General features: G+C 62.6%; 44 protein-coding genes and 1 tRNA gene. 18 read left to right on the forward strand and 27 right to left on the reverse strand.

What is annotated here, in order from left to right:
• The 3 genes from Q0L57_RS10905 to Q0L57_RS10915 form a co-directional block, all read left to right on the forward strand.
• The coding region (locus Q0L57_RS10905) for a hypothetical protein (RefSeq protein ID WP_296742440.1) at positions 1 to 229 on the forward strand (229 nt) is incomplete at its 5' end.
• A 77-nt stretch (positions 230 to 306) separates the two neighbouring features.
• Entirely contained in the window at positions 307 to 609 is a 303-nt protein-coding gene (locus Q0L57_RS10910; protein ID WP_296742442.1) for a DUF982 domain-containing protein, read from the forward strand.
• A gap of 485 nt (positions 610 to 1,094) precedes the next feature.
• The gene (locus Q0L57_RS10915) at positions 1,095 to 3,140 is read left to right on the forward strand and encodes an SPFH domain-containing protein (protein WP_296742445.1); all 2,046 of its coding nucleotides are present in this window, start codon (positions 1,095 to 1,097) and stop codon (positions 3,138 to 3,140) included.
• A gap of 136 nt (positions 3,141 to 3,276) precedes the next feature.
• Here Q0L57_RS10915 and Q0L57_RS10920 read toward each other — a convergent pair whose 3' ends face one another.
• Genes Q0L57_RS10920 through Q0L57_RS10930 form a run of 3 tightly spaced genes read right to left on the reverse strand, consistent with a single transcriptional unit; the run spans position 3,277 to position 7,186 of the window.
• Complete coding sequence (locus Q0L57_RS10920; RefSeq protein ID WP_296742448.1) at positions 3,277 to 4,386, reverse strand: serine hydrolase; 1,110 nt, start codon at positions 4,384 to 4,386, stop codon at positions 3,277 to 3,279.
• A gap of 9 nt (positions 4,387 to 4,395) precedes the next feature.
• Entirely contained in the window at positions 4,396 to 5,991 is a 1,596-nt protein-coding gene (locus Q0L57_RS10925) for an ABC transporter substrate-binding protein (protein WP_296742450.1), read from the reverse strand.
• Between the two features lie 55 nt (positions 5,992 to 6,046).
• A complete protein-coding gene (locus tag Q0L57_RS10930) occupies positions 6,047 to 7,186 on the reverse strand; it encodes an FAD-binding oxidoreductase (RefSeq protein ID WP_296742452.1) in 1,140 nt (379 codons plus the stop codon).
• A gap of 127 nt (positions 7,187 to 7,313) precedes the next feature.
• Here Q0L57_RS10930 and Q0L57_RS10935 point away from each other — a divergent pair, with 127 nt between their 5' ends.
• Together Q0L57_RS10935 and dusA are read left to right on the forward strand one after the other, a co-directional pair.
• The gene (locus tag Q0L57_RS10935) at positions 7,314 to 7,937 is read left to right on the forward strand and encodes an XRE family transcriptional regulator (protein WP_296742456.1); all 624 of its coding nucleotides are present in this window, start codon (positions 7,314 to 7,316) and stop codon (positions 7,935 to 7,937) included.
• A gap of 98 nt (positions 7,938 to 8,035) precedes the next feature.
• Positions 8,036 to 9,046: a tRNA dihydrouridine(20/20a) synthase DusA gene (dusA, locus tag Q0L57_RS10940; RefSeq protein ID WP_296742458.1), complete on the forward strand. Its 1,011-nt coding sequence runs from the start codon at positions 8,036 to 8,038 to the stop codon at positions 9,044 to 9,046.
• A gap of 2 nt (positions 9,047 to 9,048) precedes the next feature.
• Here dusA and Q0L57_RS10945 read toward each other — a convergent pair whose 3' ends face one another.
• Complete coding sequence (locus Q0L57_RS10945; RefSeq protein WP_296742461.1) at positions 9,049 to 9,753, reverse strand: TIGR02281 family clan AA aspartic protease; 705 nt, start codon at positions 9,751 to 9,753, stop codon at positions 9,049 to 9,051.
• A gap of 11 nt (positions 9,754 to 9,764) precedes the next feature.
• Positions 9,765 to 9,995 carry a DUF1289 domain-containing protein gene (locus Q0L57_RS10950; RefSeq protein WP_296742464.1) on the reverse strand — a complete coding sequence of 77 codons (231 nt, stop codon included), beginning with the start codon at positions 9,993 to 9,995 and terminating at the stop codon, positions 9,765 to 9,767.
• A gap of 162 nt (positions 9,996 to 10,157) precedes the next feature.
• Here Q0L57_RS10950 and Q0L57_RS10955 point away from each other — a divergent pair, with 162 nt between their 5' ends.
• A complete protein-coding gene (locus tag Q0L57_RS10955) occupies positions 10,158 to 11,153 on the forward strand; it encodes a nicotinate-nucleotide--dimethylbenzimidazole phosphoribosyltransferase (protein ID WP_296742467.1) in 996 nt (331 codons plus the stop codon).
• 17 nt (positions 11,154 to 11,170) lie between these two features.
• On the opposite strand, the gene Q0L57_RS10960 is transcribed toward Q0L57_RS10955, so the two are convergent.
• Entirely contained in the window at positions 11,171 to 12,691 is a 1,521-nt protein-coding gene (locus Q0L57_RS10960; RefSeq protein ID WP_296742469.1) for a HAMP domain-containing sensor histidine kinase, read from the reverse strand.
• A 241-nt stretch (positions 12,692 to 12,932) separates the two neighbouring features.
• Between Q0L57_RS10960 and Q0L57_RS10965 the strand changes: the two genes are divergently transcribed.
• The 4 genes from Q0L57_RS10965 to Q0L57_RS10980 all read left to right on the forward strand — a co-directional run bounded on the left by Q0L57_RS10965 (position 12,933) and on the right by Q0L57_RS10980 (position 15,292).
• Complete coding sequence (locus tag Q0L57_RS10965; RefSeq protein WP_296742472.1) at positions 12,933 to 13,391, forward strand: thermonuclease family protein; 459 nt, start codon at positions 12,933 to 12,935, stop codon at positions 13,389 to 13,391.
• A gap of 45 nt (positions 13,392 to 13,436) precedes the next feature.
• A complete protein-coding gene (locus tag Q0L57_RS10970) occupies positions 13,437 to 14,048 on the forward strand; it encodes a glutathione S-transferase (protein WP_296742475.1) in 612 nt (203 codons plus the stop codon).
• Positions 14,049 to 14,075: 27 nt separating this feature from the next.
• Positions 14,076 to 14,693, forward strand: coding sequence for a uracil-DNA glycosylase family protein (locus Q0L57_RS10975; protein WP_296742544.1), 618 nt, complete (start codon positions 14,076 to 14,078; stop codon positions 14,691 to 14,693).
• Positions 14,694 to 14,800: 107 nt separating this feature from the next.
• Positions 14,801 to 15,292 (forward strand): Lrp/AsnC family transcriptional regulator, encoded by a 492-nt coding sequence (locus Q0L57_RS10980; RefSeq protein ID WP_296742478.1) that lies wholly within the window; start codon positions 14,801 to 14,803, stop codon positions 15,290 to 15,292.
• A gap of 38 nt (positions 15,293 to 15,330) precedes the next feature.
• Here the strand turns inward: Q0L57_RS10980 and Q0L57_RS10985 are convergent, their stop codons facing one another.
• From Q0L57_RS10985 to moaA, 13 genes are all read right to left on the reverse strand, one after another.
• Entirely contained in the window at positions 15,331 to 15,900 is a 570-nt protein-coding gene (locus Q0L57_RS10985; protein ID WP_296742480.1) for a DUF3299 domain-containing protein, read from the reverse strand.
• 57 nt (positions 15,901 to 15,957) lie between these two features.
• Positions 15,958 to 16,554 (reverse strand): GNAT family N-acetyltransferase, encoded by a 597-nt coding sequence (locus Q0L57_RS10990; protein WP_296742483.1) that lies wholly within the window; start codon positions 16,552 to 16,554, stop codon positions 15,958 to 15,960.
• Positions 16,514 to 17,218 (reverse strand): DNA alkylation repair protein, encoded by a 705-nt coding sequence (locus Q0L57_RS10995; protein WP_296742486.1) that lies wholly within the window; start codon positions 17,216 to 17,218, stop codon positions 16,514 to 16,516. Before Q0L57_RS10995 ends, Q0L57_RS10990 begins: the two co-directional genes overlap by 41 nt.
• A 5-nt stretch (positions 17,219 to 17,223) precedes the next feature.
• Positions 17,224 to 18,093, reverse strand: coding sequence for an NAD(P)-dependent oxidoreductase (locus Q0L57_RS11000; RefSeq protein WP_296742489.1), 870 nt, complete (start codon positions 18,091 to 18,093; stop codon positions 17,224 to 17,226).
• Positions 18,094 to 18,208: 115 nt separating this feature from the next.
• On the reverse strand, positions 18,209 to 19,033 hold the full coding sequence (locus Q0L57_RS11005) for an ABC transporter permease (protein WP_296742492.1): 825 nt from the start codon (positions 19,031 to 19,033) through the stop codon (positions 18,209 to 18,211).
• The gene (locus tag Q0L57_RS11010; RefSeq protein WP_296742494.1) at positions 19,030 to 19,746 is read right to left on the reverse strand and encodes an ABC transporter permease; all 717 of its coding nucleotides are present in this window, start codon (positions 19,744 to 19,746) and stop codon (positions 19,030 to 19,032) included. The genes Q0L57_RS11005 and Q0L57_RS11010 overlap by 4 nt, the downstream gene beginning before the upstream one ends.
• A gap of 78 nt (positions 19,747 to 19,824) precedes the next feature.
• Positions 19,825 to 20,610 (reverse strand): ABC transporter substrate-binding protein, encoded by a 786-nt coding sequence (locus tag Q0L57_RS11015; protein ID WP_296742497.1) that lies wholly within the window; start codon positions 20,608 to 20,610, stop codon positions 19,825 to 19,827.
• A gap of 152 nt (positions 20,611 to 20,762) precedes the next feature.
• The gene (gene mobB / locus Q0L57_RS11020; protein ID WP_296742499.1) at positions 20,763 to 21,278 is read right to left on the reverse strand and encodes a molybdopterin-guanine dinucleotide biosynthesis protein B; all 516 of its coding nucleotides are present in this window, start codon (positions 21,276 to 21,278) and stop codon (positions 20,763 to 20,765) included.
• Positions 21,275 to 21,562: an NTP transferase domain-containing protein gene (locus Q0L57_RS11025; RefSeq protein ID WP_296742501.1), complete on the reverse strand. Its 288-nt coding sequence runs from the start codon at positions 21,560 to 21,562 to the stop codon at positions 21,275 to 21,277. Before Q0L57_RS11025 ends, mobB begins: the two co-directional genes overlap by 4 nt.
• Positions 21,563 to 21,567: 5 nt before the next feature.
• Positions 21,568 to 22,488, reverse strand: coding sequence for a DMT family transporter (locus Q0L57_RS11030; RefSeq protein ID WP_296742502.1), 921 nt, complete (start codon positions 22,486 to 22,488; stop codon positions 21,568 to 21,570).
• Positions 22,489 to 22,611: 123 nt separating this feature from the next.
• The gene (locus tag Q0L57_RS11035) at positions 22,612 to 22,968 is read right to left on the reverse strand and encodes a hypothetical protein (protein WP_296742503.1); all 357 of its coding nucleotides are present in this window, start codon (positions 22,966 to 22,968) and stop codon (positions 22,612 to 22,614) included.
• 113 nt (positions 22,969 to 23,081) lie between these two features.
• Positions 23,082 to 23,525 carry a hypothetical protein gene (locus tag Q0L57_RS11040; protein WP_296742504.1) on the reverse strand — a complete coding sequence of 148 codons (444 nt, stop codon included), beginning with the start codon at positions 23,523 to 23,525 and terminating at the stop codon, positions 23,082 to 23,084.
• A 106-nt stretch (positions 23,526 to 23,631) separates the two neighbouring features.
• Entirely contained in the window at positions 23,632 to 24,627 is a 996-nt protein-coding gene (moaA, locus tag Q0L57_RS11045; protein WP_296742507.1) for a GTP 3',8-cyclase MoaA, read from the reverse strand.
• A 196-nt stretch (positions 24,628 to 24,823) separates the two neighbouring features.
• On the opposite strand from moaA, the gene Q0L57_RS11050 reads away from it, so the two are divergent.
• Both Q0L57_RS11050 and Q0L57_RS11055 read left to right on the forward strand, forming a co-directional pair.
• Positions 24,824 to 25,177, forward strand: coding sequence for a DUF971 domain-containing protein (locus tag Q0L57_RS11050; protein WP_296742509.1), 354 nt, complete (start codon positions 24,824 to 24,826; stop codon positions 25,175 to 25,177).
• Between the two features lie 85 nt (positions 25,178 to 25,262).
• Positions 25,263 to 25,874 (forward strand): pyridoxamine 5'-phosphate oxidase family protein, encoded by a 612-nt coding sequence (locus tag Q0L57_RS11055; protein WP_296742511.1) that lies wholly within the window; start codon positions 25,263 to 25,265, stop codon positions 25,872 to 25,874.
• 13 nt (positions 25,875 to 25,887) lie between these two features.
• Here Q0L57_RS11055 and Q0L57_RS11060 read toward each other — a convergent pair whose 3' ends face one another.
• On the reverse strand, positions 25,888 to 26,340 hold the full coding sequence (locus Q0L57_RS11060) for a MarR family transcriptional regulator (RefSeq protein WP_296742512.1): 453 nt from the start codon (positions 26,338 to 26,340) through the stop codon (positions 25,888 to 25,890).
• A 47-nt stretch (positions 26,341 to 26,387) separates the two neighbouring features.
• Here Q0L57_RS11060 and Q0L57_RS11065 point away from each other — a divergent pair, with 47 nt between their 5' ends.
• A complete protein-coding gene (locus Q0L57_RS11065; RefSeq protein WP_296742515.1) occupies positions 26,388 to 27,296 on the forward strand; it encodes an alpha/beta hydrolase in 909 nt (302 codons plus the stop codon).
• Positions 27,297 to 27,334: 38 nt separating this feature from the next.
• On the opposite strand, the gene Q0L57_RS11070 is transcribed toward Q0L57_RS11065, so the two are convergent.
• Positions 27,335 to 27,736, reverse strand: a complete 402-nt coding sequence (locus Q0L57_RS11070) for a rhodanese-like domain-containing protein (RefSeq protein WP_296742517.1) — start codon at positions 27,734 to 27,736, stop codon at positions 27,335 to 27,337.
• A gap of 285 nt (positions 27,737 to 28,021) precedes the next feature.
• Between Q0L57_RS11070 and Q0L57_RS11075 the strand changes: the two genes are divergently transcribed.
• Positions 28,022 to 29,914 carry a murein L,D-transpeptidase gene (locus tag Q0L57_RS11075; protein WP_296742520.1) on the forward strand — a complete coding sequence of 631 codons (1,893 nt, stop codon included), beginning with the start codon at positions 28,022 to 28,024 and terminating at the stop codon, positions 29,912 to 29,914.
• Here Q0L57_RS11075 and Q0L57_RS11080 read toward each other — a convergent pair.
• From Q0L57_RS11080 to Q0L57_RS11090, 3 genes are all read right to left on the reverse strand, one after another.
• The gene (locus Q0L57_RS11080) at positions 29,906 to 30,376 is read right to left on the reverse strand and encodes a hypothetical protein (RefSeq protein ID WP_296742522.1); all 471 of its coding nucleotides are present in this window, start codon (positions 30,374 to 30,376) and stop codon (positions 29,906 to 29,908) included. The genes Q0L57_RS11075 and Q0L57_RS11080 overlap by 9 nt on opposite strands.
• Positions 30,377 to 30,476: 100 nt before the next feature.
• Positions 30,477 to 31,205 carry a lysozyme inhibitor LprI family protein gene (locus Q0L57_RS11085; RefSeq protein WP_296742525.1) on the reverse strand — a complete coding sequence of 243 codons (729 nt, stop codon included), beginning with the start codon at positions 31,203 to 31,205 and terminating at the stop codon, positions 30,477 to 30,479.
• A gap of 87 nt (positions 31,206 to 31,292) precedes the next feature.
• The gene (locus Q0L57_RS11090; RefSeq protein ID WP_296742527.1) at positions 31,293 to 31,550 is read right to left on the reverse strand and encodes a PepSY domain-containing protein; all 258 of its coding nucleotides are present in this window, start codon (positions 31,548 to 31,550) and stop codon (positions 31,293 to 31,295) included.
• A 408-nt stretch (positions 31,551 to 31,958) separates the two neighbouring features.
• Between Q0L57_RS11090 and Q0L57_RS11095 the strand changes: the two genes are divergently transcribed.
• Positions 31,959 to 33,740 (forward strand): adenylate/guanylate cyclase domain-containing protein, encoded by a 1,782-nt coding sequence (locus Q0L57_RS11095; RefSeq protein ID WP_296742529.1) that lies wholly within the window; start codon positions 31,959 to 31,961, stop codon positions 33,738 to 33,740.
• A 119-nt stretch (positions 33,741 to 33,859) separates the two neighbouring features.
• The gene (locus Q0L57_RS11100) at positions 33,860 to 38,176 is read left to right on the forward strand and encodes a cytochrome P450 (protein WP_296742531.1); all 4,317 of its coding nucleotides are present in this window, start codon (positions 33,860 to 33,862) and stop codon (positions 38,174 to 38,176) included.
• A 17-nt stretch (positions 38,177 to 38,193) separates the two neighbouring features.
• Here the strand turns inward: Q0L57_RS11100 and Q0L57_RS11105 are convergent, their stop codons facing one another.
• Positions 38,194 to 38,883: a Crp/Fnr family transcriptional regulator gene (locus Q0L57_RS11105; RefSeq protein WP_296742534.1), complete on the reverse strand. Its 690-nt coding sequence runs from the start codon at positions 38,881 to 38,883 to the stop codon at positions 38,194 to 38,196.
• A gap of 555 nt (positions 38,884 to 39,438) precedes the next feature.
• Here Q0L57_RS11105 and Q0L57_RS11110 point away from each other — a divergent pair.
• The gene (locus Q0L57_RS11110) at positions 39,439 to 39,609 is read left to right on the forward strand and encodes a hypothetical protein (protein WP_296742537.1); all 171 of its coding nucleotides are present in this window, start codon (positions 39,439 to 39,441) and stop codon (positions 39,607 to 39,609) included.
• A gap of 87 nt (positions 39,610 to 39,696) precedes the next feature.
• Here the strand turns inward: Q0L57_RS11110 and Q0L57_RS11115 are convergent.
• A tRNA-Val gene (locus tag Q0L57_RS11115) sits at positions 39,697 to 39,771 on the reverse strand.
• A gap of 117 nt (positions 39,772 to 39,888) precedes the next feature.
• Entirely contained in the window at positions 39,889 to 40,569 is a 681-nt protein-coding gene (gene gph, locus Q0L57_RS11120; RefSeq protein ID WP_296742539.1) for a phosphoglycolate phosphatase, read from the reverse strand.
• 149 nt (positions 40,570 to 40,718) lie between these two features.
• Here gph and rpiA point away from each other — a divergent pair.
• On the forward strand, positions 40,719 to 41,307 hold a 589-nt coding region (gene rpiA / locus Q0L57_RS11125), incomplete at its 3' end, for a ribose-5-phosphate isomerase RpiA (RefSeq protein WP_296742542.1).

A 41,307-nucleotide genomic window follows, 5' to 3' on the forward strand; every position in this document is an offset into this window, starting at 1 on the left:
CCAGGCGATGCGCCTTGTATGGTCATTGCAAATGTTCCCCTTTTGCAAAACGCGCCCTCAAGCGTTAACCGAGGAGGTTAAGCCTGACGCTAGGGAACCGGCAAGCAAGCCATTTGCCGGCTTTCACCTTAAAGACATTCAACGAGAATCGCGCTTATCACGGGCGCTTGCAGGAATTGCCGCCGAATCGGCCACATGTTCCGCCGAGCCAAATTTTTTAAGCAGCTGACGATTTTCTCGGAACCAAACCGCGCATTGCGCGTTTTGGCTTGTTCGACCGCGTTGCGGTCGACCGGGAGGATAACTATGGATCGCTTGCATTTCTTTACCCCAGTGCGAATTGCGCGTGGGCAGGGACACCCCGTGGAGGAAGTCGATAGCGTCTCCGAAGCGATGGTGTTCTTGCGGAAATGGCCAACGGGAAGACGCGGCCCGGTTTATCAATGTGCCCTTAATTGCTGCTCGGCGGCGCTGTCGGGCAACATGTCGGCGGAGGAGGCGAGAAAGGCCTTCACCGGCTTTGCCCGCATCACTCGGCTGCTCGACGACGAGATGGCTATGCCGCTGGGTGGCGCCTCCGTGGATAATGTCTACGCATTGAGGCGCTAGGCGAAAAATCTTCGCGAAACGACGACGCTGCGCCAGCGATGGCGCAGCGCGTTGAGTGCTGCCCTGTTTCCAGATACCGCACCCAGTTGCATCGGGGGCCGGCGGTTCCAACTCGCCAAGAGCGTCATTTCGCGCCCTGCCAATTTCTAGAAGTCAACGTCCAAGCTAACGACCACGCTTTTGAAATAGCGTTCCAAATACTTATCGATTTTCGCAGGAAATATCTTTAAAGCTGTAGGCGCGATCACTACGTCATTTCTTGCAATGTCTATCAAGGCAACACCGATGTGAGATAGCTCACGGCCACGCGGCCCCTCGATGGGGACTCGGGACGCGCGGTCATTTTCCCATTCAATGAGCAGCCCAAACGTTCGACACGCTCTTGGTGCGTCGGGCGTTTAGGCGCGCGATCTCCCCACTCATGAATCACCACCAACCGGGTCGCCGTCGGGTGAACGAACCCGCGCGCCCATAGGAGAGAAGAGATGGAAGCCCTGCAATATCTCGACCAGATGAAATGGACAGCGATCGAGATAGCTGTGCCAGTCATCGTGCTGGCCATCCTGTTCTGGCGGAGCGGCGTGGTCCGCTACATCCCAAACGACAGGCTCGGCATCTTGGAAAAACTATGGAGTTTTCGCGGCTCCGTCAGTAATGGCTTCATCGCGCTCAACCGTGAGGCGGGTTACCAGCCGGACATCGTGCGCGGCGGCATACATTTCTTCATGCCGTTCCAATATTCGATGCATCGCGCCAATCTCGTCACCATCCCACAGGGCCAGATCGGCTATGTCTTTGCGCGTGACGGCAAGCCGCTGCCTCCGACGCAGACACTTGCTTCCAACGTCAACGCCGACGATTTCCAGGATGTGCGCGCTTTTCTCGAAAAAGGCGGACAGAAAGGACCGCAGCGCAAGATCTTGCGTGAAGGCACCTACGCAATCAATCTGGCGCAATTCATCGTGCTCACCGCCCAGTCGATCTATGCCGTCAATCTGAGCTCATCGGAACAGAGCCTTTTTGCCAACATGTCCAGCATGATCTCGGAGCGGGGCGGCTTTGAGCCAGTCGTCATCCACAATGCCGAGGACATGATCGGTATCGTCACCATCCATGATGGCCCGGCGCTGCCGGACGGCGAGATCATCGCACCGACGGTAGCCAACGATCCAAGCGATCCGAACTTCCACAACAACTTTCAAGACCCGGAGAAGTTTCTCAATGCCGGTGGCTATCGTGGCCGGCAGTTGCAGGTGCTGGCCGACGGTAGCTACTTCCTGAATCGCATTTTCGCGACCGTCGAACTGGTCGAGAAAACGATCATTGACGTTGGCACGGTCGGTGTCGTTGTATCGTACAACGGCCGCCACGGCACGGATATATCCGGGCAGGCATACCGTCACGGCGAGCTGGTCGAAATCGGCGCACGCGGTGTCTGGTCCACGCCGCTGCTGCCGGGCAAGTATGCGTTCAATACCTATGCCGGCACTATCATCACCGTGCCCACCACCAACTTCGTGCTCAAATGGACGAAGGAGCAGTTCGGCGAACACAGGCTGGACGAGAACCTGTCTGAAGTATCATTGATCACCAAGGATGCGTTCGAGCCTGTGCTGCCGCTCTCCGTCGTCGTGCATATCGACTACATGAAGGCGCCGCTCGTGGTGCAGCGTTTCGGTGACATCAAGCGTCTGGTCGAACAAACGCTAGATCCGATGGTTTCCGCTTACTTCAAGAACATCGCCCAGACGAAGACGCTGATCCAGCTTTTGCAGGAGCGCAGCGATATCCAGCGCAAATCCGGCGAGGAGATGCGCGAGAAATTCAATTCCTACAGTCTCGAGCTACAGGAAGTGTTGATTGGCACGCCCCGTGCCGCCAATGGCCAGAACAGCATAGAGCAGATCCTGATCCAGCTGCGTGAGCGCCAGATCGCGGTCGAAAAGGTCGAGACCTACAAATTGCAGGAGAGGGCGGCCACTCAGGAACGCACGTTGCGCGAGAAGGAAGCGCTCGCCGAACAGCAAGCCAAGATCACGACCTCGGCGCTCACCATCGAGATCAGCGAGAACGAGGGCAAGGCGCAACTCGCCCGCACCCGTCAGGAGGCCGAAACCATTCAGGTCACTGCCAAGGCAGAGGCTGAGAAGGTGCGCCTCGCTGGCCTGGGCGAGGCCGACATGATCAAGGCTGTCGCGCTTGCCGACGCCGAACGCATCAAGGCGACCGGTCTTGCGGAGGCCGAGAAGGTGCGCGCTATTGGTCTGGCTGAGGCCGAGGCCACGGAGCGCAAGGTCGCGGCCTTCGGCGGCCCGGACTATCAGCTCAACTCGCAGGTTCTCACGCGCTTCGCCGAGGCGATAGAGAATGGCAGGCTGCCGCTCGTGCCGCAGATCCAGATCGGCGCTTCCAGCGGCGAGAAGGGGGCCGCCAATGGCCTTGTCGAGATGATGCTTTCGATGCTCGTTGCCGACCGGATTGGGCGGCAAAACCCACCGGATGCGATCCCGGAACCTGCCGATGAGGATTGATTGAGGATGGGCCGGTTATGCCGGCCCATTTTATGCTCTGCGACTGAGCTGCAAGCCGTTTTCGTGGAACGGCTTGGCGCTGGACATCCAGCCGAACCGAAATCCTGATGACTCCGGCGCCTGAAGCGTCGAGGGGTCAAGCCAGGATCGACCGGATCGCTTTGTCGACAACCTCGTGCAGGCCGCTCGCCTGGAACGACAGGCGGTTTCCCGATCCGATATTGCTGGCCATGGCGATGGTCAGATTGCTTTCCGGGTTGTGCTGCATGACGCAGACATATCCCGGAATGCTGCCCTGGTGACCGTAAAATGCACGGTCACCATAGCTGCTTTGGAACAGGCCCGCGCCGGTCTCGCGCATGCGGGTGCCTGGGAAGGAGACCAAGGCGCGCGAACCGAACATCTCCTCGAACCAGCGTGGCGAAATGACCTTGCCGGCGAAGAGGCCCCGCATGAAGGCAACGAGGTCGGTGGGGGTCGAGACCATGTCACCGCAGCCATAGGCCCCCGAATAGGGAAACGTGTCGGAGGAATCCTGCAACTCGTCGGAATAGGGCAATACCCCGTCCATCCGCCACATCTCGCCGCCCGAAGCGATATCCGCGGATGCGCCAGCGGCCGGCGGCGGGCGGTGGAAGTAGCCGCGCACCAGTTGCCCGGCAGGAAACGGTTCCGTCGCGGGCGACCATGTGTTGGAAAGGCCGAGTGGCTGCAGGACGACCTGGCGCACATATGCGCCCAGCGATTGGCCTGTAACGGCTTCAATCAGCATACCGGCCAGCACATAGCCGGTGTTGTTGTAGACGGCGGAACCGCCCGGCATCTTCTGACCGCCAGCCTTATAGGCAATTTCAACCAGGTCGGACGGTTTCCACACCCTGCTTGGATCCATCGGTATGTCGTACTCGAATTCCGGCAGGCCACTGCGATGATTGACCAGTTGCCGTACGGAAATGCGCTCCGCGCCCGGCAGGTCGGGAAACCAGGTTGAGATCGGCGCGCCGAGCTCGACCTTGCCATCCTCGGCCAGCCGGACCAGAGCGGCCGCCACGAAAGTCTTCGTGCAGCTGCCTATCTTGAACAGCTGCTCGGGGGTGACGGGCGTATTCGCTGCCCGGTCCGCCACGCCGGCCGTCGCCGTTACCGTGGGCGTGCCCGCCGTCGCGAAGGCCAGGGAGGCTCCGACTGCGCCCTGGCGGATGTAGTCCGCGAGCAGGCCGCCGACGTCGTCTTTCTTGCTGATCATCTTGGCGTCCTATTCGGCAATGTCGACATGGGCGAAATTCTGGCGGCCGAACGGATCGAGCACGTAGTTCAGCACGCTCTTTCGTACCGGGATCGAGACGATGGAGTGGGCGATCGGCACGACCGGCACTTTCGCCTTCAGCATCTCCTGGGCCTGGCGGTATACTTCCGCCCGCTTCGTCGTGTCCGCGGTGACGCGGCCTTCGTCCAGAAGCTTCTCGAAATCCCTGTCGCACCAGCGCGAGCGGTTCGAGCCACCTGCCACCCCGTCGCAACTGAGCAGATAGCTCAGCATGTTGTCGGGATCGCCGTTGTCACTGCTGCCGCCGAGCAGGAAACTGTCGTGCTCGCCGGCGGCGGTGCGCTTCAGGTATTCGGCCCATTCGTAGGTGACGATCTCCGATTTCACCCCTACCGCCGCCCAGTCTGCCTGGATCAACTCGGCCATGCGGCGTGCATTGGGATTATACGGCCGCGAGACCGGCATGGCCCACAGCGTCACCGACAGATCGCTGGTATGGCCGGCCTCGGCCAGCAGTTTCCTGGCGCCTTCCGGATCGTAGTCGATGCCGGCATCCTTGACGGCGCCGAGTTGAGCCGGCGGCACGACGCTGCCTGCAACGGCGCCGGCGCCCTGGTAAACCGAGTCGACGATGGCCTGGCGGTTGATGGCCTTGGCGAGCGCAGTTCGCACCTTCACATCATCAAGTGGCTTGTGCTCGACGTTGAAGCCCAGGACGCCGATATTCTGGCCTTGAAGCTGAAGCAGGCTGATGTCGGAATTGCCACTCAATTCGGCCAGCGCGGATGGCGGCGCCGCCGCGGCAACCTGGCATTCATTGGCCTTGATCCGTTCGATGCGCACAGTCGGTTCAGGCGTGATGGCGAAAATCAGCGTGTCGATCTTCGGGGCGCCGCCCCAATAATCCTTGTTGGCCGTGTAGCGGATCTGGCTGTCACGCATGTAGGCTTCAAGCATGAACGGACCGGTCCCGACCGGCTCGTTGTCGATCAGTTCCGGCGTGCCGGCCGCGACCATCTTCTGGGTCTGCTCCAGCGACATGATCGACATGTAGTCGAGTGCGATGCCGGACAGGAACGTCACGTTCGGCGCGGTCAGCGTGAAGCGCACGGTGTAGTCGTCGACCTTCTCGATCTTGTCGACCATGGAGCCGAGCCCAAGTGCATTGAAATACTCGTAAGAGGCGTTGGCGAGCTTGTGGTAGGGGCTGTTGGCGTCCCGTTGGCGGTCGAAGGTGTAGAGCACGTCGTCGGCGTTGAAGTCCCGCGTCGGAGTGAAATGGGCGCTCGAATGGAACTTCACGCCGTGGCGCAGATGGAAGGTGTAGACGTTGCCGTCAGGCGAAACGTCCCAGCTCTCGGCTAGAGCCGGCCCAATCTCGGTGGATCCCGGCTTGAACTCGACCAGCCGGTTGAAGATCGTCTTGGCGGCGGCGTCCATCGTGGAGTCCGCCGTGCCGATCATCGGTGTAAAAGTCTCTGGGCTTGCCTCGGAACAGTAGACGAGGGTCTTGGCGGAAGCGTTTGCGGCGAGGAAGACTGAAGACGCGAGGATGGCGGCGCGTAAGAGGAGCAGGGACTTCATCTCGGAAACTCTCCTGTTTGGGATGGCGTGTTGAAATTCGGTATGGACGGGCTGTTCAGCTGTTTTCCCGGCATTGGCCGGAGTTGAGGAAACGCTCGGGCGCCACCGCCGTACGCGTAAGCCCCAGAGCGGCGAGTTCATCAGGCAGTTTGTCGTCGCGCAGCAGCGCCGAGGTCAGGCGGGCAAGTGCGAAGGAGACCTGGAAGCCGTAGCCGCCCTGACCTGCCAGCCAGCAGAAGCCCGGCAATCTGGGATCGGCGCCGACAACGGGCGACCGATCCGGCGCGAAGGTGCGCAGGCCCGCCCAGGGCGTGTGTGGCCGGCCGATCCGCAGTTTCGTCGCTTGTTCGATGCGGTCGACGGCGATGGCGACATCGATGTCTTCGGGATAGGCGTCGCAAGGCAGCGACTGGGTTTCGTCGGCGAGCGAGCCGATCAGCCGACCGGCATCCGGCTTGAAGTAGAAGCGCTCCCGGATGTCCACTACCAGCGGCCATCTGCGGATATCGTAGCCCCGCGCATCGAAGATGAAGGCGGTCCGCCGCTTCGGCGCCAAGCCCAGCCCGGCAAGTCCGGCCCGCTCGGCGATTACGTCCGCCCAGGCCCCAGCAGCGTTGATCACGACATCGGCGTGGTGCTCACCGGCCGTGGTGACGGCACGTAGGCGCTCGCCCTGCCGCTCGATCCGCAGCACATCCTCGCCGAGGCGGATTTCGCCACCTTTCGCCCGGAAGGCCGCCGCCGTGCTCTGCACGACCTTGCCGGTATCGATGTCCATTGCATCCGGCTCATGGACACCACCACATGTCGTCTCCGCGTCGATGGCGGGAACAAGCCTTGAAACATCTGCAGCCGACAGGCGCCGAATGCTCGGCAGCAATGCGTGCGCATTGCGGGCAAAATCATCGATGAGGGCGTTATCCTCCGGTCCGCCGAAATGCAGCGCGCCACGGCGGTGCTCGAAGTAGCCGCCGGCCGTCAAAGCGTCGCGGCTGGCCAGGGAAAGCGCCCGTACCACAGCGTTGCCGTAGGATTCCGAAAACAGCGCGGCCGAGCGCCCTGATGCATGGTAGGCGAGCTGCGTTTCACGCTCGATAAGGGTGACGGAGGCCCAGTCCTGCAGCGCAAGCGCCGCGGTAAGCCCCGCGACGCCGCCTCCAACGACGATTATCCTCGACGACGATGTCTTGTGCATTTGCTGACGGTAAAGCGAATTCTTCTATACGCAAGATTTTAGCGTATAAGAAAAAAGTTTTCGTGCCGTGTTGAAGTTGCCAGATGGCGTCGTTACGTTGGTCCAGCTCGTGCGTCAGGAGGATTCCGTGGAGGGGCAGCCCAGGCTTGGAGATTGCTTGCGGAGCCTGCGCCGGAAGCGCGGCTGGACCTTGCAGGATGTCAGCAATCTTACCGGCGTCGCCGTTTCGACCCTGTCGAAGGTGGAGAACGACCAGATGTCGCTCAGCTACGACAAGCTGCTGCAAATCTGCGAAGGGCTGGGCATCCACGTGACGGAATTGCTCAGCGGCGGTGGCGAGGAGCGCTCGGCGCGAACGCGCCGCTCGGTTACCGCGCCGGCGACGACGTTGCGCCAACTGACCCGGAACTATGATTATTACTACCTCGCGACCGACCTCGTGCATAAGCGCATGGTGCCGATCCGCAGCTTTGCACGCGCCCGTAGCCTGGAAGAGTTTGGGCCGCTGATCCGGCATGCCGGGGAGGAATTCCTGATCGTGCTCAAGGGCGAGATCGAACTGCACACCGACCAGTATGCCCCGGTGCGGCTGAAGGCCGGCGAAAGCGTCTACATCGATTCCACGATGGGCCACGCCTATCTCTCGATCGGGGAGGCGGATGCCGAGATGCTGTGTGTCTGTTCCGGTGAAGAGGCCGAGATGGAGAAGACATTGCTCAACCACAGGCAGCTCGAACTGGCGAAGGAATGAGTGGCGTCGTCGAAGCTGACGGCGGATAGGAAATCGCCGTGAAATCGCTTATGTGAGGGCGAAACTCTAAAGGACAGAGGCCCCGAGACGTTTCGGCCATGCAGGAAAAGGGCAACGATTACAAAAAGGTGCGGGTCTCCGTCGCGCCGATGATGGATTGGACGGACCGGCACTGCCGCTTCTTCCACCGCCAGATGACGCGTCGTGCGCTGCTCTACACCGAGATGGTGGTGGCGGATGCCGTCATTCATGGCGCACGCGAGCGGCTGCTCGGTTTCGATGCCGCCGAGCATCAGGTCGCCCTGCAGTTGGGCGGCTCGGATCCGCGAAAATTGGCCGAGGCGGCGACGATCGGCGAGGCCTTCGGCTATGACGAGATCAATCTCAATGTCGGCTGTCCGTCGGACCGCGTCCAGTCGGGCACGTTCGGCGCGTGCCTGATGAAGACGCCGGCGCTCGTTGCCGAATGCGTCGCGGCGATGAAGGCTGCGGTGAAAATTCCCGTCACCGTGAAATGCAGGATCGGTGTCGACGAACAGGATCCGGAACCTGCCCTCGACACTTTGGCCGATGGCGTGTTCGCGGCCGGGGCCGACGCGCTCTGGGTGCATGCCCGCAAGGCGTGGCTGGAGGGGTTGAGCCCCAAGGAGAACCGCGACATCCCGCCGCTCGACTATCCGCGCGTCTACCGGCTGAAAGCCAGGAAGCCTAACGAATTCATCGGCATCAATGGCGGCATCCAATCGCTCGGCGAGGTGTCTGAGCATCTTGCCCATGTCGACGGCGCCATGCTCGGCCGCGCCGCCTACCATACGCCTGGCGTCCTTGCCGATGTCGACGCCGCATTCTATGGCGAGGCGCCTGCGGCCTTCGATTACGCGGCGCTGGTCGACGCGATGGCGGACTACGCGGCGCGCCATATAGAGAAGGGCGGACGGCTCGGCCACGTCACCCGCCACATGGTCGGGCTGTTCCACGGGCTCCCAGGCGCGCGCCGCTACCGGCAGATACTCTCGACCGATGCGAACAAACCCGGCGCCGGACCCGAGGTTTTGAAGACGGCGTTCGCGGCCATAGATTTCTCTGCGGCGGACGCCGAAGCGGCCTGAGGCTAATCCCGCAGGATCATGCGGTCGCCGCGCACGTCGAAACCCGACAGCGAGCCGATGAAGTTCATGCCGAGCAGGCTTTGCTCGAGCATGCCGGGCGCCGCCACCATGACGGACATATTCTTGCGCACGATGCCGCCGATCGCGACCTCATTGGTCTTGACGGTTGCCGCGCGCGCCATGCCGTTGGCGGTCGAGACGTCCACGTTGTAGCTGAGCGCCGCCGGGTTGAAACCCGCGGCCTGGGCGTCCTCGGCGGTCAGCACCGTACTGGTCGCGCCAGTGTCGACCACGGTTCGCACCGGTGTGCCGTTGACCAGGATGCGCGCCTCGAAATGGCCGTTGTCGGCCTTGTCGAGCGTCACGGTTGCGTGGCCGTTGTCCACGCCTAGCGCCAGAGGACTTCCCGGGACAAACCCCGCCGTGACGCGGTTCGCGACATCCTGCAATTCGTAGCGATATTGGTAGCCGGCAATCAGCGCCAGCGCGATTGCCGCCCACACTCCGAGGCTGCGCGCCATGCCTCCAAGCGGCCTGCCCGAGCGGATAAGACTGGCGCCGATCACCGTGGCAATGGTGCCAAACCAGAGCATCCGGCTGAAATCGTGGTTCTCGATGCCGAAGGTGCGGCCGGCGGAGTTGTTGATCATCAGCAGGATCAACCCCGCGCCGATAACCACCATCACGATCCAGAACAGCCGGCTCACGCTGGTTCCCCTCAGACGGCGCCGCGCTCGCGCGCCATGCGTGCGCGGCGCGTTTCCCTGCGCGGCCGGCGCTCGACCGTTTCGAGCCGGGCCGGCAACTCGGCCATGACCGCCCGCCGGACGTCCGGCGTCATCGCGATCCAGCCAGAGATTTCGTCGCGCGTGCGGCCGCAGCCGAAACAGAAGCCGGTTTTCATGTCGATCGAACAGACCAGGATGCAGGGAGACTCGATGGCGGTCATGCTATTCTCTTGCCTCGCTTCCACATGGTGCAACCGCAAGGCCAATGCAAGCCCTCCGCAATGCGCCGTGCGCGGGCGCATTCATGGCATTGCCCGGCGGTTGTGCCGGCCGGAGAAGGCGGTTATGCCGCTTGCGACCTTTCCCCAGCAGCGGCGAACGACATGACAAGCACCCCCTTTGACGATTTCCGCAACCTGCTCGCCGCGCTGCCGGCGGCCGACGACACCGCGGAAGCCCGCGTCCGCGCGCTTTTCGCCAAGACCGACAAGCCCAGGGCTTCGCTTGGGCGCGTCGAGGAGACCGCTGCGTGGCTCGCAGCCTGGAGCGGGAGCGCGCCGCCGGCCGTCAACCGGCCGCTGGTGGCAATCTTCGCCGGCAATCACGGCGTAGTGCGGCATGCCGTTTCGCCCCGGCCGGTGGCGGCGACTGCCAATGCGGTCGAGCTCTGCGCCGCAGGCGGCGCCGCGATCAATCAGGTCTGCATCGCCAACGATCTCGGCCTGAAAGTGTTCGACCTGGCGCTCGATATCCCGACCGGAGACATCACGGAGGAAGCGGCGCTGGACGAGCGCGGCTGCGCCGCAACCATGGCCTTCGGCATGGAAGCCGTTGCCGGCGGCGCCGATCTCCTGTGCCTCGGCGATCTTGGCGTGGGCAACTCCACCGTTGGGGCCGCCTTGTGCGCTGCGCTGTTCGGCGGGCAGGGCGCGGACTGGGTCGGGCCAGGATCTGGCGCCGACGCGGCGCTGATGGCGCGCAAGGCCGAGGTGGTCGATCGGGCGCTGGCCTTTCATGGCGCGGACCTGAACGATCCGCTCGAGGCGTTGCGCCGGGTCGGCGGCCGCGAGTTCGCGGCGATCTGCGGCGCCATCCTTGCCGCACGCATGCAGAAGATCCCGGTGTTGCTCGACGGATTTGTCGCGACCGCCGCGGCCGCTGTCCTGCATGAGGTCAATCCCGCCGCGCTCGACCATTGCCTGCTTGGCAGCCTGTCGCCCGAGCCTGGCCACGTCAGGATCGCCGAACGGCTCGGGCTGCAGCCGCTCATCGATCTCGGCGTCAGCCACGGCGAAGGTTTCGGGGCGGGACTCGCCGCCGGTCTGGTCAAGGCCGCGGCGCTCACCAGTTCGGGAATGGCGGCGGCGGTTCGGCTCTAGGAAGGGGAGAAATTGCCTCAACGCCGCCGTGCGGCGACGGCCTGGGTCGGCAGCGCCGGTAATTCCTCCATCACCCGGCTGAGCGGGAAGATGGCGATCGCTTCCGTGCCTTCGCGCAGCTTGGAGTGAAGCTCGAATTCGCCGCCATGCATGGCGAGCAGGCCCTGGACGATCGGCAGGCCGAGGCCGGTTCCCTGCTCGGCGCTCTTGATGGCGATCGAGCCCTGACCGAAGGCGGAAAGCACGACCGGGATTTCCTCTTCCGGTATGCCGGGGCCATTGTCCTTGACGGAGATGTATTGGCCGCCACCCGCCGTCCAGCCGACGCGCACGCGCACCTCGCCGCCCGACGGCGTGAACTTGATGGCATTGGACAGAAGGTTGAGCGCGATCTGCCGGACGGCCCTTTCATCCGCATACAGCCGCGGCAGGGTGGTTTCGAACTCCTGGGCAACGCGAATGTCCTTGTTACGGGCCTTGAGCTCCATCATGTGACAGCAGTCCTCGACGATCGCCACCAGCGTCACGGGCTCCTCATTGAGCTGGTAGCGGCCCGCTTCGATCCGCGACAGGTCAAGGATCTCGTTGATCAGGTCGAGCAGGTGCTGGCCGGATTCGTGGACATCGTGCGCGTAATCCCGATATGTCGGGTTGTTCATCGGCCCCAGCACTTCGTTGGCCATCACCTCGGAGAAGCCGAGGATGGCGTTGAGCGGAGTCCTGAGCTCATGGCTCATCGAGGCGAGAAAGCGCGACTTAGCAAGGTTGGCATCCTCGGCGCGTCGCCGGGCTTCGTCGGACATCGACTTCGCGGTCTCGACCTCGGCAATCAACGCGTCCTTTTCCGAACGGAAGGAAAGCAGCATCCACGACGCCCGGTTGAGGTTGCGGGCGACATAGCCAAGAAATGGCAGGGCAACAATCAGCAGCGCCGCCATGATGAATTCGATCGGCATCCACAGGCGCGCAACGGCATATGCATAGACCGCGACGGGAACGGCAAAAGTCGCGATCAGGGCGCCACCCAGCGACGACGCCATCACAGCCGTCGTCGCCATGGCGACCAGCAGTACGACCGCCTTGACGACATGGAACTGGTCGACCTGGCATGTGTCGCAACCGAGCCACGCGAACCATGCCCAGCCCAGGCCACATAACGAGTGGCCGATCAGGAAGTCCCGGCGCGCTTGTACAGGCTCAAGTTCGGCTGCTTCAGTCTTTTCCACGCGTCGCGCCATGAATGCGACGATCGTGTAGCAAAGCAGCGTGAAAAAGGCCCAGAGGGTGACATTGTTGCCAAGGCCCGCAAATCGCCCGACCGCGGCCACGGCGAGCACGAGCAGCGGCATCGCGGCTGCGCTAACCAGCATGGTGCGCGCGTGCAGCTTGAGCAGATCGCGATCGAAGTCGAGGCTGCCGGCCTGTTGCGAAAGACGGTCGCGCGTCTTGCGCACCGCGCGTGCCACGTCGCTGTTGCGATGCGGTTTCCTGCGGTCCACAATGAATTTGTCCGCTGTGTCCGAGCGTAGCAAAGGCATACGAAGTTCAATTTCTGCGCGCAGCGATTGTCAGTTCGTTAAGCTACGTTCGAATGATTAAGAGACTGTTTGCCATATGAGCCGTTCCTGGTCGCGAGGACCGCGCGGGCGATATGTTTCACGCCCGCCGCCAAGCCCCTGGCGCAGGCTGCTGGATTATGGCCTGGCGGCAGTTCTGCTGGGTCTGCTCCTTCTGGTGGCGGCTAGGCTCGAACGGCTCTCGACACGCAACGAGCAAGGCATGGCGATTATCAACGACGGCGATTCGATCACGCTGGGCAGCGAAAGGATCCGCATGCGCGGGATCGACGCTCCCGAGTACATGCAAACTTGCCGCAAGGACGGCGCCGACTATCCTTGCGGCAAGCTCGCGCGGCAATCCCTGGTACGCCTGGTAGCCGGCAGGCCGGTGTCCTGTAGCGGCTGGCAGCGCGACCGCTATGGCCGGTTGCTCGGCGATTGCAAGACAGGCGATACAGACCTCAACCGGGCCCAGGTCCAATCCGGCTGGGCCGTTGCCTATGGTGATTTCGAGACAGAAGAAGCTGCCGCGAAGGCGGCCAAAGCCGGCATCTGGGCCGGCCCGTTCGACCGGCCCCAGGCCTGGCGCGAGAGTCATCGCGATACGCCCGTCGAGAGAAAGCACGGCACGCTGGCTTCGATCGGCGACGCGCTGCGCGAGTTTCTTCGCTTCTGGTGATGAGGCGAGGCTGCCCCTATGATCGGGCGAGATGAGGAGGACTGCATGAAGCTCTTCGATGGCGGCCGTGCCCCAAACCCAAGGCGAGTCCGGGTCTTCCTGGCGGAGAAGGGGCTGACTGTCCCGCTGGTGCCGGTCGATATGGGGGCGCTGGAGCATCGCCAGGATCAGGTGGCGTCGCGCAATCCGCTGCGGCGGCTGCCGGTGCTCGAACTGGACGATGGCACCGTCATCACCGAGTCCATCGCCATCTGCCGCTATTTCGAGGAACTGCATCCGGAGCCGGCGTTGTTCGGGAGGGGCGCGCTCGGCAAGGCCAAGGTCGAGATGTGGCAGAGGCGCATGGAATTCAATCTGATGAGCTGCGTGGCCGCCGCGTTCCGGCACATCCATCCGGCGATGAAGGAGTGGGAAGTGCCGCAGATTCCCGAATGGGGCGAGGCCAACAAGCCCAAGGCGATCGAGTTTCTGCGCCTGCTCGACCGCGAGTTGGCGGACCGGGAGTTCGCGGCCGGCGATGATTATTCGGTCGCCGACATCACCGGTATGATTGCGATCGACTTCATGAAGCCCGCCCGCATCAAGGTGCCGGAAGAATGCACCAACGTGTTACGCTGGTATGGCGCGCTCACCAGCCGCCCAAGCGCAACCGCCTGAGCGACCGCGTTGGACAACCCGGCTGACATCAGCGAGGACCTGGAAAACCTCACCGCAAGGGTGCGGGCTTGCCGTATCTGTGTCGAGCATCCGCTCGGCCGGCCGTTGCCGCACGAACCGCGGCCCGTGCTGCTGCCATCCTCGACCGCGCGGATCCTGCTTGCCAGCCAGGCGCCGGGCACCAAGGTCCACATATCGGGCATGCCGTTCACCGATGCCTCGGGCGACCGCCTCAGAAGCTGGCTCGGCGTCAGCAGCGATGAGTTCTACGACACCCGAAACTTCGCCATCGTCCCGATGGGTTTCTGCTTTCCGGGTCAGGACGCCAAGGGCGGCGACCTGCCGCCGCGCCGCGAGTGCGCGCCGGCCTGGCGCGCCGGCTTGATGGCGCTGATGCCCCAGATCGACCTGGTGCTGACGATCGGCATCTATGCGCAGTCCTGGCACATGGGCGCCGCGCGAGGTGGTTCTTTGACCGAGACCGTCAGGAACTGGCGAGCCATCTGGGACGCACCCGGCAGCCCGAAAGTGCTGCCGCTGCCGCATCCGTCCTGGCGAAACACCGGTTGGCTGAAGAAGAATCCCTGGTTTGAAATGGATTTGCTGCCGCTGTTGAGGTCAGAAATCCGCAGTCGCCTTGCCTAGGCGCTCTGCAAGAAATCACTCGCTTTTGCCGTGTTTGGCAGAATTTCTTTCTTGTGGAAGCCTTCGATAAAAGGGATTATAGCCAAACTATTCCCTTGGAGTATCCCATGGACCGCCTCGACAGAAAAATTCTCCGTCTCCTGCAGGAGGACGCGACGCTCGCGGTCGCCGATGTCGCCAAGAAAGTCGGCCTGTCGACCACCCCATGCTGGCGGCGCATCCAGAAGCTCGAGGAGGAGGGCGTCATCAAGCGGCGCGTCGCCATCCTCGACCACGAGAAGGTCAATGTACGGGTCACCGTCTTCGTGTCGATCCGCACCAATTCGCACAGCCATGAATGGCTGCGGCGCTTCTCCGAGGTCATCCAGGAGTTTCCTGAAGTCGTCGAGTTCTACCGCATGAGCGGCGACGTCGATTATCTCTTGCGCGTGGTGGTGCCCGACATCGGCGCTTACGACGCCTTCTACAAGCGCCTGATCGCCAAGATCGAGATACGCGACGTGTCGTCGTCCTTCGCCATGGAGCAGATCAAGTACACGACCGAGATCCCGCTCGACTACATGATCCTCGATAAGGAATCGGGTGCGAACGCCGCCTGATCCATCGACGCTCGTCGCTGGCGCGCGAAGCGGCGAACTCAGTTCTTCTTTTTGTTGAGGAAGCTCCAGGGCGAGTTGACCGGCAGCGTGACTGTGTCGGGCACAGTGTCGACATCGACCACGTTAGCCTTGCGCACGGTGTAGCCTGACTGGACGATCGAGACCCCGTCCAGGATGAAGAGCTGGCTCTTCTCCATGCCGGGCTTCAGCACGCCGGTCACGGAGACCGGCTGATAAGCCTGCGACATCTTGTAGGGGTGGGCCGGCGTCACCAGCACGATCTGGTTCGGGGGCGGCGTTGGCATATGGCTGCAGGCGCCGGTCCACGGCACCAGAAGGAACTGGTAGACAAGGTCGCCATCGCGGTCGACCGGCAATGCATAGCCGGCTAACTGTACGGTCTTGTCCTGCAGATCGAGCGAAAGCGTTTCGCCTTGGTCGGGCAGTTTTGCAGCGATCATCGGCAGGTTTGCGTCCTCGGCGACGGCCTGTGACGCGGGGCGCAAATCCTTCCAGAAGATATGAGCGACGTCGGCCGCGGCATTTGCCGTGGGGCCAAGCGCGAAGGCTATGGCAAGCGCAGCCGCCGATTTGACAAGTCTGCTCATCTGACAAGTCTCGTCACGGGTCCATCCATCATCGGCGCCTTCATGATCATGATCGAGTCAAACCATCGTGACCGGCGCCGGGTCGAGGCGCATCACGTGCCTGCGCGAGCCGGCCATGCCGATTTCCCGAAAGCCGCGGGCTGCGAACATGTCGCGAAAGCCCATGAAGCGATAGCTCGGTGCTGCTTCGTCGACCGGGTAGGCCTCGACCACTTGAGCGCCGTTGGCGAAGGCGTGCTCGATCGCCGCGTCGAGCAGGGCCGAGGCGAGGCCGCCGCCGCGCAAGGATCGCGGTACGTAGAAGCAGACGATCGACCAGACGCCGGTCTCGCTGTCGTCCTGCTGTTTTGAGAGTTTTCGGTAGGTCTCACGCGGCGCGATCGAGCACCAGCCTACAATGCTGCCATTCAGCTCCGCGACAATCCCGACCGGCGTGCCGGCCTCGATGAGCGCCATCATCATGCGCTTCTTCTCGCCACTCCCGACGTGTTCGCGGCTGGAATGGCGCCAGGCCATGCACCAGCAATATTTCGGCGCGCCGGGCTGTTCGAAAAGGCTCTCAAAATCGCCGCTCGTTGCCCGCGTCACCGCGATGAAACGCAAGCCTGCGAGGTCAGGCTTTGCTGGCGCCGAGCCGCTCGAGCTGTTTGACATCCGTCAGTTCCTTCACCGCGTCCTTGCCGATCCAGCGCGCCGTCCTGTCGGATGATGCGGCCAGCTTCTCGGCCAGCGCAAGGGCAGGGGAATGCAACCCCATCGAGCGCTTGCCGATCTGCCGCAAAGCCCAGTTCACCGCCTTGCGGACGAAATTGCGCGGGTCGCCGGCATGCCTCTCGATCAACGGCAGATAGGAGAGGAATGTCTCGTCGGGCTCCTTCTTCAGATGCACCGCCGCCCAGGCAAGCATGGCAAAGGCCGTGCGGCGGACGAATTCACGCTCGTCGTTGGCGAATTCATCAATCAGTTCACGCCAGAACGGCGTTGCGGCAAACAGGTCCGCAACGGTGTCGACGATTTCCCAGCTGTCGCAGTCGGCGGACCAGCGCCGGCATTGGGCAAGCCCCGTCTTTTTTGGTTCCGCGGTGAAGACGGCCATCAGGCGCGCCTCGCGAATGCCGCTGTCCCAGAGCAGCAGGGCGCGCTCGTGGTTCGTCTTCAGCTTGCGCGCCAGCGGACGCAGGTCGGCATTGCCGACGCCGAGCGCGGTAGTGGTGTTGATGCCGAACCGCGCCATGCCGGCGCGGCTTTCTTCAGTGCCGATCGAGCGCAGATGGGCGACGATATCGTCGGCGCTCCAGCTTGGATCGGGCAGGGCCATGTCGGCTATCTTTCCAGGCGGGCGAGCAGCGAGGACGTGTCCCAACGCCGGCCGCCCATGTCCTGCACGTCCTTGTAGAACTGGTCGACAAGGGCTGTCACCGGCAGCTTGGCGCCGTTGCGGTTGGCTTCCGCCAAGCAGATGCCGAGATCCTTGCGCATCCAGTCGACGGCGAAGCCGAAATCATACTTTCCGGCGTTCATTGTCTTGTGGCGGTTTTCCATCTGCCAGGAGCCGGCGGCGCCCTTGGAGATCACCTCGACCACCTTCTCGATGTCGAGCCCGGCCTTCTTGCCGAAATGGATGCCCTCGGACAGGCCCTGGACGAGGCCGGCGATAACGATCTGGTTGATCATCTTGGTAAGCTGGCCCGCGCCCGCCGGCCCCATCAGCCCGACCATGCGGGCATAGGCGTCAATGACCGGCCTGGCCTTGTCGAAAGCGGCCTGCCCGCCGCCGACCATCACGGTCAGAACGCCGTTCTCAGCGCCGGCCTGGCCACCCGACACAGGCGCGTCGAGGAAGGAAAAGCCGGCTTTTTCAGCGGCTTCGTCCAATTCACGGGCGACTTCCGCCGAAGCGGTGGTGTTGTCGATGAACACGGAGCCTTTCTTCATCGAGGCGAAGGCGCCATTGGCGCCGGTGGTTACCGAGCGCAGGTCATCGTCATTGCCGACGCAAGAGAAGACGAAGTCCTTGCCCTCGGCCGCCTCGGCCGGTGTCAGCGCCAGCCTGCCGCCGTGCTGAGCCACCCATTGCTCGGCCTTCGCCGAGGTGCGGTTATAGACGGTGACGTCATGGCCGCCCTTATTCTTCAGGTGCGCCGCCATGGGGTATCCCATGACGCCAAGACCGAGAAATGCCACCGATGCCATGGATAGACCCTTCCAAAAAACACAGAAATTCAGCTCGCGAAAGCTCTATGTCCCACAGCGGATTCGTCAAGGCGCGCGGCGCCGCATCGACTGGTGCAGGCGGATGCCGGTCCGCTTACCGGTGCAGATGGACGGTGATGCGACGTTCGATCCATTCGACGCCGTGGCGCAGGATCTCGACCATCACCAGATAGACGATCGCCACCCAGATATAGGCCTGGATGTCGAAGGACTTGGCAAAGGCGAGCTTCGCATTGCCCATCAGATCGTAGACGGTGATGATGGCAACGATCGCGGAGGCCTTGATCATGAGGATCAGTTCGTTGCCGTAGGGCCGCAATGCCACGATGATCGCTTGCGGCAGGATCACCTTGCGCAATGTCTGCAGCCTGTGCAAGCCAAGCGAGGCAGCACCTTCCCACTGGCCTTTCGGAACGCTCTCAATGGCGCCGCGCAGGATCTCGGCCTGGTAGGCAGCGGTGTTGAGCGAGAAGGCAAAGACGCCGCAATAGAATGCCTCGCGGAAGAACCACCACAGCCCGACCGATTCAAGCTCCGGCCGGAAGGAGCCGACGCCGTAGTAAACCAGATAGGTCTGCACCAGCAGCGGCGTGCCGCGGAAGAAATAGACGTAGCAATAGGCCAGGCTGGACAGGATCCGGTTCTTGGACATGCGGCCATAGGCGACCGGCAGCGACAGGATCGCACCGGTGACCATCGAAATGCTGACCAGCGAGAGCGTGGTTCCCAGGCCTTGCAGATAGGCCGGAGCATATTTGGCGAAGAACTCGGCGTTCCAGGCGAACACCAGATAGGCCACGATGCCGAGGCCGAACAGGATCCAGAAGCCGACCAGCGCATAACCGAGGACACGTGCGCGCGGCCAGCCGCGGGCCACCGGCGGTGGCTTTTCGACAGCGAGGGTCTGGCTGACGCTCATCGGGTCTCCCTCCGCCCGAGCGAGCGCAGGATGAAGCCGGTGGCGATCGACGACAGGATGGCCAGAACCAGGAAAACCAGCGCGGCGACGCTGTAGAAAAGGAAGGAGTGCTTGGTGACGCGAGCCGCGACGCCGGCATTGCGCAAGGTCTCCGCGAGATTGACGACCGAGACCAGCGACGTGTCCTTGAGCAGGCTCAGCCAGCAATTCTCCAGACCTGGGAATGCGATGCGCAACAGCTGCGGCAGGATCACCAGGCGCATGGTCTGCCATTTCGACAGGCCGATGGCGTAGCCGCCCTCATACTGGCCCTTGGGAATGGCGCGGAAGGCGGAGAGGAATACTTCGCTGGCGTAGGACGAGAAGATCAGCGACAGCACGATCATGCCGGCGATGAAGCTGTTCACGTCGATCGTGGCGTCGGGGTAGAACCGGCGCACGAGGTACTGCAGCAGCAGCGGCATGCCGAAGAAGAACAGGAACAGCGTCACCAGTTCTGGCAGGCCACGAAACACGGTGGTGTAGATGTTGGCGGCCAGCCGCAGCGAGGGTTCTTCATGCTGTTTGGCGAAAGCGACGAAGAAGCCGATCACAAGGCCGAAAGGAAGAGTGGCGAGCGCCAGCGCGATGGTGACCAGCACGCCAGAGGCGATACTTTGACTCCAGCCATCCGGGCCCCAGCTGAGAAGTGTCCAAATGCTCTGGGCTGGCATTGACGGGTCGTTTCTCCGCGGCGATCCCGGGATGGAAGAAGGGCGGCGAGGGGTGCCTCGCCGCCCTCGGCACAACTATCAGGATTCGGCGCCGTAGACGTCGAACTTGAAGTATTTGTCGTTGATTTCCTTGTATTTTCCGTTCTTGCGGATGGCGTCGATCGCCGAGTTCAGCTTGTTGACGAGATCGGTCTCACCCTTGCGCACGGCGATGCCGGCGCCGGGTCCGAAGATCTCGACCGGCTGCGGCGAAGGCTGGCCAAGTATCTTGCAGCAGGCGCCGTCAGGCGAATCGAGCCACTGCTGCAACACCACGATGTCGTCCTCGATGGCGTCGAGACGCCCATTGGCGAGATCGGCCTGCTCCTCGGGGCTGCTCGGATAGCCCTTGATGGTGCTGTCGGTATAGGTCTTCGAGGCATAGTTGAAATGCGTCGTCGTCGTGGCGACACCGATATTCTTGCCAGCAAGGTCGGCCTTGGTGACGCCCTTGAGGGTCGAATCCTTCGGCACGGCGATCGCCGACGGCGTGTTGTAGTATTTGTGCGTGAAGTCGACCTTCTGGGCGCGCTCGGGCGTGATCGACATCGAGGCGACGATGGCATCGAACTTGCCGGCCTGGAGTGCCGGGATGATGCCGTCCCAATCCTGCGCGACGAAGGTGCACTTCACCTTCATTTCGTCGCATAGTGCCTTGGCGATATCGATGTCGAAGCCGACCAGCTGGCCGTCCGAGGTCAGGTTGTTGAAGGGCGGATACGCGCCTTCGGTGCCGATCCTCAGGGTCTTTTCCTGAGCCTGGGCGACGCCAAGTGTCAGCAGCGCAGCCGAAGCGGCGAGCGCGATACGCAGTGCAATACGCATGATGATCCTCTCATAATTATCATGGCCGCTGTCCCAGGCGGCTCTTGTGGGCGGAGCTTCTTTGACCGCCCGCTACCCGGATACTCCCACTCTTTCCGAGAAAAAAGCAACTGCAAATCAACGGCAAACGACAATCATCGTCTGCCGTTGCGTTACTTGTTTGGAGCAACGAGGCCTGTAGTGCGCTCGACAAAATCGGCTATTGATTTTGTATCGTCGAGATCGAACACAGGCAGACTTTCGCCTTCGACCGCAAAGTCGGCGGCGATGGCGACAATGTTCGGATCGTTTGCCGAAAGTGGCGTCCGATCCTTGGCTTCTAGGCGTCTTGCCTCGATCTTCTTGTGCGCCTCACGCTTGTAGCCCTCGACCAGCACGATGTCGGAAGGGGCCAGCCGCGCCAGTATGTCGTCCAGCGTCGGCTCGTCTTCGTTGCGCAGCTCATGCATCAGGGCCCAGCGCCGTCCGGACACGATCGCGACCTCCGTCGCGCCAGCCTGACGATGGCGGAAACTGTCCGCGCCCGGTTTGTCGATATCGAAGTCATGATGGGCGTGTTTCACCGTCGAAACCGCCCAGCCGCGCCGCACAAGTTCGGCGACCAGCTTCTCGGTCAGTGTCGTCTTGCCGGAGTTCTTCCAGCCTGTGATGCCGAATACGCGTCTCATGGTTGGAGGCTTTGCAACATACGTTCGGCCGCCGCAAGGTCGCCGCGCGTGTTGACGTTGAAGAATGGATGGTTCGGCTCGTTATCGGCTTCGATCGTCGGCAATTCCACTGCGACGAAACCATGCTGCTCGATGATCGCCAGGGTCACGACGTGCGGCTTCAGGCGGGCGGCGACGTGGTCGATGAGCCGGTGCTTGCTCAAGGGGAGCAGCAGCTTGTCGCCGCCGCCCATCCGCTGCGACAGCCTGCCCGCCAGAATGATCGCCGCGACGCCTTGGCCCATCGCGACTATATGCCGTCCGGCGCCATCTGGGGTCCAGCGCTTTCGGCGGCGGGCTGCCGCCGGCCAACGATGCGCTCGCGGTAGAGCGCGTAGAGGCCGGAGCCGATGATGATCGTAGCGCCGACGGTCATTGCCAGGTCCGGTATGTCGCTGAAAACGACGATGCCGAGCAGGATCGACCACAGCAGCGCGGTGTAGCGGAAGGGCGCGATGAAGGAGATGGCGCCCGAGCGCATCGCCATGATGATGAACTGGTAGCCGATGATGACGAGCACCGCCGCCAGTGCCAGGAGCGCGGTTGCCCGGCCGGTCATCGGGGTCCACCCGCCCATTGGCGAAAGCAGCAGCGCGCCCAATATCGTCATGGCAAGAGCGGTTGCGGTCGAGACGAGCATGCTCGGGATTGCCGGCGGAATCCGCTTCGTGGCCAGGTCGCGCACCGCGCAGCAGACCACGCTGGTGAGCGCCAAGAGCGAATAGATGCTGAAACCTTCAAAGCCCGGCCGCACGATGACCAGCACGCCGGCGAAGCCGATCGCAATGGCCAGCCAGCGTCGCCAGCCGACGCCTTCGCCGAACACCAGCGCCGCGCCCATTGTCACCGCCAACGGCAAGGCCTGCAGCACGGCCGAGACGTTGGCGATCGGCAGGTGCGACAGAGCGATCAGGAATGAGACGGTGCCGCCTGCCTCACCGGCGACACGCACCGCCACCATCGGCTGCAGCATGGCGGCGGGTTTGGCGAGCGCGCCGCGATGCCAGGCAAGCAGGCCGACGAAAAGCGACGCGAAGACGCCCCGGACAAGCATGACCTGCGCAATGTTCATCGATTCCGAGGAGAACTTGGTGATCGCGTCGTTGAGGGTGAAGCCGGCCATGGCCACCATCATGAAGAGCGCGCCGCGAAGATTGGGCGAAAGAGGCAAGGGCGTTTCCGGGTTGTCTTTGCGTCAAGCGTCTAACAGCCGGCCGCAAGACAGCAACGCCAAAGAAATGGGCCACGGGAGCTCCCGTGGCCCATGATATCGGCTCGCGCGCGCGGCTGAGGCCTACTTCGGTGTCAGTACTTCGGTGCCGTTGCCGTTCTTGCCTGCTATCGTCCACAGCCCGTGCAACGAGCCGTCCTTCTCCACCTTATAGACGACAAGGCCTATATCCTTGCCCATCTCGTAGCCCGCGGAAAAAGCATCGTCGTTGCGCATGCAGATGCCGTCGGAGGTCGACCCGCCGGTTTCCCAATGGATGGTGCAGGTGGTGTCGCTGGTCAGCGTGATGGTGGCCTCGCCGTCATATTTCGAGCCGTCGAAATTGGTGCCGGCGACGGTGTAGGTGCCGCCGATCGACTGGGCTGCAGCCGGCATGGAAGCAACCCCGAGCATAGCAAGTGAAAGCATGAATGTGCGCATGGCACTCCCCCTAAGCGTGAAACCCCCGGGCCGGACGCTAGGCTGGTACGGGTCGGCGGTAAATCGGGTTCGTGGCCTCGTGAAGAGTTTATTTTTGGTACGGTGCCGACACCTCAAGGCTCACGCAGACTCCTTGCGATGGCGCCCACCAGTGGGTCGTATTTCGCCTTGAGCGAGGGTGGGTACTCGATGAAGACCGTTCGGATGACCTCGTCCTTGCCGAACAGGCGGCGCTCATAGAAAATCTTGCCATCCTTGGTGCCGGACAGCACCGCCCAGTTCTTTCCGGTCTTGCTGTAGGTCACCTTGTAGCCCGGCTCGGTGCTAGCCCTTTCCTCATCGACGAAGCCTTGCGGCGTTTCGTTGTCGACATTGTTGATGCCGGAGCAGGTGAGCTCGGCGCCGTCGGCGCTGAGCCATTGCTGGCCATCGCCATTTTCCGGCTCTGGCAGGCGATAGCTAAAAATCTCGTCCGGAAATGTGCAAGACTGCCCGAACCGCTCGTTTACATAGGTGAGTGGTTTCGCGATTGCCGCTGCCGGGAAGATGGTCGCCAAGCATATGACTGCGGCCAGCGGCGACAATCCGCTTCGACAATGACGCAGCATGGTTTCCCCCTTGGCCTGCAACCAAAGGCAATCCTGCAGCAAGTCGGAGAAAAAGTCAGCCGCCGGTGACGCTCATGTGGCGCGAAACAGACGGGCGGCTGGTGCGACGGTCGATGACAAAATCGTGGCCCTTCGGCTTGCGTCCGATGGCTTCGTCGATCGCTTCGCCGACGAGCTCGTTGCCTTCGGAGGCGCGCAGCGACGCCCTGAGGTCGGCAGCATCTTCCTGGCCAAGACACATGTAGAGCGTACCGGTGCAGGTCAGGCGGACGCGGTTGCAGCTCTCGCAGAAATTATGCGTCATCGGCGTAATGAAGCCGAGCCTGCCGCCGGTCTCGGCGACATGGACATAGCGGGCCGGGCCGCCGGTCTTGTAAGGGATGTCGGTCAGCGTGAACTGGCGTTCCAGCGAAGCGCGCAGCAGCGACAGCGGCAGATACTGATCGGTGCGGTCGGCCTCGATCTCGCCCATCGGCATGGTTTCGATGACGGTGAGGTCCATGCCGCGGCCATGCGCCCAACGCAGCATCTCGGGGATTTCAGCGTCGTTGAAGTCGCGCAAGGCCACAGCGTTGAGCTTGATCTTCAACCCGGCTTTTTGCGCGGCGTCGATGCCTTCCATCACCTTGTCGAGATTGCCCCAGCGCGTGACCTGGCGGAATTTCGCGGTGTCCAGCGTGTCGAGTGAGACATTGATGCGCTTCACCCCGCAATCGGCGAGCTCGGCGGCGAAGCGCGACAGCTGCGAGCCGTTGGTGGTCAGCGTTAGTTCTTCCAGCGCACCACTCTCCAAGTGCCGTGACAGCTGGCGCACGAGATGCATGATGTTCTTGCGCACCAGCGGCTCGCCACCGGTAAGCCTGAGCTTCCTGACGCCCTTTTCGATGAAGACAGTACACAGCCGGTCCAGCTCCTCGAGCGACAGCAAATCCTTCTTCGGCAGGAAGGTCATGTCCTCGGCCATGCAGTAGGTGCAACGGAAATCGCAGCGGTCTGTGACCGACACGCGCAGGTAGCTGATCGTGCGACCGAATGGGTCGATCATGTTCATATTCAAGCGCTTCCGTGGCCGTGAGAGGCGTCGTTATATACAGCTATGTGATACGATCCAGCCCGACGTTCAAGATAGTCGGTCTTGATCTTTCGCAACATTCCCCGGCCGACATGGCGTGTCGGCTGCGTCCTACGACCTTTCCGCATCGTGCGAAGCGGCGTAGGGAAGGGCGCAACCCAGGCAGGGAAGAATCATGACAGCACCGAAAGAACTGAGGGTCTCGAAGGATCGAAGGCTGCTTACGGTGACGTTTCCCGGCCATCAGCCGTTTGAACTGCCGGCCGAGCTTCTGCGCGTTGCCTCGCCTTCGGCGGAAGTACAGGGCCATTCGCCGGATCAGCGGGTGACGGTGCCCGGCAAGCGCAATGTCGCGATCCTGAAGATCGAGCCGGTCGGCAACTACGCGGTTCGCATCACTTTCGATGACTTCCACGACACCGGCATCTTCACCTGGAATTATCTCCACACGCTTGGCCATGAGAAGGACGGGCGCTGGAATGCCTACCTCGCCGAACTGGCTCAAAAGGGCCTCAGCCGCGACAGCTGAGTTTCACTGGGCCGATGCTTTGAATGGTTTGTCGTCATAACGTCATCGACGTGGCGTAGCGCCGGCAAAGGATCAGGAGGGCAACATGTCTGTCATCACTTCGGTCGAGCAGCTCGAAGCGCTCTATGGGCTTCCGGGCGAGGCCTCGCTAGTCAAGGAACTCGACCATGTGATTCCCGAATATGCCGCCTTCATCGAAGCTTCGCCCTTCGTGGCGCTGGCGACCAGCGGACCGGAGGGGCTCGATTGCTCGCCGCGCGGTGATCTCGCCGGGTTCGTGCGCATCGTCGATGAAAGGACGCTGATGATGCCGGACAGGCGCGGCAACAACCGTGCCGATTCGCTGAAGAACATCATCCGCGACCCGCGCGTCGGCCTGCTTTTCCTGGTGCCGGGCTCTGGCACCACGTTGCGCATCAACGGTCGCGCCCATGTCACGACCGACGCGGAGCTATGCGCGTCCTTCATGGTCGACGGCAAGCCGGCCCGTTCGGTCACAGTCATCGCCGTCGACACGGTCTATTTCCAGTGCGCCCGCGCGATCGTTCGTTCGGAACTGTGGAATCCGGCCAGGCATGTCGATCCGAAATCGCTGCCGACGCCCGGCCGGATCCTGGAAGTCACCAGCCGCAAGAACATTGACGGCGTGGCTTACGACAAGGAATGGCCCGAGCGGGCGAAGAAGACGATGTGGTGATCGGAGGCCTGGCTCAGGCTTCCTTCAAAACGTCGGCGATCTTGCGCATCTGATCGCCGATCATGTCGCATTGTTCCGGCGTCGACTGACTCATCGCCTTTTCGATCAGCGCCATGTGCACCTTGAGCGCCTTCATAAGCAACGCCTCGCCGGCCTCGGTGAGGTTAAGCCGCAGCACGCGCTTGTCCTTCTCGTCGCTCTCGCGGCGCAGCAGGCCGCGCGCCTCGAGTTGCGGCAACAGCATGGTGATGTTTGAACGGCCCACCAGCAGCTTTCGGGCAAGGTCGTGCTGCGACATGCCGGGGTGGCGGTAGAGGTTCATCAGCACATCGAGCTGCGCCGGCTTGAGGTCGAGCGGCGTCAGTTTCGTCGCCAACGTGCGCTCCAGCACATGGCAGGCGCGCGCCACCGCAACCCAGTTGCGGAAGCGCGGATTGTCCCAGGGCAGCTCTTGCTTAATGTTCATGTTTGAACTATTATGTTCATGCTTGAACGAATGGATGGACCGCCACTATGGCATCATTTGGATTGAAGGTCATCCGGGGCGTGTTCGGCGCGGCTGAGCATGTGGTTCCGGGTCTGAGCGGTCGCGCGGCATTCGAATTGTTCTGCCGCACGCCGAACGTCAAGTCGCTCAGCGACGGCGAGCGTCGCGCGGTCGAGCGCGCTTCCGATTTCATGGCGCAGGCGCGCCATCACCGGCTGAAGACCAAGACGGACTGCGTCGCGGTGCACGAGTTTCGGCCAGAACCGGGCAGGGGCTCCCGAGGCACCGTGCTCGTCATCCACGGCTGGCGTTCGCGCACCGAATACATGCGCGCGCTGATCGAGGGGTTTCGCGACGCCGGCTACAAGGTCGTTTCGCTCGATCTTCCGGGGCACGGCCACTCTCTCGGCCGCCACCTCAACATGGTGAATGCGGTGGATGCGGCGCGAGTTGTCGGCGAGTGGTTCGGTCCCTTTGCCGCTGTCGTCGGTCATTCCTTCGGCGGTGCGATCGCCGCCAACGCGATCGCCGCTTCGGTCAAGGGCGTGCCACCGCTGGCGGCGCAAAAACTGGTGCTGATCGCGGCGCCGAGTTCGTTACCGGCGATTTTCGACGACTTCAGCCACCGGCTCAATGTCGGGCCGCGCTCCAGGGCGGCGATGGCGGACCGGGTGAAACATCTCTCCGGACGGCCACTCAGCGAGTTCACCGGTGATCGTCAGCTAGCCGACGCGCCGGTTCCGACGCTCATAATCCACGCGCCAGACGATCGCGAAGTCCATGCCGATCACGCAAGGCGCTATGCGGGCGCCGGCGAGCATGTCCGCCTGCACTGGGCCGAAGGGCTCGGCCATCGCCGCATCCTCGCGGACAAGGGCGTTGTCGCAAGCGCGGTAGGATTCGTCACCGAGCAACGGGAATCGACATTGCACTGAGCGATTTCGGGTGGCCGTTTCCGCCGGATTGCGCGAGATCAGTCTGGCTTCTTCTTCTGGCCTGGTTCGATCGGCAGTCCGGCCGCCTTCCAGGCGGTATAACCACCCAGAATATGCTTGACCGGCGTCAGGCCCATATCCTGCGCCGTCTTGGTCGCGAGTGCGGAGCGCCAGCCGCCGGCGCAGAAGAAGACGAAGGTCTTTCCCGAGGCGAAAAACGGTTTGTGGTAAGGGCTTTCCGGGTCGATCCAGAATTCGAGCATGCCCCGCGTGACGTGCTTGGCGCCGGGGATCTTGCCGTCGCGTTCGACCTCGCGGGGATCGCGCAGATCGACGAAGATCGTGTCATCGTTCTCCAGCAGTCCGGCCGCTTCTTCAGGCGACACGACTTCGATCTCGGCATTCGCCTCGTCGAGAAGCTGGCGGTAACCCTTCTTCACAAATCCATCCTCCCGGCCGCGCTCCGGCCGACCGAATCGAGCATAAAGGCAGCGGTTTGTCACGCCCGGGCCGATGCCTAGCACACGCAAGCAAGGCGAGAACTGGGGTGCGGTCGGTCGTCTCACAAGGATGTGAAACCGTTCTGCAACATGGTCCTGGAAATTTATGAAAGCTTAACGAAATCGGTATGAATCGGTATAGTCACGCCTTACATCCGCCATGCGGTGGGCGAGATCCTCTAGCGGCGCGGAACGGGAACCGGTTGCAACCGGTGCGGGTGATGCATGAAATTCCTTGGCAGCAAGAACCTTGCAATGCCGATCGCGCTTGCCGCTGTGCTTGCCCTCGGCCAGCAGCAGGCGAGCGCGCAAGGGCTGTTCGACATGCTGTTCGGCGGCGGCATCCGGCACAATCCGCAAAATGAGTTTCCGCCAGCGCCGAAGCCGCACAAGATACGGCCGGCCGTGCCCGGGGAGGGCGGGGTCAGAATCAGCAGCCCGACCTACAACACCTACAAAGCTGACAGGCTGGTGCGGGTCGACTTCAAGTCGCTGCTCGGCGCGCCGCAACCTGAGGCGCCACAAACCGGGACACCACAGAACGCGGCTTACGTCCCCCCGGCGTCCAGCGCGGCGTTTCACGATGCACTGGCCGGCCTGAGCGACTATGAACTCTTCGCCGAGCCGGATATCGCCAAGGCGCTGATCGCCTATTATTCGGCCAATCCGGATTTCATCTGGGTGAGCGGCAATGAACCCAACAGCAGGGCTCAGGATGCCCTGCGGGTGCTTGGCGAGGCGGCCACTTATGGCCTGACGCCGGCCGACTACACCGTCGATGTCCCCGCGACCGCGACGTCGGCGACACCGGAAGATCACATGAAGCAACTTGTCCGCTTCGAGATGGCGCTTTCGGCGCGCGTGTTGCGCTATGCGCATGACGCCCAGAGCGGCCGCGTCGATCCCAACCGGATGACCGAGTACTATGATTTCCCGGCCAAGCCGATGGATATGCAAGCGGCGCTGAAGACGCTCGCGCACACGCAGGAGGTCCGTACCTACCTCGAATCGCGGCATCCGCAGAGCCCGGAATACCAGGCGCTGCGTGTTGAACTGGAATCGCTACAGGCAAGCGAAGAGAGCGAGATCGTGGTCGATCCGAAGCTGAAGCTGAAGCCTGGCGAGAGCAGCCCGGAACTGCCCAAGCTCCTGACCATCATTGCACGCAATCTCGATGACGAGATGGGCGGCAACTATGGCGAGATACTGGCCCGTTTGGGCAAGAGCGAGGTGTATGAGCCCGAACTGGTGCCGGTGATCAAAGCGGTGCAGAAGCGGGCCGGAATGAAGGACGACGGCGTCATCGGCCCGCGCACGGTGGCCTCGCTTGCCGGCACGTCCAAGGCTGACAAGATCGTGAAGGTTAGGGCCGCGCTCGAGGAGTTGCGCTGGCTGCCCTCCGATCTCGGCAGCCCGCGTGTCTTCATCAACCAACCGGCCTTCACCGCCTCCTACATCGACAATGGCGAGGAGAAGCTGAAGACCCGCGCGGTTATCGGCAGGACCACCAACCAGACGGCCTTCTTCTACGATCAGATCAAGCAGGTCGACTTCCACCCTTATTGGGGCGTGCCGCAGTCGATCATCGTCAACGAGATGCTGCCCAGACTGCGCGGCGACCCCGGCTACCTCGACCGCGCCGGCTATGAGGTGACTGATGCGCACGGCAAGCGTATTCCGTCTGCCGATGTGGACTGGGGTGCCTATGGCGCCAAAATCCCCTTCAATGTTCGCCAGCAGCCGAGCGAGGCCAACGCGCTTGGCGAGTTGAAGATCCTGTTCCCCAACAAGCACGCCATCTACATGCACGACACGCCGCAGAAGTCGTTCTTCGCGCGCGACATGCGCGCCCTGAGCCACGGCTGCATCCGGTTGCAGGATCCGCGCGGCATGGCCGCGGCGGTGCTCGGCACCTCGGTCGACTATGTCGCCGACAAGCTGAAGCAGGGCCATTCGACCGAGAATGTGACGCGCGTCATCCCGGTTTATGTCGCCTACTTCACCGCTTGGCCGGATATGTCCGGCAAGGTCGAGTATTTCGACGATGTCTATGATCGCGATTCGAAGCTGACCCAGGCGCTGGACGCGACCGAGGCGGTGCGCTCGCCGTCAACCTAAGCGCTCCGTTAGCGGACGCCGGAAGCCAGCGTAGCGTCCGGCGATCAGCCAGTAGACCAGGCCGGCGACAAGGCCGGCAGCTGTGATGACGCCCATCTCGGCCCAGCGCTCGGGGTCGTCCGGAGCGTCAGGCCAGAGCAGCATGAAGCCACCCGCCGCCGCGGCGGCGCCGAACAGCATGTGCAGCCAGAAGCCCCTCAGCAAAAAGAACTCGGCGATCAGCGCGAAGACCAGCGTCTGCATGCCGGTAACGACAATGGTCAGGAAGTAGACGAACATGCCGAGCGGCGGGACGGCCAGCACCGCTATCGGCGTGATTCCCATCAGCTCGAAATAACCTGGCGCGTTGGGGAGCGAACTGAGGACCAGGTAGATCACGACCACCGCGATCAGGCCGACAAGCACAGCAACCAGGTAGCCCGCAAGCACCATCAGGATGCGTTTCAGGACATATCCAATCATTGCAACGCACCCCTCGTGCCCGCAACCGTGGCGCGCAGTCAGCCATCAAAGTGGTGCCGATGCAAGAGCGGCGACTAGGCCTGACCTTGCCCGGGCACCCTCAGGCGCCTCCGCACATATGCTGAGAGTCGGGCAGCGCCCAGGTGCCTTTGTGGGCGAGATCGACGGCGTAATAGACCCTGCCGCGCACGTCGCCTTGCGGACAGTCCCTGGGGATCGAGATAAGGCACATCACGACAGGATCGCCGACGCTGGCGCTCACCAATCCGGGCTCCCGATCGTACGAGACCGCCGTTCCGCCGTTGGTGAAAGACGCCGCGCTGCCGGCTTCGGGGCTCGCGGTCGCCAAGGGATCGTCGCCGATCCTTGCCGTCAGCATCGCGATATGGGTGAAGCTGCAACTTCCAATGGATGACGGCAGGGGCTGGTCAGCCGGGTTGGACGTTCCCGCGGCAAAATCGAGCGCCTTCTTGCCAATCAGGGCAATGTTGTAGTTCTGCACCCAGGAGGGCACGGTCCCATAAGTCTCCAGCGCATTGTTCTGAGCGCTGACGATGCAGGCGGCGTCCGCCCCGCAGGCATTCCGGTCCGCTATCAGCGACCTGGCGATCTGGCGTTTGTCGCTGAACTCAGGCTGAAAGGAGCCGAAGGCCTTGTTGGCGAGCACATCGATCGCCGCCATTTTCTTATCCGCGCAAATCGCTTTCTCGGCAGGCAATTGTGCCTTCCGGCAATCGAACGACGGTCCGCCCGCCCAGGCCAGCCCCGTGCCGCCTGCCAGCATCAGCGCAACACCGAACGAAGCGATTGCCCGCCTGGAAAAACTCATATCCCCACCCTCCCGTAGGACCGGCTCCTTAGCCAAGTCTACGAAGAAAGCCGGCCGCACGGAATGGCTGAAGGCGGATGCCGGCGCCTATTTCGGCTCCCCGGTCACCGGGTCGTAATTGATTTCGACCTTGGCCTTGTCGGTCGTGTAATAGATGACTGTGTAGCCGCCGCTGCTCCAATCGACTTCCTTCACATAGCGGAAGTCGTTCCGTTGTTCGACCTTGGCGATAATTTCCGAGAGCTTCTTGGCATTTTGCGGCGGCATCGCCGGCTCGTCGGCCGCCAAAGCCGGACCGACGACGGCGAGGAACGCGATAACGGTCGCCAAAACAACAGTGCGCATGATTGCCCCTCAATTTCGTGTTGCATGGACGCGCTGAGAACTCGCAAGAATGTGAGTTGGTTCCGCCAGGGTCGAGGAACATCTGCTCCACAGCCAGGATCGTGAGGCTGCCCAACCCTCGCGCATAAGCGCTCTAATTAACAAAATTGGCGAAATTACATAGTCTAATACAATATTTCTAATCTTCTACGTTAGGTAACAATCGGCTAACCATGCATTGGCCCGAAGACGCCTTCCATTAGCTGTTCGTGGTAGAGCTTTGTCCGAGACCCTGTTAGAGTCCCGATATAACAGGGTGGCAACGGCGCGCCGAGCCTGCCGAAGGGCGTTCCTTCGGCAAACGGCGAAGTGTTTTGCGAGCGGACGCGTCGCCTGTTCTGGACTGAAGCAGGGACCGGGGGCTCGAACATGGCTGAACGGAACTATACCCGTCAGCTCGCGACAATCATTTCCATCGATGCCGTGGGCTTTTCGCGGCTTATGGGCATCGACGACGAACTCGCCGTCGCTGCCTTCGAGGAGAGGCGCGACATCATCGCGGACAGTTGCGGCAGCTTTGGGGGCCGGACCTTTGGCGATGCCGGCGACAGCATCATGGCCGAGTTCGGCAATCCGATCGAAGCACTGCGGGCAGCGTTCGATTTCCAGGGCCGGATCGTTGCGCTCAACACGTCGGTCGCCGAGGAAATGCGCATGCCATTTCGCGCCGGCATCAATACCGGCGACGTCATCGTGCGCGAAGGTCGCCTCTATGGCGACGACGTCAACATTGCCGCTCGTCTGCAGGAGTTCGCGCCGCATGACGGCGTCGCGATCTCGGCGACGACGTGGCATCACGTCAAGGACAAGACGGCGGCGGTCTTCACCGATCTCGGCGAATTCAGCCTGAAGAACATCGCGCTGCCGGTGCATGTCCTGATCGCCGGCCGCGCCGGCAACGGTGCTACGCCCACAAGCTCTTTTGCGGCCATTCCCACCGCTCCTGGTCATTACAGGCCCTCATCCAATGGCCCGCCCGCGATCGCGGTGCTGCCGTTCCAGGGCGGCGGCAGCGAGGCTGACATTGGCTACATGGCCGACGGTATCGCCGAGGACATCATCTACGGCCTTTCCAACACGCGTTGGCTTTCGGTGATCGCCAAGGGCTCGAGCTTCCAGTTCCGCGACGACAGCCTGGGCACGAGGCTGATCGGCAACGCGCTCGGCGCACGCTATATCGTCAGCGGCAGGCTGACGAACTACGGCCGGCAGGTTCGCCTCAACGCCTCGCTCACCGACGCATCCAACGGGCGTCTCGTATGGTCGCAACGCTTCGACCGCGACCTCGTCGACATTTTCAGCCTGCGCGACCAGATCGGCAGCGAGATCGTTTCGATCCTCGACAAGGAGATAGACCGCGCCGAGCAGGTGCGCACCTTCCAGGTGCCGTGGGAAAGCCTTGAAACCTGGCAGTTGGTGCGGCGCGGCCGCTGGCATATGAACCGGCGTACACGCGGCGATACCGAGCTCGCATTCGAGTTCTTCGAGAAAGCCTACCAGGAAGATCCGAATTCGAGCGCCGTGCTGAACGAGATGGCTTGGTGGTATTTCTGGCGGGCGTGGCTGCGTTTCGGCGACAGCGACGATCTGGAGAAGGTCGAGGCATTCGCGCGCAAGGCGCTCCTGATGGACAGCCTTGACGCTCGCCCGCATGCCTATCTCGGCGCGGCCGATATCATGCGGGGCCAGCCGGCACTGGCGGCCGAGCATCTCGAAGAGGCGATCCATATCAATCCGAGCTTCGCCTTCGCGCGTTCCGCCATGGGCAGCGCGCACCTGCTTCTCAGTGACGCGACCGGAGCGATACCGTTCTTCCTCGATACCGAGAGGTTGAGCCCGTTCGATCTCTATCGATTCCACAACCTGGGTGAATTGGCCGCTGCCTACTGTTTCGTGGAGGACTGGTCGGCCGCGATCGCCACGGCCGAACGCTCGCTCAACCTGTCGCCCGGTTATTTCTATGCCAGGTTCCTCAAGATTGGCGCCCTGACGAGAAGCGGCCGGGATGACGAAGCAGCCCGGGAACTCGCCATTTTCACGACCAGACATCCCGACTTCTCCGAGCAGAGGATCCGCTGGATACCGTTCGTCGACGCGGCGAAGAACAATTTCCTGATCGCGAATTTCGACCGGGCCAAGTCCTTCGCATGACCATTTTCGGGGGACACAAACGACTGTGAGCGAATTCACATACGCCGGACCATTGCAAACCTAGGCCATGAGGTTGCCGGCGACACAATGACGTGGACAGCCGGGGGGCTCGAACGCGCATGATCAAGTTGAAGTATTTCGATGCCGTCCGCGCGGCCCAGAAGGCCCAGCGTCCGGTCGCCGACATGCCGCCATTCGATATCGACCGGCTCCGGTCCAAGGGCGGAATCGCCGCCTGGATCGCCGGCGCCCTTCTCGGCGATCCGCGCTGGCTGCTCTCTTTGCTGCGCCGTTTCTGGCCGAACCTCGGATTCGGCAATTTCCTGCTCGTCACCAAGGGCGCCGATGTGCGCGACATACTTGAGCGCGGCGACGAGTTCGAAACGCCCTACGGGCCGGAAATGACGGAACTGGCCAGGGGATCGAACTTCATCCTCGGCATGCAGGACGGGGCGGCATACAGGCAGATGAAGTCGGCCGTGCTGAGCGCGTTCCCGCCGGCGGAAGTCGAAGCCACCGTCAGGCCGATCGCCGAGCGTCATTCGCGCGACATCATGACCCGCGCCAGCCCCGGGTTCGACGCCATCGCCGGACTGATGAAGATCGTGCCGGTGCGCATCTGCCGCGACTATTTCGGCCTCGAGATCGACGACGAGACCGAGTTCGCCGACTGGTCGATAGCGCTGAGCGCGCTGTTCTTTTCCGATCCGCTGGCGAGCCCCACCACACGCCAGCTCGCGGTTGTCGGCGGCGACCGCCTGATCAAGGTCATCGACCGCTCGATTGCTGCGATCAGGGAGAGGGCAGGGAAGGACGAGCGGCCACTGGCGCGCCTCGTAGCGTTCATGGACCAGGGGCGGCTGTCGCAGACGGATATCCACTCCATCATGCTAGGCATGGTGGCCGGTTTTGTGCCGACCAATGTGCTGGCCGGCGGTAACTGCCTGGATGTCATCCTGTCGCGAGCCGACGCGCGGCAGGCCGTCGACGCGGCGATCGCCGCCTGTGACACCGCGAAACTGGATAGGGCGATCCTGGAATCCATGCGCTTCAAGCCGATATGGGTCGGTCCATGGCGCTATACGACGCGCGATGCCACCATCGGCAAGGGCACGCGCCGCGAGCGCCTGGTGAAAGCCGGGACGGTGGTGATGCCGGCGACGCTCTCGGCCATGTTCGATCCGGATATCGTGCAAAGGCCGAACAAGTTCGATACCTCGCGCCCGCACCGTGATTACATGGTTTTCGGCCACGGCATCCATCTGTGCATAGGCGCCGAGATCGCGCGGATCCAGATCGGCGAGAGCCTGCGCGCCCTGTTCAGCAAACCGAAGCTCGGTCGCATGAGCGGCAAGGCCGGCAAGATGGTCAATGTCGGCGCCTACCCGGCGAACCTCATGGTAGACTTCGAACGGCCGAAGCTGTGCAGCACGGTCGAGCAATCGATGGTGACGGTTGTGTGCCCGATCACCCGCGCGGTGCCGCTGGACGCGGTGCGCAACAAGGTCGCCGCGCTCGGCAATCCCGCGATCGACGAACTTGGCGACGCGCTCGACAAGGCCGGCACTGTTCATTTCACCAGCCTGGCTGTCGCCGCCACCGGAACGGACGAGAAATCGGGTGCCGAGACCGGAGCGCTCGTATTCGAGATGTCGGGTGATGGCGGCGCCGACGACGTCATCGGCGCCATAGCACTTGCTATCGGCCACCGGCTGAGGCCGATCTTCAGGGATGTTTGCGGCCTGCCTGATGGCGGCTCGCTCGAGGATTTCCTGAAGAAGCACTATATCGAGATATCGCCGTCTTTCGGCAGCGCTGCAGGGTTGGTCTTTTGCGGGACGCCGGGCCATTCGGTGCAGCGCATCCTGGCCGAGGCCGAGCTTGCCGATGCCGTGCGCGCCATCGTCGAACGGCCTCGCGAGGGCACTGGCGACGCTCCGCAGGTTCTCGACGAGGCGCGCCGGCATGTTCGCTCGCTGGGAACATTCGGCTGGGCGTTCGAGCCGGCCGAAAGCCTGCTGGAAAAGCCGCCGGGCAGCTGGGTAAGCGCCTTGACGACGACCCTGCTGGCGCCGCCGGTGCTGGCGAGCGTCGCGGTCGTCTGGGCCGCCTTTTGGTACATGACTTACCGAGTTGTGTTCGAGAGGCCCATCGACATCGGCTCGAACGAAATCTCCCTCACCGCCATTGCGGTCGCGCTCACGTCGCTTCTGCTCTCGGCACTTGGAGTGCTGGCGGTAGCGGCACTGGTCGTTGGCGTCTGCTTCTGGATGCTGCGCCGGCAGGAGGACAAGGATCTGCCGGAAAGCGCGTCAGTCGACATATCCACCCTCAACGAGATCCTCGCCAGGGAGGACCGCTTGGCGCAGAACAATCTGACCGCGATCTCGACGATGAAGGCCGGCAGACTGAGGCGCCTGGCACTCAGGTTTTCCTTCTACCTGATCTCGATATCGGCCCAGAAAGTGTTCAAGCCGGGCTTTCTCGCCACCATCAACACCATCCACTTCGCCCGTTGGGTGCTGCTCCCCGGCTCTGACAAGCTGATGTTTTTCTCCAACTACGGCGGCAGTTGGGAAAGCTACCTCGAGGATTTCATCGCCAAGGCCGCCGCCGGCCTGACGGGCGTATGGAGCAACACCGATGGCTATCCACGCACGCAGTGGCTCTTCTTCGACGGCGCGCGTGACGGCGACCGCTTCAAGCGTTGGGCGCGACGCCAGCAGGTGCCGACGCTGTTCTGGTATTCCGCGTATCCCCATCTCAACACCACACGCATACGCATCAATTCCAGGATCAGGCGGGGCATCGCTTCCGCGGTCGGCAACCAGGCGCGCGACTGGCTCAGCCTGTTCGGCTCGCTGCCGCGTCCGGTGAACGAAACGACCGCCATCCAGAAAACCGGCTCGTTGCTCGCCAGCGTCAGTTCGGCTTTTCCGCCGCCGCTCGAGCAGCAACTGGAAACCGGTGAGATCCAGTCCATCTTCTTCGGCCCGTTCGGACCGCTCGGCTACGCGCACATGATCGCCATCCGGGTGCCGGAAGAATTGCCGGCGCCCAAACGGAAAGCCTGGCTCGATTTCGTCATCGAACAGACGAGCTTCGGCGAAGGCAAGCCTGGCGGGCGAGCCATGACGGTCGGCTTCGGTCCGGGCGGCCTTCGGCAACTTGGGCTCGAAGAAGGGGTGGACGACGATCCGATGAGCACATTTCCGGTCGCCTTCCGGCATGGCATGGGCGATCCCGGGCGTGGGCGCATCCTGGACGACCAGGGGGTCGACGCGCCCGACAAGTGGGAGTGGGGTTCGCAGCGAAAGCCGGTTGACGCGGTCGTCGTCTGCTATGCCGAAGACCCGGAAAAGCTGGAGGCGGAGGTCGCTACGCTAAAGCGGAAGACGACCGGCGCGGGCATGAAGATCGTCGCGGAACTGCCGCTGGCCGTAAACCGGACTCCGCCGGGAGCGGCTGCGGAATCCTCGAGCGCCAAACGTGATGGCAAGTCGGGGCGCCAGACCGCTTATGAGCATTTCGGGTTCGCCGACGGGATTTCGCAGCCGATCGTCCGGGGCACGATGCGCGCCAATATGGGCGCGGCGCCGATGCATCTGGTCGCGCCCGGCGAATTCCTGTTCGGCTATCGCGACGAACACGGCTTCTATCCGTCCTCGCCATCGGTAAGCGCCTCACGCGATCGCAACGGAATTCTCTCGCAGGTGCGTCGTAGCCGGCTGATTCCCGGCTTGCCTCCTCCGCCGCGGGATTTCGGTCGCAACGGCTCATTCCTGGTCGTTCGTCAGTTCGAGCAGCATGTCGACACGTTCAACGACTACTGCAAAGCGGCAGCTGCGCAGGTCGCGCGAGAGAGCGGGCCGCAATCCGCCACGCCGGACTGGGTTGCCGCCAAGATGCTCGGTCGTTGGCAGAACGGCAGCTCGCTGGTCCGCAATCCGGATCGGCCTGGGCGCGCCATTGACAATGACTTCGCCAGCGGCGCCGAGGATCCCCAGGGGCACCGCTGCCCGCTCGGCGCCCATATACGCCGTTCCAACCCGCGCGATTCACTTGGCGAGGACCGCGAAACGCAAATCAACATCGGCAAGCGCCACCGCATCCTCCGTGTCGGGCGAACCTACGAGAAGAAAGACAAGACCGGTAAGGTCGAGAAGGGGCTGCTGTTCATGTGCCTCAACGCCGACATCGAGCGCCAATATGAATTCATCCAGCAGACCTGGGTCTCGTCAAACTCGTTCCAGGGCCTTGTTGGCGAAAAAGATCCGACGATAGGTTCTCGCGACGGCGGCAACCGGTTCTCGATACCGTCCTGGGAAAAGGTGACGGTGCTGAAAAACATGCCGCAATTCGTCACCACGAAGGGCGGTGGCTATTTCTTCATGCCGAGCCGGTCCGCTTTGCGCTACCTGATTTCGAGGCTCTGATTCGGACCGGGAACCCGTCAGTCGTCGTCCTGCGATTCGGCGATGTGGTTGAGCGCGGCGGCGTTGGTGACGCGCAAGCCGCCGCGTTTGATGGCGATCATCTGCCGGCCGCGCCAGTCGTTGAGCGTCTTGTTGACCGACTCTCGCGTGGCGCCGAGGAATTCGCCCAGCTCCGACTGGGAGATCGGGATCCAGCCGGCAGGATCGGCCATGACCCCGCTCAGGAACACCAGCCGCTTCGCCAGCCTGGCTTCGATACCGAAGAAGGCCTGGTCGCCGAGTTCGCCGCTGACCCACCGCAACCTCGCACACAGCAACTCGATCATCGCGCGCGCAAGCGGTGGATTTTTCTCAATACGATCAAAAAGTTGAGCCCTGCTCAGCGAGACCAGCTCACACGCGGTCAGACAGATAGCGGTGGCCGTTCGCGGGCGCCCGTCAAGGGCGCCGATTTCGCCGACAAGGCTGCGCGAGAGCTCGATGTTGGCCACCAATTTCTGGCCGCCGGGCGAATAGATCGAGATCTCGACGGTGCCGTTCATCACACCGTAGATGCGGTCCGAGGTATCCTCCTGGACGAACAGATGCTGGCCAGCGGTGCAGCGCTCCACCTTGCAACCGGCAAAAAGCAGGTCAAACTGGCGCGGATCGATCCGCGCCAGGCGCGGCAGGAGATCATTGCCGTCGGTCGCGCTGGCTGGTGACATTGTGCAATTCCGCCTTTCGTTAGGCGGAAATTGTAGGATAAGTGCGTGTTCGATCAAGGCTCAGTCTCCTTTCTCAGTGGCAATCCCCGCGCGATGGCTGTTGGCGAAAGTTCGGACCAAAACTGCTCCGGCCGAACTTGGATAGCCGACAAATTTCCATCGCGACGAGAAGATTCCGGGCTCACTGGCGGGTGGACCGATCTTCGAACGCCGTCCACGCGCGTTGGAGGGAGGAAGCCTACGCGCGCAGACGGCAAACCTAAATGGCTAGGTAATCGAAATGCCCTTGACGAAATTCCCCCGGGCCGGACGCTCGCAATTGGTCCATAAGGCAGGGGGATCAATGCTTCCGGTCCTATACCTGCGCGCAAAAGCCGGTCGCCGTATGTGAAGGCGCTCACACGGATGACAACCGCGGGGGAACTCTCCAGGGCATTCGGCCGATACCGGTCCCATCAAGATTGTCCAATCGCGCCGGTTGCCGGTGCGCGAAACCGATCTAATGAACGCGCGGCTGATGAGGGCGGCCGTCAGGCTCGCTTCGAGGGATTGCCCATGCCGGATCAGTTCTCGCGCGTCGTCGCGTTCCTTGCCGCCGCGGCGGCCCTGCTATGCGCGGGGTTTCATTTTCACCAGGGCGACGTTGTAGCCACGCTTTATTTCATGACCAGCGCCGTACTGGTCACGGCGGTTACGCATCTGAGCGTTCGCAAAGGGTTGATCTAGGACGCGGCCGCTGTTGAACACATCGGACCTCGCACCGTGCCTGGCCAATAAATTCCTGGAAGCATGGCATCCAACTCAGGAGTTGGATGGTGGGCGATGCAGGGATTGAACCTGCGACCCCACCCGTGTGAAGGGTGTGCTCTCCCGCTGAGCTAATCGCCCGCTCACTGGCCCGAGGGCCGAAGCGAGCCGCGATATAAGGGAGGCAGGTGTGCGAAGTCAAGGCGATGTGCGGACGTTATTCCGTCGACCGATTTCGGACCCTGCCGGTGCCCGCGCTCAGCCTGCGGCGGCGATCAGCCGTTCCGCCAGACCCGGCGTCAGCGTGTCGAAGTGCGAGATCACCAGGGTGGGTTCGAATTCCCGTACGTGGCGCTCGGTATAACCGAAATCGACGGCCACCACCGGAATGCCGGCTGCCTTCGCCGTGTCGATGTCGGTCTGCGAATCGCCGACCATAAGAGCGTTGTGCGGATCGCCGCCTGCCTTTCTTATGGTCTCGGTGAGATGACGCGGGTCCGGCTTGCGAAACGCGAACGTGTCCTGGCCGCAGATCGCCGAAAAATAGCTGGTCATGCCGAGCGCCTCGATCAGCGCAATGGAGTTCGCCTCATACTTGTTGGTGCAGACCGCTAGGAGATAGCCCGCAGCCTGAAACCGGTCGAGCGCGGCAATGACGCCGGGGTAGGGGCGCGACTTGCCCGGGATGTTGATCGTGTAGTGATCGAGAAAGAGCTTCAGCAGCCGGTCGTGCTCATCCACCGCCAACGACTTCCGCTGTGCGGCATGCGCGCGCTCGATCATGACGCGACCGCCCTGGCCGACGAAGCGTTTGAACCCCGCCTCGTCCACAGCCGCCAGCTCGCTTGCCGCCAGGCTGTGGTTGAGACTGTCGAGCAGGTCGGGCGCCGTATCGATCAGCGTCCCGTCGAGGTCGAACACGATGATCGGTCGGGTCATGGCCAGTCCTGCAGCGATTGAGTTGCTGCAGGCGATACAGGCTGCACACCGTCCAGGCAAGGCGACTTAACCAGTCCACAGCAGAGCCTTTGACGGGGCAGGCAAAAATGCTAGGAGGCGCGCGAAACCAAGCGAAATCGGGGCTCTGGATGGATGCGAGGCAGTTGAAGGTCGAGGCCGCGCGGGCGGCGCTTGCCCATGTCGGCGACGGCATGCGGCTTGGCATCGGCACCGGCACCACGGCCGAGGAATTCGTGCGGCTGCTGGCCGAGAAGGTGGCGACCGGCCTCCGGATCGTCGGCGTGCCGACTTCGGAGCGTACGGCGGCACTTTGCCGCGAGCTTGGCGTGCCGCTTTCGACGCTGGAAGAAACGCCCGAACTCGACCTCACTGTCGACGGCGCCGACGAGGTCGATCCGGAGCTGACCCTGATCAAGGGTGGCGGTGGCGCGCTGCTGCGCGAAAAGATCGTCGCCGCCGCCTCCGAGCGCATGATCGTCATTGCCGATCGCTCCAAGATGGTCGAGACGCTCGGCCGTTTCCCGCTGCCTATCGAGGTCAACAAATTCGGCCTGCGCGCCACCGAAATCGCCGTTGGCGCGGCAGCGGCAAGCCTTGGCCTTTCGGGCCCCATTACATTGAGGATGACGGGGAGCCAGCCATTTGTTACAGACGGCGGCCATTTTATCCTCGATGCATCTTTTGGCCGCATTCCGGATACAAGAGCGCTTTCGAATG

Origin of the sequence: Mesorhizobium sp. (assembly GCF_024509055.1) — a bacterium.
Taxonomy (GTDB): domain Bacteria; phylum Pseudomonadota; class Alphaproteobacteria; order Rhizobiales; family Rhizobiaceae; genus Mesorhizobium.

Excerpts from the sequence above, each read along its gene's own strand:
- Q0L57_RS10990 (WP_296742483.1), bottom strand. The coding sequence starts at position 16,554 with ATGTCAAACAGCTCGAGCGGCTCGGCGCCAGCAAAGCCTGACCTCGCA.
- gph (WP_296742539.1), bottom strand. The coding sequence starts at position 40,569 with ATGACCCGACCGATCATCGTGTTCGACCTCGACGGGACGCTGATCGAT.
- Q0L57_RS11090 (WP_296742527.1), bottom strand. The coding sequence starts at position 31,550 with ATGCGCACTGTTGTTTTGGCGACCGTTATCGCGTTCCTCGCCGTCGTC.
- Q0L57_RS11065 (WP_296742515.1), top strand. The coding sequence starts at position 26,388 with ATGGCATCATTTGGATTGAAGGTCATCCGGGGCGTGTTCGGCGCGGCT.
- Q0L57_RS11110 (WP_296742537.1), top strand. The coding sequence starts at position 39,439 with ATGCCGGATCAGTTCTCGCGCGTCGTCGCGTTCCTTGCCGCCGCGGCG.
- Q0L57_RS11010 (WP_296742494.1), bottom strand. The coding sequence starts at position 19,746 with ATGCCAGCCCAGAGCATTTGGACACTTCTCAGCTGGGGCCCGGATGGC.
- Q0L57_RS11035 (WP_296742503.1), bottom strand. The coding sequence starts at position 22,968 with ATGCGCACATTCATGCTTTCACTTGCTATGCTCGGGGTTGCTTCCATG.
- Q0L57_RS10985 (WP_296742480.1), bottom strand. The coding sequence starts at position 15,900 with ATGAGCAGACTTGTCAAATCGGCGGCTGCGCTTGCCATAGCCTTCGCG.
- Q0L57_RS10970 (WP_296742475.1), top strand. The coding sequence starts at position 13,437 with ATGAAGCTCTTCGATGGCGGCCGTGCCCCAAACCCAAGGCGAGTCCGG.
- Q0L57_RS10920 (WP_296742448.1), bottom strand. The coding sequence starts at position 4,386 with ATGATCAGCAAGAAAGACGACGTCGGCGGCCTGCTCGCGGACTACATC.
- Q0L57_RS10965 (WP_296742472.1), top strand. The coding sequence starts at position 12,933 with ATGGCGATTATCAACGACGGCGATTCGATCACGCTGGGCAGCGAAAGG.
- Q0L57_RS10950 (WP_296742464.1), bottom strand. The coding sequence starts at position 9,995 with ATGACCGCCATCGAGTCTCCCTGCATCCTGGTCTGTTCGATCGACATG.
- dusA (WP_296742458.1), top strand. The coding sequence starts at position 8,036 with ATGCAGGAAAAGGGCAACGATTACAAAAAGGTGCGGGTCTCCGTCGCG.
- Q0L57_RS11060 (WP_296742512.1), bottom strand. The coding sequence starts at position 26,340 with ATGAACATTAAGCAAGAGCTGCCCTGGGACAATCCGCGCTTCCGCAAC.
- Q0L57_RS11095 (WP_296742529.1), top strand. The coding sequence starts at position 31,959 with ATGGCTGAACGGAACTATACCCGTCAGCTCGCGACAATCATTTCCATC.
- Q0L57_RS10915 (WP_296742445.1), top strand. The coding sequence starts at position 1,095 with ATGGAAGCCCTGCAATATCTCGACCAGATGAAATGGACAGCGATCGAG.
- Q0L57_RS10930 (WP_296742452.1), bottom strand. The coding sequence starts at position 7,186 with ATGCACAAGACATCGTCGTCGAGGATAATCGTCGTTGGAGGCGGCGTC.
- Q0L57_RS11025 (WP_296742501.1), bottom strand. The coding sequence starts at position 21,562 with ATGGGCCAAGGCGTCGCGGCGATCATTCTGGCGGGCAGGCTGTCGCAG.
- moaA (WP_296742507.1), bottom strand. The coding sequence starts at position 24,627 with ATGAACATGATCGACCCATTCGGTCGCACGATCAGCTACCTGCGCGTG.
- Q0L57_RS11075 (WP_296742520.1), top strand. The coding sequence starts at position 28,022 with ATGAAATTCCTTGGCAGCAAGAACCTTGCAATGCCGATCGCGCTTGCC.
- Q0L57_RS10980 (WP_296742478.1), top strand. The coding sequence starts at position 14,801 with ATGGACCGCCTCGACAGAAAAATTCTCCGTCTCCTGCAGGAGGACGCG.
- Q0L57_RS11055 (WP_296742511.1), top strand. The coding sequence starts at position 25,263 with ATGTCTGTCATCACTTCGGTCGAGCAGCTCGAAGCGCTCTATGGGCTT.
- Q0L57_RS10925 (WP_296742450.1), bottom strand. The coding sequence starts at position 5,991 with ATGAAGTCCCTGCTCCTCTTACGCGCCGCCATCCTCGCGTCTTCAGTC.
- Q0L57_RS11100 (WP_296742531.1), top strand. The coding sequence starts at position 33,860 with ATGATCAAGTTGAAGTATTTCGATGCCGTCCGCGCGGCCCAGAAGGCC.
- Q0L57_RS11005 (WP_296742492.1), bottom strand. The coding sequence starts at position 19,033 with ATGAGCGTCAGCCAGACCCTCGCTGTCGAAAAGCCACCGCCGGTGGCC.
- Q0L57_RS11080 (WP_296742522.1), bottom strand. The coding sequence starts at position 30,376 with ATGATTGGATATGTCCTGAAACGCATCCTGATGGTGCTTGCGGGCTAC.
- Q0L57_RS10910 (WP_296742442.1), top strand. The coding sequence starts at position 307 with ATGGATCGCTTGCATTTCTTTACCCCAGTGCGAATTGCGCGTGGGCAG.
- Q0L57_RS10995 (WP_296742486.1), bottom strand. The coding sequence starts at position 17,218 with ATGGCCCTGCCCGATCCAAGCTGGAGCGCCGACGATATCGTCGCCCAT.
- Q0L57_RS11105 (WP_296742534.1), bottom strand. The coding sequence starts at position 38,883 with ATGTCACCAGCCAGCGCGACCGACGGCAATGATCTCCTGCCGCGCCTG.
- Q0L57_RS11000 (WP_296742489.1), bottom strand. The coding sequence starts at position 18,093 with ATGGCATCGGTGGCATTTCTCGGTCTTGGCGTCATGGGATACCCCATG.
- mobB (WP_296742499.1), bottom strand. The coding sequence starts at position 21,278 with ATGAGACGCGTATTCGGCATCACAGGCTGGAAGAACTCCGGCAAGACG.
- Q0L57_RS11085 (WP_296742525.1), bottom strand. The coding sequence starts at position 31,205 with ATGAGTTTTTCCAGGCGGGCAATCGCTTCGTTCGGTGTTGCGCTGATG.
- Q0L57_RS11050 (WP_296742509.1), top strand. The coding sequence starts at position 24,824 with ATGACAGCACCGAAAGAACTGAGGGTCTCGAAGGATCGAAGGCTGCTT.
- Q0L57_RS10960 (WP_296742469.1), bottom strand. The coding sequence starts at position 12,691 with ATGCCTTTGCTACGCTCGGACACAGCGGACAAATTCATTGTGGACCGC.
- Q0L57_RS11015 (WP_296742497.1), bottom strand. The coding sequence starts at position 20,610 with ATGCGTATTGCACTGCGTATCGCGCTCGCCGCTTCGGCTGCGCTGCTG.
- Q0L57_RS10955 (WP_296742467.1), top strand. The coding sequence starts at position 10,158 with ATGACAAGCACCCCCTTTGACGATTTCCGCAACCTGCTCGCCGCGCTG.